At 68.4% G+C, this 57,671-nt stretch carries 39 protein-coding genes, 1 tRNA gene and 1 pseudogene (2 of these 41 cut by a window edge); 18 read left to right on the forward strand and 23 right to left on the reverse strand.

Annotated elements, in window-relative coordinates:
• The 4 genes from ACN469_RS16725 to ACN469_RS16740 form a co-directional block, all read right to left on the reverse strand.
• Positions 1-1,275 carry the 5' portion of an Hsp70 family protein gene (locus ACN469_RS16725; RefSeq protein WP_498769059.1) on the reverse strand. Its footprint begins 1,503 nt before the window's first position, so only the first 1,275 of its 2,778 coding nucleotides appear in the window; the start codon lies at positions 1,273-1,275; its stop codon lies beyond the left edge, outside the window.
• 25 nt (positions 1,276-1,300) lie between these two features.
• Positions 1,301-3,163 carry an Hsp70 family protein gene (locus ACN469_RS16730; RefSeq protein WP_498769061.1) on the reverse strand — a complete coding sequence of 621 codons (1,863 nt, stop codon included), beginning with the start codon at positions 3,161-3,163 and terminating at the stop codon, positions 1,301-1,303.
• 61 nt (positions 3,164-3,224) lie between these two features.
• Positions 3,225-3,827 carry a DUF2760 domain-containing protein gene (locus tag ACN469_RS16735; protein ID WP_498769063.1) on the reverse strand — a complete coding sequence of 201 codons (603 nt, stop codon included), beginning with the start codon at positions 3,825-3,827 and terminating at the stop codon, positions 3,225-3,227.
• 107 nt (positions 3,828-3,934) lie between these two features.
• A tRNA-Ala gene (locus tag ACN469_RS16740) sits at positions 3,935-4,010 on the reverse strand.
• Between the two features lie 308 nt (positions 4,011-4,318).
• Here ACN469_RS16740 and ACN469_RS16745 point away from each other — a divergent pair.
• From ACN469_RS16745 to ACN469_RS16765, 5 genes are all read left to right on the forward strand, one after another.
• On the forward strand, positions 4,319-6,562 hold the full coding sequence (locus ACN469_RS16745; protein ID WP_498769065.1) for a tetratricopeptide repeat protein: 2,244 nt from the start codon (positions 4,319-4,321) through the stop codon (positions 6,560-6,562).
• A 308-nt stretch (positions 6,563-6,870) separates the two neighbouring features.
• Positions 6,871-7,755, forward strand: a complete 885-nt coding sequence (gene cyoE, locus ACN469_RS16750; RefSeq protein ID WP_498769067.1) for a heme o synthase — start codon at positions 6,871-6,873, stop codon at positions 7,753-7,755.
• A 29-nt stretch (positions 7,756-7,784) separates the two neighbouring features.
• Complete coding sequence (locus ACN469_RS16755; protein ID WP_498769069.1) at positions 7,785-8,774, forward strand: ABC transporter ATP-binding protein; 990 nt, start codon at positions 7,785-7,787, stop codon at positions 8,772-8,774.
• Positions 8,771-9,628: an ABC transporter permease gene (locus tag ACN469_RS16760; protein WP_498769071.1), complete on the forward strand. Its 858-nt coding sequence runs from the start codon at positions 8,771-8,773 to the stop codon at positions 9,626-9,628. Before ACN469_RS16755 ends, ACN469_RS16760 begins: the two co-directional genes overlap by 4 nt.
• Positions 9,629-9,712: 84 nt before the next feature.
• The gene (locus tag ACN469_RS16765) at positions 9,713-10,573 is read left to right on the forward strand and encodes a carboxypeptidase regulatory-like domain-containing protein (RefSeq protein ID WP_498769073.1); all 861 of its coding nucleotides are present in this window, start codon (positions 9,713-9,715) and stop codon (positions 10,571-10,573) included.
• A 78-nt stretch (positions 10,574-10,651) separates the two neighbouring features.
• On the opposite strand, the gene ACN469_RS16770 is transcribed toward ACN469_RS16765, so the two are convergent.
• The 3 genes from ACN469_RS16770 to ACN469_RS16780 all read right to left on the reverse strand — a co-directional run bounded on the left by ACN469_RS16770 (position 10,652) and on the right by ACN469_RS16780 (position 13,730).
• Positions 10,652-12,244, reverse strand: coding sequence for a sensor histidine kinase (locus ACN469_RS16770; RefSeq protein WP_498769075.1), 1,593 nt, complete (start codon positions 12,242-12,244; stop codon positions 10,652-10,654).
• On the reverse strand, positions 12,244-12,924 hold the full coding sequence (locus ACN469_RS16775; protein ID WP_498769077.1) for a response regulator transcription factor: 681 nt from the start codon (positions 12,922-12,924) through the stop codon (positions 12,244-12,246). Before ACN469_RS16775 ends, ACN469_RS16770 begins: the two co-directional genes overlap by 1 nt.
• Positions 12,925-13,214: 290 nt before the next feature.
• A complete protein-coding gene (locus ACN469_RS16780; protein WP_498769079.1) occupies positions 13,215-13,730 on the reverse strand; it encodes a periplasmic heavy metal sensor in 516 nt (171 codons plus the stop codon).
• Positions 13,731-14,076: 346 nt separating this feature from the next.
• Here ACN469_RS16780 and ACN469_RS16785 point away from each other — a divergent pair, with 346 nt between their 5' ends.
• Together ACN469_RS16785 and ACN469_RS16790 are read left to right on the forward strand one after the other, a co-directional pair.
• Positions 14,077-14,280, forward strand: coding sequence for a cold-shock protein (locus ACN469_RS16785; RefSeq protein WP_498769081.1), 204 nt, complete (start codon positions 14,077-14,079; stop codon positions 14,278-14,280).
• A gap of 204 nt (positions 14,281-14,484) precedes the next feature.
• Positions 14,485-14,856: a cupin domain-containing protein gene (locus ACN469_RS16790; protein ID WP_498769083.1), complete on the forward strand. Its 372-nt coding sequence runs from the start codon at positions 14,485-14,487 to the stop codon at positions 14,854-14,856.
• A 57-nt stretch (positions 14,857-14,913) separates the two neighbouring features.
• Here ACN469_RS16790 and ACN469_RS16795 read toward each other — a convergent pair whose 3' ends face one another.
• Positions 14,914-15,339 carry a DoxX family protein gene (locus ACN469_RS16795; RefSeq protein WP_498769085.1) on the reverse strand — a complete coding sequence of 142 codons (426 nt, stop codon included), beginning with the start codon at positions 15,337-15,339 and terminating at the stop codon, positions 14,914-14,916.
• A gap of 75 nt (positions 15,340-15,414) precedes the next feature.
• On the opposite strand from ACN469_RS16795, the gene ACN469_RS16800 reads away from it, so the two are divergent.
• Positions 15,415-15,780 carry a winged helix-turn-helix transcriptional regulator gene (locus ACN469_RS16800; RefSeq protein ID WP_498769087.1) on the forward strand — a complete coding sequence of 122 codons (366 nt, stop codon included), beginning with the start codon at positions 15,415-15,417 and terminating at the stop codon, positions 15,778-15,780.
• A gap of 226 nt (positions 15,781-16,006) precedes the next feature.
• Here ACN469_RS16800 and ACN469_RS16805 read toward each other — a convergent pair whose 3' ends face one another.
• Entirely contained in the window at positions 16,007-16,597 is a 591-nt protein-coding gene (locus ACN469_RS16805; RefSeq protein ID WP_498769089.1) for a hypothetical protein, read from the reverse strand.
• 375 nt (positions 16,598-16,972) lie between these two features.
• Between ACN469_RS16805 and ACN469_RS16810 the strand changes: the two genes are divergently transcribed.
• From ACN469_RS16810 to ACN469_RS16820, 3 genes are all read left to right on the forward strand, one after another.
• Entirely contained in the window at positions 16,973-17,512 is a 540-nt protein-coding gene (locus ACN469_RS16810) for an AAA family ATPase (RefSeq protein ID WP_498769091.1), read from the forward strand.
• A 398-nt stretch (positions 17,513-17,910) separates the two neighbouring features.
• Positions 17,911-18,225: a hypothetical protein gene (locus tag ACN469_RS16815; RefSeq protein ID WP_498769093.1), complete on the forward strand. Its 315-nt coding sequence runs from the start codon at positions 17,911-17,913 to the stop codon at positions 18,223-18,225.
• A 231-nt stretch (positions 18,226-18,456) separates the two neighbouring features.
• Positions 18,457-19,854, forward strand: coding sequence for a zinc metalloprotease (locus ACN469_RS16820; protein WP_498769094.1), 1,398 nt, complete (start codon positions 18,457-18,459; stop codon positions 19,852-19,854).
• Between the two features lie 55 nt (positions 19,855-19,909).
• Here the strand turns inward: ACN469_RS16820 and ACN469_RS16825 are convergent, their stop codons facing one another.
• Complete coding sequence (locus ACN469_RS16825; RefSeq protein ID WP_498769095.1) at positions 19,910-21,235, reverse strand: APC family permease; 1,326 nt, start codon at positions 21,233-21,235, stop codon at positions 19,910-19,912.
• A 258-nt stretch (positions 21,236-21,493) separates the two neighbouring features.
• Here ACN469_RS16825 and ACN469_RS16830 point away from each other — a divergent pair, with 258 nt between their 5' ends.
• A complete protein-coding gene (locus ACN469_RS16830; protein ID WP_498769096.1) occupies positions 21,494-23,167 on the forward strand; it encodes a DUF4394 domain-containing protein in 1,674 nt (557 codons plus the stop codon).
• A gap of 66 nt (positions 23,168-23,233) precedes the next feature.
• Here the strand turns inward: ACN469_RS16830 and ACN469_RS16835 are convergent, their stop codons facing one another.
• The 8 genes from ACN469_RS16835 to ACN469_RS16870 all read right to left on the reverse strand — a co-directional run bounded on the left by ACN469_RS16835 (position 23,234) and on the right by ACN469_RS16870 (position 46,432).
• Positions 23,234-23,959 (reverse strand): hypothetical protein, encoded by a 726-nt coding sequence (locus ACN469_RS16835; RefSeq protein ID WP_498769097.1) that lies wholly within the window; start codon positions 23,957-23,959, stop codon positions 23,234-23,236.
• A gap of 302 nt (positions 23,960-24,261) precedes the next feature.
• A complete protein-coding gene (locus ACN469_RS16840; protein WP_498769099.1) occupies positions 24,262-25,659 on the reverse strand; it encodes an SAF domain-containing protein in 1,398 nt (465 codons plus the stop codon).
• 153 nt (positions 25,660-25,812) lie between these two features.
• Entirely contained in the window at positions 25,813-27,717 is a 1,905-nt protein-coding gene (locus ACN469_RS16845; protein WP_498769101.1) for an eCIS core domain-containing protein, read from the reverse strand.
• A 275-nt stretch (positions 27,718-27,992) separates the two neighbouring features.
• Positions 27,993-33,506 carry an RHS repeat-associated core domain-containing protein gene (locus ACN469_RS16850; RefSeq protein WP_498769103.1) on the reverse strand — a complete coding sequence of 1,838 codons (5,514 nt, stop codon included), beginning with the start codon at positions 33,504-33,506 and terminating at the stop codon, positions 27,993-27,995.
• Between the two features lie 112 nt (positions 33,507-33,618).
• Positions 33,619-38,085, reverse strand: a complete 4,467-nt coding sequence (locus tag ACN469_RS16855) for a hypothetical protein (RefSeq protein ID WP_498769105.1) — start codon at positions 38,083-38,085, stop codon at positions 33,619-33,621.
• Between the two features lie 230 nt (positions 38,086-38,315).
• Positions 38,316-41,597, reverse strand: coding sequence for an RCC1 domain-containing protein (locus tag ACN469_RS16860; protein WP_498769106.1), 3,282 nt, complete (start codon positions 41,595-41,597; stop codon positions 38,316-38,318).
• Between the two features lie 194 nt (positions 41,598-41,791).
• Positions 41,792-45,091 (reverse strand): RCC1 domain-containing protein, encoded by a 3,300-nt coding sequence (locus tag ACN469_RS16865; protein WP_498769108.1) that lies wholly within the window; start codon positions 45,089-45,091, stop codon positions 41,792-41,794.
• Between the two features lie 327 nt (positions 45,092-45,418).
• Positions 45,419-46,432 carry an MBL fold metallo-hydrolase gene (locus tag ACN469_RS16870; protein ID WP_498769109.1) on the reverse strand — a complete coding sequence of 338 codons (1,014 nt, stop codon included), beginning with the start codon at positions 46,430-46,432 and terminating at the stop codon, positions 45,419-45,421.
• A 144-nt stretch (positions 46,433-46,576) separates the two neighbouring features.
• Between ACN469_RS16870 and ACN469_RS16875 the strand changes: the two genes are divergently transcribed.
• A complete protein-coding gene (locus ACN469_RS16875) occupies positions 46,577-47,500 on the forward strand; it encodes a LysR family transcriptional regulator (protein WP_498769110.1) in 924 nt (307 codons plus the stop codon).
• An 18-nt stretch (positions 47,501-47,518) separates the two neighbouring features.
• Here ACN469_RS16875 and ACN469_RS16880 read toward each other — a convergent pair whose 3' ends face one another.
• A complete protein-coding gene (locus tag ACN469_RS16880; protein WP_498769111.1) occupies positions 47,519-48,238 on the reverse strand; it encodes a helix-turn-helix transcriptional regulator in 720 nt (239 codons plus the stop codon).
• Positions 48,239-48,313: 75 nt separating this feature from the next.
• Between ACN469_RS16880 and ACN469_RS16885 the strand changes: the two genes are divergently transcribed.
• From ACN469_RS16885 to ACN469_RS16895, 3 genes are read left to right on the forward strand one after another with little or no spacing between them, the layout of a single operon-like run.
• A complete protein-coding gene (locus ACN469_RS16885) occupies positions 48,314-48,742 on the forward strand; it encodes a VOC family protein (protein WP_498769113.1) in 429 nt (142 codons plus the stop codon).
• Positions 48,729-49,316 carry a YdeI/OmpD-associated family protein gene (locus ACN469_RS16890; protein ID WP_498769114.1) on the forward strand — a complete coding sequence of 196 codons (588 nt, stop codon included), beginning with the start codon at positions 48,729-48,731 and terminating at the stop codon, positions 49,314-49,316. Before ACN469_RS16885 ends, ACN469_RS16890 begins: the two co-directional genes overlap by 14 nt.
• A complete protein-coding gene (locus ACN469_RS16895) occupies positions 49,313-49,450 on the forward strand; it encodes a hypothetical protein (protein WP_498769116.1) in 138 nt (45 codons plus the stop codon). Before ACN469_RS16890 ends, ACN469_RS16895 begins: the two co-directional genes overlap by 4 nt.
• On the opposite strand, the gene ACN469_RS16900 is transcribed toward ACN469_RS16895, so the two are convergent.
• The 4 genes from ACN469_RS16900 to ACN469_RS16915 form a co-directional block, all read right to left on the reverse strand.
• Entirely contained in the window at positions 49,432-50,793 is a 1,362-nt protein-coding gene (locus ACN469_RS16900) for a M57 family metalloprotease (protein WP_498769118.1), read from the reverse strand. The genes ACN469_RS16895 and ACN469_RS16900 overlap by 19 nt on opposite strands.
• A gap of 288 nt (positions 50,794-51,081) precedes the next feature.
• Positions 51,082-51,870: a M57 family metalloprotease gene (locus ACN469_RS16905; protein ID WP_498769120.1), complete on the reverse strand. Its 789-nt coding sequence runs from the start codon at positions 51,868-51,870 to the stop codon at positions 51,082-51,084.
• 165 nt (positions 51,871-52,035) lie between these two features.
• Entirely contained in the window at positions 52,036-53,400 is a 1,365-nt protein-coding gene (locus ACN469_RS16910; RefSeq protein ID WP_498769122.1) for a serine/threonine protein kinase, read from the reverse strand.
• A 760-nt stretch (positions 53,401-54,160) separates the two neighbouring features.
• Complete coding sequence (locus ACN469_RS16915) at positions 54,161-55,906, reverse strand: DUF8189 domain-containing protein (protein ID WP_498769124.1); 1,746 nt, start codon at positions 55,904-55,906, stop codon at positions 54,161-54,163.
• A gap of 14 nt (positions 55,907-55,920) precedes the next feature.
• Here ACN469_RS16915 and ACN469_RS16920 point away from each other — a divergent pair.
• Together ACN469_RS16920 and ACN469_RS16925 are read left to right on the forward strand one after the other, a co-directional pair.
• Positions 55,921-56,330: pseudogene (locus tag ACN469_RS16920) on the forward strand (hypothetical protein); the annotation flags it as partial.
• A 381-nt stretch (positions 56,331-56,711) separates the two neighbouring features.
• On the forward strand, positions 56,712-57,671 hold the 5' portion of the coding sequence (locus ACN469_RS16925) for a Tox-REase-5 domain-containing protein (RefSeq protein ID WP_498769125.1). It continues 303 nt past the right edge of the window; 960 of the gene's 1,263 nt are visible here — the first part of the coding sequence; its start codon is at positions 56,712-56,714; the stop codon falls past the right edge of the window.

Genomic DNA, 57,671 nt, shown 5'->3' on the forward strand with positions numbered 1-57,671 from the left:
CCACGCGGACACGGCCTCCACCAGCCGCTCCGAAATCCAGGGCGAGTTGAAGACGCCGCCGTTGAGGAGGATGGCGTCGGGGCGGGGGAGGGCGCCCTCGGAAGGAGGGGCCTCGCCCAGGGCCGCGAAGCCCGCCGCCGCGTGCTGCGCGAGGAACGCCGCCAGATGACGCGTCACCGCCGCGTCCTGCACGTACGGCAGGCCCAGCTCCTGGAGCGCCATGCGCGCGGCGCGACGGGGCCGCTCGGTGGGCGGGGTGCGCGGGAAGAAGCCGTCCAGCACCAGCGCGTGCGCCTCCTCGCGCGTCAGCTCGGACGACAGGGTGCCGCCCAGCAGTCGGCTGCCCTCGCCCGCGAGCGACACGCCGTACTTCTCCGGAGGCTCCTTGCCCAGCAGCGCTTCCTTCGCGGTGCGCGCGGCCTGAATCGCCTGCGTCCACTGCGTAGCGGACAGGCGGCGTCCGTCCGAGAGGAGCTTCTCCTCGACGCGGCGGGCCAGCGCGGCGTCCATGTTGTCGCCCCCCAGCATCAGGTGGTCGCCCACCGCGAGGCGCCGCAGCATGGGGCCTTCGGGCGATACGCCCGCGTGCACCAGCGTGAAGTCGGTGGTGCCGCCGCCCACGTCCACCACGAGCACCAGCCGGACGTGGGAGAGCGTCTCTTCCAGGTCAGCGCGGTGGCGCGCGGTGTAGTCGTAGAAGGCTGCCTGCGGCTCCTCGAGCAGGGTGAACTTCTCCAGCCCCGCCTTGCGCGCGGCGCTCACCGTGAGGGCGCGCGCGGCCTCGTCGAAGGAGGCGGGGACGGTGATGACCACCTCCTGCTTCGACAGGGGCTCCTCCGGATGCGTGTAGTCCCACGCGCGCGCCAGGTGCGTCAGGAGCAGGGCGCTGGCGTCGACGGGGGACAGCTTCTGGACGTCCGCCGGGGCGCCCCAGGGGAGGATGGGGGCGGAGCGGTCCACGCCCGGGTGACACAGCCAGCTCTTGGCGCTGGCCACCAGCCGCCCCGGCACCCGGGCGCCCTGCCAGCGGGCCAGCTCACCCACCACCCACGGGCCGCCGTCGTCACCCCACGGAAGCCGGAGGGACTCGGTGCTCAGCTCGTGCCCCGCCGGCACGTACACGGTGGAGGGAAGCAGCGCGCGCGGCGCCACTTCCCCCTGACGCACGAGCTGGGGAACGGGGAAGTCCTCCACGGGCGCGCTCGCGCCCCGGGCGGGGTCCACGGACGCCACCGCGCAGTGGGTGGTGCCCAGGTCGATGCCGACGATTCGCATACACCTCCGTTTGCCGGCCGGCGTTCTACTCCTTCATGCGGACGTTGAGCTCCAGCTTCCAACGTCCGGAGCCACCTTTCTCCAGGCACCGCAGCTCCAGCGTCCCCACCTCCGTCACCGCGGCCTGCAGGTTGACGGGGGTCAAATCGCCGAAGGCCGAGGCCTGTCCGGGCATGGTGGTCTCGATGGGGGCCAGCTCCTCCATCTCCCCCTTCGCCAGCTCGTCCGCGACGTCATCCACCATGACGCCGACCTTGTCGTCGCGCCGCATGGAGGAGGAGAAGAAGCGGAAGCTGGTGGGCTCGCCGGTGACGAGGCCGAACTCCTGCGGTGGCACATCCGCCTGCGTGCCTTCCTCCATGCCGAAGGGCGCCACGCACAGGGCCTTCACCGGAGGCTCGAAGCCCGGCACCGCGGGCATCGCCGACTCCACGCCCACGTAGTACGCGCGCGCCGTGCCGCCCCGGATGCGCAGGCCGTTGCCCTGGCGCACCCAGCCGTAATACGCCGCGCCGCGCGCCACCGCGAGGTCCAGGTCCGCGCCCTCCAGCTCCTTGGCGGGCTCGCCCCCGTCCGCCTTCAGCCACATGTTGAGCACCTCCATGACGCGCTCCTTGAGAGGGCCCGCCTTGAAGACGCCACCGTTGAAGAGCACCGCCGTCGGGTGCAGGAAGGACTTGTCTCCGACGTCCACCGGCGCGTCGTGGCTGGACGCCAGCGCCTGGGCCTGACGCGTGAGGAAGGCCGCCAGGTGCCGCGAGACGCCAGCGTCCTGCGCGTACGGCAGCGCCATCTGCGCCAGGCCCGAGCGCCGCGCGGTGCGGGGCAGCTCCGAGAGGGGCGTCACGGGGAAGAAGCCGTCGGTGAGGACGCGGTCCAGCTCCTCGCGCGTCAGCTCCGTGCGCAGCGTGCCGCCGATGAGGGACGAGCCGCGGCCGGGGATGGAGATGGGCACCTTGTCCAGCGAGGTGTCGCCGTACAGCGTCTCCTTCGCCTGCCGACAGCCGTAGGTGAGGGCGTTGAACTGCCACGGGTCCAGCTTCTTGCCGTCGGCCGCCAGACGCTGGTTGAGCGTGTGCGCCAGGGCCAGGTCCATGTTGTCGCCGCCCAGGAGGATGTGGTCGCCCACCGCCACGCGCAGCAGCTCCACCTCGCCACCGCTGTCTCGCACGGTGATGACGGAGAAGTCGGACGTGCCGCCGCCCACGTCCACCACGAGGATGACCTCGCCGGGCTTCACCTGCTGCCGGAAGTTCTCCCCCATGGCCTCCAGCCACGCGTACAGCGCGGCCTGCGGCTCCTCGAGCAGGGTGAGGCGCTCGATTCCCGCCGCCTTCGCCGCCTCCAGCGTCAGCTCGCGCGCCGCCGCGTCGAAGGACGCGGGGACGGTGACGATGACGTCCTGGGTGGCCAGGGCGTTGCCGGACTCGTCATCCCCCTGGGCGAAGGTCGCGTCCCACGCCTCCTTGAGGTGGCGCAGGAAGCGCGCGGACGCGTCCAGCGGGGACACGCGCTGCACGTCCTCCGGGGCCTGCCACGGCAACAGCGCCGAGCGCCGGTCCACGCCGGGATGGGACAGCCAGCTCTTGGGCGAGGACACCAGCCGGGTGGGGACCTTGGCCCCGTGGGAGCGGGCGAACTCACCGATGATGGAGGTGGCGTCCTTGTTCCACGGCAGCGCCAGGCTGCCCTGGGGGAACTCCTGGGCGGAGGGCAGATAGAGGAAGGAGGGCAGCAGCGGGCGCGCTTCCAGCGTGCCGGGCGCTGTCAGCTGGGGGATCGGCAACATCGACTGCGCGCGTCCCCGGGCCTTGCTGTCCTCGAGGTTGAAGTACGACACCGCGGAGTGCGTGGTGCCAAGGTCGATGCCGATGGAATAGCGGGCCATATCGGGCTTGAACTCCTTGAGGGCTCCCTTTTGTCCGGTCTGCATGTCCGCCGAGCGACGCTCAGGCGAGCTCGACTTCCGCTGGAGCGAGCACTCGCGGGTCCATGGCGGGGCTCACGACCGGAAACTTCACTTCCGAGGTCACCCAACCGTGGTGGCGCAGCGTGCCGGTGTGGGGGGGCTGGCCCGTCACGTTGCCGATGAGGCGGATGCGCTGGGCATCGAAGGACACGGGCACGGTGACCTGTTCCCCCTCTGACTGAGGGAGCACCGGCTTGAGGGTGAAGTACTGACCCACCACCTTGCGGCACCCCTCATGGACGGTGCGGCAGGCGGCGCCCACCTCGGCGTCCGAGAAGGCGGCCACGTTCTCCTGGAGGAAGTCCACCAGCCGACCTTCCCGCTGGAGCATGGCCAGCAGGGCCAGGGCGCTGGCGTGCTCCCGCTCGGGCGGCAGGGCAGGGGGAGGCGGAGGGGCCTTTTCCACCGGAGGGGTGGGGGTAGGCGTGCCGGAAGGCAGGAGGTTCAGCTGCCCGGCGTCGTAGGCCCGGCTGGCGGGCAGCACGGCCTGGGCGAAGTCACCGGACACGAGGCAGCGCCAGAAGCAGAGCCAGGCGAGCCAGAAGCGCGCGAAGAACGACAGCGAGGCAGACGGGTCAGTCATCGACTCCGGATAACAAAGCCCGCCTGCTTTGCAATTCGGCAGTTGCCCGAAATGCCCCCAAATGCAAAGGGCCTCACGGTTTCCCGTGAGGCCCTTCGTTTTCAACATGGTGGAGGTGGACGGGATCGAACCGACGACCTTCGCATTGCGAACGCGACGCTCTCCCAACTGAGCTACACCCCCATTACGGGCCCTGCGCGCTGCGCCCCGGCGTTTGGGTCGCCGAGGTGAACGGGCTAGTACCGGACCCCTTTCTTGCTGTCAAGCGCAAGCCTTCGCCACTCATCCGTGCGATTGACGTGCCGCGCAGCGGATGCCATAAAAACCCTTCTTCTCAGGCGTACCCTTCCCGCCCGGTGTCCCTCCCCCCGGTAATGTCTACCTCCCCTTCAAAGACGTTGAGCCCGGCCGAGCTCGCGAAGCTCGAACACGCGTTCGCTTCAGATCCTTCGTCCGCCGCCTATAAGCCCTTGGCCGAAGCGTACCTGAGCATGGGTCGCTTCATGGAGGCGATGGTCGTCTGCAAGAAGGGCGTGAAGGCGCATCCGAACGCCGCGGACCCCCGCATCCTTCTGGCCCGTGTCTATGCCGACCAGGGCAAGGACAAGAAGGCCCTGGAAGAAGCGCTTGGCGCGCTCCAGGTCCAACCCGAGGACAAGGCCGCGCTGCGACTGGCCGGCGCCCTCCAGCTCAAGACGGGCGAAGCCGAGCCCGGCAAGGCGAACCTCCTCAAGGCGTACAGCGTGGATCCGGGAGACCCGGACACCGTCACGCTGCTCCAGCAGCACAAGATCGACCCGCCGCGCCCCGTCGCGCCCGCGCCGGTCGTCGCGCCGCCCGTGGTGACTCCGTCCGCCACGCAGCAGTCCGCGTCGGCCCTCGCGAGTGTCGCGGCCACGGAGGCCCAGGCGCCCACGCCGAAGCCCGCGTCGACGCCGCGTGCGCCCTCGGGGCCGTCCGCTCCGGTCCGCACCGAGGCGGCTCGCGCTCCCGCGCCTCAGCCCCGCCGCCCGCAGCCGGTGGTGGTGGAAGAGGTGGACGACGACGAGGACGACGACTCTCCTCGCGGTCGTGGACGTCAGGGGAACCGGCAGGAGGGTGGGGGACGCGGCAAGTGGGTGACGCTGGCGCTGGTCGGCGCGCTCGTCGTCTTCATCCCGGGTTACATGATGTACACCCGGCACACGCGCAACGTCGCCCGTGAGCTGAAGAAGCACATGGAGGTCGCCGCCGAGCTGCTCAAGCGCGACTCCTTCGACAGCTACAAGAAGGCGTGCGAGGCGGCCGACAAGGCGCTGGAGGTGAACTCCGACTCCGGTCTGGCCCATGGTTACCTGGCGTACGCCTACGCCATCCGCTGGGGTGAGCACGGCGGTGGTGACGACGCGCGCCGTCGCGCCGAGGAGCACCTGGCCGCGGGCATGAAGGCGGGCGACGTCAGCTCGCACCTCATCGCGGCCGAGGCGCTCGTCCAGACGTACGGGGGCAAGGGCAAGGACGCGCTGGGCAAGCTCGAGGAGAAGGTCCGGGCGCTGGACTCCCAGGGCCGCTCCAGCTCGCTGCTCTACCTGACGCTGGGCCTCATCCAGATGAACGCGGGCGACCTGGACCGCGCCCGGGACACCCTGGAGCGCGCGCAGACGCTGGCTCCGGACGACCCGCGCGTCTACTCCGGCCTGGGCGCCGCCTACCGCCGGCTGGGCCAGGACAACACCGCCTGGAAGAACTACGACCTGGCGCTGCGCTACGAGAAGGACCACCCCGAGTCGCTCCTGGGCCGCTCCCTGCTGATGCTGGAGCAGGACGAGCCCAACTTCGGCCTGGTGCAGTCCATGCTCAAGAAGCTGCTGGAGTCGGAGCCGCCGCCGTCGCCCCGTCAGCTCGCCGCCGCGCACCTGGCGCGCTCGCTGCTGGTCAGCCGCGTGTCCGCCGAACTGCAGGAGCTGAAGCCGGACGTGCAGCAGAAGCTGGTGGAGGCCACCGCGGTGCCGCTGGAGAAGGACAAGGCGCGCGCGGAGATGCTCAAGAGCGAGGAGACGGGCTTCTCGCTCGACAAGCAGAACCCGGAGCTGCACCTCATCAAGGGCCGCCGGCTGCTGGCCGAGGGCAACTTCGAGCTGGCCGCCGAGGAGATTCGCAAGGCCATCCGCGTGGACGCCTCGCGCGCCCAGTTCCACGTCGAACTGGCCAAGGCCCTCATGGGCAAGCAGGGCGGCGAAAAGGAAGCCGCCGAGGCGCTCCAGACGGCCCTCAAGACGATGGGCGACAGCCCCAAGCTGGTGGTCATGCTGGGCAACGCCCTGCGCCGCCAGGGCAAGCTGGATGACGCCCTGACGCAGTTCCAGCGCGCCGTGAAGGACCCGAAGGCGAAGAACCCGGAGGCCAGGCTGGCCATGGGCACCATCTACCGGGAGCGCTCCGACTGGCCCAAGGCGCAGGAGCAGCTGGAGAAGGCGAGCCAGGAGTTCGTCGGTCAGCCCGAGCGCTCGGCCGTGGCGCTCACCGAGCTGGCGCGCGTCTTCCAGGGCAAGGGCGACGCGGCGAAGGCGGACGAGACGTACCAGCGCGCGCTCAGCGCCGACGAGGCCTTCACGCCGGCGTACTACTACTACGCCACGCTGCTCTCGAAGGACGCCAAGCAGTCCCCGAAGGCGAAGATGCTGGCGCAGGAGTACCTCAAGCGCGAGCCGAGCGGTGAGCACGCCAACGCCGCTCGCTCCCTCTCCGGAGGGTGAGCGCGGTCCGGCCCCTGCGTGGGGGTCGGACAAGCGGGGCTGATGCGCGCGGCCAGCACGGCGCGCATCGTGCCCACGGGCCCGGGTTGATGAGACTCGAGCCTGGGGCTATGCCCCAGGTGTTTGCCTTCCCACGACTGTCAGGACACGAAGACGCGGGCCCGGTCCACCGAAGGGTGCCGGGCGAGCGGCCGTTCTCGGGCGCGCCGTCGCGGTGACGTGTCCTTGCCCACCCCCGGGTGGTGCTTGTATGGGAGGGCCGTCAACGCGTCGGCAGTGCCCCTGTCACGCCCTCCCCTGGAGTCCGCTTGAGCGCGCGTGCCGAGCCCATGTCGACGACCGCGTCCGACCTGATCTCCCTGATGAAGCCGAGGCTGTCGAGCCTCGTCCTCATCACCACGGCCGGCGGCATGTGGTTGGCGCCCGGCCACCTGGCCACGGGCGGTGCCCTGGTGACGCTGCTGGCCACGGCCGGCACGGTGGGCGCGGCCAACGCGCTCAACTGCTACTGGGAGCGCCACAGCGACCGGTTCATGGCGCGGACGCAGAACCGGCCGCTGCCCTCCGGGCGGATGGAGCCGGCGGTGGCGCTGTGGTTCGGCATCTCCCTGGCGGCGGTGTCCCTGCCGGCGCTCGCGCTGGGGGCCAACGTGCTGACGGCGGCGCTGGGCCTGCTGGCGCTGCTCAGCTACGTGCTGGCGTACACGCCGCTCAAGGCGCGCACCTCGGCGGCCATGCTGGTGGGCGCGGTGCCCGGCGCGCTGCCTCCACTGATGGGCTGGACGGCGGTGACGGACCGGCTGGACGCGGGCGGCTTCTCCCTCTTCGCCATCCTCTTCCTGTGGCAGATGCCGCACTTCATCGCCATCGCCCTGTTCCGCAAGGAGGAGTACGCGGCGGCGGGCCTCAAGTCGGTGCCCCTGGAGCGCGGGGATGAGTCGAGCCGCGCGCAGATTGTCCTCTACCTGGTGGCGCTGGTGCCGATGACGCTGTTGCCCTTCCAGCTCCACATCGCCGGCTCCTGGTACCTGGCGGCGGCGGTGGCGCTGGGCCTGAGCTTCCTGGGCCTGGGAGCGTGGGGGTTCTTCCGGCGACTCGGGAAGCCCTGGGCGCGGCAGGCGTTCTTCTTCTCGTTGATCTACCTTACCGGACTGTTCGCGGCGCTGAGCCTGGACCGCGTTCCCCGCGGCTAGCGCGGGGGTGCCGGCGGGACACACCGCCCATGCCTGATACCTCGGTTTCCACCCCTCCGGTTCCGCTGCTCCACCTCGAGGGGCTGACCCGACGTTTCAAGGACCGCGTCGCCGTGGACGGGCTGACCCTGTCCGTGCGGCCTGGCGAAATCCTGGGCCTGCTGGGCCCCAACGGGGCGGGCAAGTCCACCACCTTCCAGATTCTGGCGGGCCTCCTGGCCCCCGACTCGGGGCAGGTGCGCTTCGCGGGGCGGGAGCTGTCGCTGAGCGACCCGGCGCTGCGCCGGCAGATGGGCATCATCTTCCAGCGCGGCAGCCTGGATGACCTGCTGACGGCGCGGGAGAACCTGATGCTCGGGGCCCGGCTGTACGGGCTGACGGGCGAGCGGGCGCGCGAGCGGGTGGAGTCGATGCTGACGCTCATCGGCCTGGCGGACCGCGGGGATGAGCGGGTGGGCACGTGGTCCGGGGGCATGCGCCGCAGGCTGGAGCTGGCGCGAGCGCTGGTGCACCAGCCGCGCGTGGTGCTGATGGACGAGCCCACGCAGGGCCTGGACGAGGCGGCCTTCCGCACGTTCTGGGCGCACCTGAAGCGGCTGCGCGACGCGGAGGGCATCACCGTGCTGCTGACCACGCACCGGGCCGACGAAGCCGAGGTCTGCGACAGGCTGGCGGTGCTCGACGCGGGCAAGCTGGTGGCGTGTGACACTCCGGCCGCGCTGGCCTCGCGCATGGGCGGAGACATCCTCACGGTGGAGGCGGCCGAGCCCGAGACGCTGGCGCGCGAGGTGCGCGAGAAGCTGGGCGTGGACGCGAAGGTGGTGGAGGGGAAGGTGCAGGTGGAAGCGCGGCAGGGGCATGCGCTGGTGCCTCGGCTGGTGGAGGCCTTTCCAGCGGGCAGGTTGTCGTCCGTCTCGTTGCGCCGGCCCACGCTGGCGGACGTGTTCCTCCAGCTCACCGGGCGCGCGCTGGGCGCCGATGTGCCGGCCGCGGACCCCGCGCCGAGGAAACGCCGATGACCGCCGAACTCTCCACCGCGCGGCCCCCCGCCGTGACTGCTTCCGCCCCGGCTCCGTCCGTGCCTGGGACGCTCGCGTTGCAGTGGGCGACGGTGCGCGTGCTGATGGCGCGCGACGTGGTGCGCTTCTTCCGTCAGCCCAGCCGCGTCGTCGGCGCGCTGGCGCAGCCCATCCTGTTCTGGTTCGTCATCGGCTCGGGCTTCGCGGGCTCGTTCCGCGTCGAGGGCGCGCAGGGGCTGGGCTACCAGCAGTTCTTCTTTCCGGGCGTCGTCACCATGGTGCTGCTGTTCAGCGCCATCTTCGCGACGATTACCGTCATCGAGGACCGGCGTGAGGGCTTCCTCCAGGCGGTGCTCGCGGGGCCAGGCTCCCGGCTGGCGGTGGTGCTGGGCAAGGCGCTGGGCTCGTCGGCCATCGCGCTGATGCAGGCGTCGCTGTTCCTGCTGCTGGCGCCGCTTGCGGGTGTGAGCGCGGCCACCGTCAACCTGCCGCTGCTGTTCTCGGTGATGGTGCTGTCGGCGCTGGCGCTGACGGGGATGGGCATGTCGCTGGCGTGGTGGGTGCGCTCCAGCGCGGGCTACCACGCGGTGATGAGCATCGTCCTGCTGCCCATGTGGGTGCTGTCCGGGGCGATGTTCCCGCTCAAGGGCGCGGGGACGTGGCTGTCGTGGGTGATGGTGGTCAACCCCATGCGCTTCTCCGTGGAGGGCGTGCGTCGGGCGCTCTACGGCGCGGAGGCGTCGGTGGTGGTGGGCTCGCCCCTGTCCGGGACGGGGCTGGAGGTGCCGGTGCTGCTCGCGTTCGCGACGGTGTTCCTGGGATTGGCCGCGGTGAGCGTCAGCCGTCGCGAATAGCGCGGACGGGCCGTTGGACAGCTTCGCGTCCTTTGACTACGAGGGGACGCGGACGATGTACCGGTTCACCGAGGAGACTGCACGATGACGCTGCGCACGCTCGGCCTGTCGATGCTGGGAGCCGCGGGGCTGCTGGCCCTGCCCGCTTGCAAGAAGGAGGAGGCTCCGGCCACTCCACCACCCACCACCCAGGCGCCGCCCCCTTCGGCGGCCCGTGCGACGGAGCCTGGCGCCGAGCACGCGGCGTCGCCGATTCAGGCGCCCGAAGGCCAGGGGAACGAACAAGGAAAGGTCGTCGCGGGCAAGGGTGAGGTGAAGGGGAACGTCACTTTCACGGGCACGCCTCCCGTCGCTGCGGACCTGCCGCCGAACACCGACCCTGCTTGCGAGGGGCGAGGTTCGAAGGACGAGGCGGTGCTGGTGAAGGACGGCAAGCTCCAGAACGTGCTGGTGCGCGTGAAGGGGCCCGTGGCCGGGGCCCCCGCCGCGCCGAGTGCGCCGGTGGTGGTGGACCAGACGAAGTGCACCTATGTGCCTCGCGTCCAGGGCGCGGTGGCGGGGCAGTCGGTCGTCTTCAAGAACAGCGATGGCACGCTGCACAACGTGCGCGGCGTGGTGGGGACGAAGGCGGCCTTCAACGTCGCGCAGCCGCCCGCGGGGGCTCCGGTGCAGAAGCCCGTGCCTCCGGCGGATGACGTGCTGAAGCTCAAGTGCGACGTGCACCCGTGGATGACCGCGTTCGTGGTGAGCAACCCGAACCCGTACTTCGCCACGACGGGCGCGGATGGCGCCTTCGCGCTCCAGGGCCTGCCCGCGGGCACGTACACCGTGGAGGCGTGGCACGAGACGCTCGGGACGAAGACGACCGAGGTCACCGTGAAGGACGGTGCTCCGGCCGAGGTCTCCTTCGCGTTCTCCGCCGCGGACACTTCCGCGAAGAAGTAGGTCCGCGCTTGTTCCCGCGATGCGGGCCTGAGTCCGGGCCCGTGTCGCGAGCAGTCGGGCCCGCTTCTCCGAGCCCGCTCAAGCCGCCGGTCGCTCGATGGCGCCCGGGGGCCCCGCCTTCTTCACCGTGAAGCCCACGCGCGCGCCGCCGCCCTCGCGATTCTCCGCGAAAGTCTCTCCGCCGTGCGCCCGTGCAATGCGCTGCACCAGCGCGAGCCCCAGTCCCAGTGAGCCCGCCTCGCGCGCCTCGCCGCCCCGGTCCTTCCGGTAGAAGGGCTGGAAGATGCGCGTCTCCTCGCCCGGCTGGAGCCCAGGACCCCGGTCCTCGACGCAGAACGCGAGGTGCTCGCCTTGCTCCTGCACCCGCAGGCCCTCTACGCCACCGCCATGCCGCCGCGCATTGTCGAGCAGGTTGGCCAGCGCGCGCCCCAGCAGCGTCGCGTCTCCCACCAACCCCGCCTCCGGCGCATTCACGTCGAGCAACTCCAACGCGAGGCCCGCGCGCTCCAGCGCCTGGGTCGCGAGCATGCGTCCATCCAGCACCCGAGGCGTGAGCTGACCGAAGTCCAACCGCGAGCTGGCGAGCAACTCGCCCACCAACGCGTCCAGCTCGACCACCTCGCGGTCCACCTGGTCCAGCGTCTTGGGATTGCCGCCGCCGTCGCGCAGCAGCTCCGTCAGCACGCGCAGCCGCGCCAGGGGCGTGCGCAGCTCATGGGACACCGCCGCGAGCAGCTCCCGCTGGTCCGCCACCTGTTTCTCGATGCGCCCCGCCATGTGGTTGAAGGCGACGGCCAGCACGGTGAACTCCCCCGTCGCGTGCGGGAGGACTTCCGCGCGAGCGTTGAGCCGTCCCGCGCCCAGGGCCTCGGTGGCCTGCACCAGCGCATCCACGGGCTTGGCGAGCCTGCGCGCCATCTTCCCGGACGCCATCCAAAGCATGAGACACGCCGCGAGCAACGGCAGCATCACCTTCACCGGAGTCTTGCCGCGCGCGAGCCCGTTGCAGACACGCACCTGTCCCAGCGGTGTCTCCCCGCGCATGATGGGGAGGGCGAACTCCGTGTGCTGGCACAATCCTCCCGCCAGCACGAGCACCTGTCCGCTCGCGTCCTTCACCTCCACTTCGATGTCCAGGTCCTTGGCGAAGGACTGTGCCAGGGCGTCGCGCCGCGCGGGCTCGCTCCACACCTCCTCGAAGCGGTGGCTCGCGAAGTCCTTCAGCCGCATCATCTCCTGCTTCCACGTGTTGCCACCCACCAGGCTGAACACCGTGGCCACCACGACGCCCGTCATGAAGATGCTCAGGCCGAACCACAGGAACAGCCGCCGATGCAGGCGGGAGCGCACGAAGTGCCCGAGCCGGCTCATGCCCCAGTAGTGGTGCCGCCAGTGCGCGCGCTGCTGGCGCTTCCAGTGGTTCCGTGCGCGGCGGTGATGCGCCTCCCACCCTTCTCTCGAGAAGGGGCCTCGGCGGCGGTCCTTCGCCTCCTCGCCGTCGTCCTTGTCCGCCTGGGTCCACTGTCCCTCGGGTGGACACGCGCCTTCTCGCTCACCCTGCAACCACCGGGCGATGGCGTCCGCGTCGTCCGACTCCGGGCCGCCCCAGGGCTCACACGCGTCCTTCGGATTCCAGGGCCCTCGGCCTCGCTTGCCGTCGCGGCCAGCCATCAGAGTCCCTCTTTGGCGAAGACGTAGCCCACGCCGCGCACCGTCTTGATGAGTCGTGCGCCCACGTCGCCCAGCTTCTGGCGCAGATGCGAGATGTGCACGTCCACCGTGCGCTCTCCCACCACCGTGTCGCTGCGGCCGGCTTCACCCAGCAGCGCGTCACGGGGGATGACCCGCCCGGCCCGGCGCACCAGCGCCACCAGCAGGTCGAACTCCAGGCCGGTGAGGTCCACCAGCTTTCCTTCCGCGCGCACCTCGCGCCCGGCGACGTCGATGGACAGGCCTCCCGCCTCCAGTCGGTCCGCCACCGACGAGGGCTGCGAACGACGCAGCACCGCGCGCAGGCGGGCCAGCAACTCCCTGGGGCTGAAGGGCTTGGGCAGGTAGTCGTCCGCGCCCAGCTCCAGCCCCACCACGCGGTCCGTCTCATCGCCCTTCGCGGTGAGCATGACGACGGGGATGCGGCTCTTGGCGCGGATGCGCTTGCACACCTCCAGGCCGTCCATGCCCGGCATCATCACGTCCAGCAGCACCGCGTCGTAGGCGCTGGCCTCCAGCGCGGCGAGCCCCCGACCGCCGTCGGGGGCATGGGTGACGTTGACGCCGTTTTGCCCCAGGTACTGCGCGAGCAGTTCATAGAGGCGGGAATCGTCGTCGATGAGCAGGACACGAGTGGACATGGACGGAGTTGAGTCTAGCGCGGCCCTGGCGCGGGGGCCTGGGCCGTTGAGGGAGGCGGTGACTCGGACCGCGCGGAGGCGGCCGAGAGGGGCGTGGCTGAATGGGCCCTGGGCCCCCGAGAGCCCCAGCGCTCAGACCACTCGCCCGCCTGACAGTGGCGACGGTGGCGGGCGACGCTGGCGAAGCCGGAGGCATAACCTCCGAAGGTTCCCAAGGCGAGCAGGACGATGAGCAGGCGACGGCGCATGGCGGAGTTCCTCGTTCTTTTCCGGAGAGGGGAGACGACGGCTCACACCATCCGCTGGTCGTCGCCGCGCCAGCCGCCGCGCCCGCCGCAGTGACGCCCTTGCCAGCCAGGGCCTCCGCGCCAGCCATGACCCCAGCCGTGCTCCAGGATGTCCGCCAGCTCGCGCCGCTGGCGCGCATCCAGCGCCTCGTGCACCTGCGAGAGCGCGCCCTGCAGCGCGCGACGCGCGTTCTCCACCGCCACGTCGTGCCGGGCGAACAGCTCGCGCACCGCGGCGCCGTCGAAGTGCTCTCCGCGCAGCGCGGTGCCCAGGGCGGTGCGGCTGGGGCCCACCTCGTCGCGCAGCTTGTCGAAGGCCTCGGTCAGCTCCTCGGTGGCCTGGATGATGACCTTCTCCTGGCCGGGTGACGTCTCCATCCGCTCGAAGAGCCACCGCAGCCTCATCCGCCAGCCGAACCGGCTGCCGCGTCCGTGGGCGTGATGGCGCCAGCGACGACCGCCCCGCACCGTGTAGATGAGGCCCGCGAGGCACGCGGTCCCAAACAAGAATCCGAACATGGGTCCTGCTCCTTCAAATGAGGCGAACCCGAAGCGGGCGCGCCGGTGTTTGACGGACAGGAAGGTAGAAGGCGGGTGTGAAGGGCGCGCCGGAGCCGCATGAAGAAACGTGAAGCGATGCGGGCGTGGGCGGGATGAAGAAGCGAGTGTGGCCTGTTGACCTCCCGAGCGATTTTCAGCGTCTCGGATTGTCCTCTGCTCGACGACCGCCTGCCCGGCAGGCGGAGGTCCGGTGGACAAGGCAGACCGGGAGGTAGATTGTCGCGGCAGTGTCGGAGCGATGTCCGCCCCGCACGGGTGGTCCGGCTGGTCCCGGGTCACCGTCTAGCAGAAAGAAGAAGGTCACATGGCACTCGGTACTGTGAAGTGGTTCAACGACGCCAAGGGTTTCGGCTTCATCGCTCAAGAGGGCGGTGAGGACGTGTTCTGCCACCACACGGCCATCAACATGGATGGCTTCCGCACCCTCCAGGAGGGGCAGCGGGTGGAGTTCGAGGTGACGAAGGGCCCGAAGGGCCTGCAGGCCCAGAACGTTCGCGCCGCACCCTGATCGCGGCATTCCTGGCCACCCTTGAGTGAGCCCGAGGCCCGGTCTTCCCACAGGGAAGGCTGGGCCTTCGTCATGGGTGCGCCCTGGCCCGTCGGGCAGGCGAGCGCCGGTGCGGGCCCCGTCGAGCCTCGCCCCCTTCCTTACCTTCAGGGCTGAGCGCGGCGCATCCGCCGCCTGACGCCCGAGGGCGAAGGAGACCGAGGCATGGGGGATACCAGCGTGAAGAAGGTGGAGAGCCGTCACTCGCCCCGGGGAGACATGGGGCAGAAGTACCTGGCCTCCGGCGTGCGAGTGTCCATGCGGCTGTGGGAGGACGAGCCACCCGGCGAGCCCCGGCCCGCCGAGCCGCGCGACTACGAGACGGTGGGCTTCGTGCTGAAGGGCCGCGCGGAGCTGCACCTGGAGGGGCAGGTCATCCTGCTCAACCCCGGTGACTCGTGGCTCGTGCCGCGAGGCTCCAGTCACACGTACAAGATTCTGGAGACGTTCTCCGCGGTGGAAGCCACCAGTCCACCCGCGGCGGTGCACGGCCGTGACGAGGGCGCGCAGCAGGAGAAGAAGCCCGCGAAGGCCTGAGGGGGCTCGTGAGGCCGCGCACGGGCTCGCCGTCGAGGCGGCGAGCCCGGGTGTCCGTCAACCCCGAGGCGGGATGGGGGCTCGCGAGTGTCGCCCCCAGGCGACGAAGAGCGAGAGCCCCACGAGCAGGAAGTTGAAGGGGGTATTTGCTGCCTCACCCCTCGAGACATGGAAGAGGATGGCGGAGAGCTGGAGCGCGGCGCAGCCCAGCGCGGCGAGGACGGTGAGGCCTGGCTTGATTCGCGTGAGCGAGGGCAGGACGACGCCCAGCCCGCCGAGCAGGTCAACCACCGCCGTCGCATAGAGGAAGGCCGCGGGAACCTGTCCTGCCCACGGAATCATCGCGGCGAGCCCCGGGATGGGAGTCAGGAGCTTCCAGAGGCCCGTGCCGGCGAAGAGCAGCCCCAGGAGGGCCTGGACGACCCACAGGCTGAGGGGAAGGACTCTGGATGGCCTCGCGCTGTCACTGAAAGCGGTCGTCATGGCGTTCCCCGCCTATCTTCCATGCCCCTGGATGCCGGACAAGGAGGCACATTGAAGTCACTAGGGAACGGAAAGATGACCAGGCGCTTCGTCGACGACTGCGTCGCGACGCGTGAAATCCTGAGCCTCATCGGGGACAAGTGGAGCGTGATGGTCATCGTCAACCTGGGTGACGGCGCGGTGCGCTTCAGCGACCTCAAGCGGGCCATCGAGGGAATCTCCCAGCGCATGCTGACGCTCACGTTGCGGGGGCTCGAGTGCGACGGGCTCGTGTCGAGGACCGTCTTTCCGACGACTCCGCCGCGCGTGGACTACGAGCTCACACGGCTGGGACGAACGCTGCTGGAGCCGGTGACCGAGCTGGCCATCTGGGCGCAGCGGCACCGGCCGGAGATACAGCGAGCCCGCGAAGCCTTCCAGCGCGCTGCCAGCCCGAAGTGAGTGTGCTCCGCACGCGGATGCCACTGAATGCTGGAGCCGTGTCGAATACATCCCATCCATCATGCAGGGCGTGCCACGCGAAGCCCCACGGAGGAGGCGCGGCGCGGTGCTTCGCGAGATGACTCCGCGCGCCCGGCGAGCGTCTTGCGCCGGGCACGCGAGGTGAATCAGGGGCGCGGTCAGGGTGAAACCCCGATGCCCCTTTTTCCGCGCAACCCGAGACGTGTCAGGGCCGCACGTCGTCCGCGAGCCGACGCAAGGTGGAGGCCAGGTCCGCACGCAGGATGAGGACCTGTGCCCGGGTGTCCGGGAGTGCCTGGCCCGTGCGCGAGCCGGAGACGTCGATGGAGACTGGCGCGCTGGCGGACCGGGTGCCACACCGCAGCTCGAGCTGTCCTCGGAGTCCCAGCTGGAGGGAGCCATTCAACGGACGGGAGCCGCTGCCCCCATTGATGCTGAACCTGGAGGTGCAGCCGTCTTCAGGAGGAAGCGGGCACTCACCCTCGTTGACGGAGAAGGTGGTCTCACCCGTCATCGTCGCGCGGATGCCGGTGCCGCAGTTCATCTCGCCGAGGTGGAGCTGCACCCGACTGGGGCTTCTGGCGGGAGCCTCGATTCGGAAGACATCCAGGATGGAGGTGACGTCCGTCTGTCCATTCACGACGATGCTCATGGTCCCCGTGACGTCATACGTGCCCGCGACGTTGGGACGATGGTCGGGCTGGTTGTCGCCAGGACGCTCGACATGCCCCGGTTCCTCCAGGGATTCGGAATCACTCCCTCCACACGCACTGAGTGCCAGCAGGGCGACTGCCATCACGACACGTGAACACGGCATCTGGGTTCCCTTTCAGGGAAAGAAGCGCGGGGTACCCATACCGGCCATGTGGCCCCGCTCCCAGGAAACCCCAGACGTCCATTTTCTGCGCAACGTGGGGGCGGCCCTGTCGTCTGGGGGCGGCTGCGTAGTTGCCGAGGCCGCATTGGAGGCGGCTTCCCATGTGGAGCCCCGCGCTGGCGGCGCTGCCCTTGTAGAAGCGGATGGCAGAGACGACACCCTGGACCTGCGCACCCATGGCGGTGGGCACGGGGAGTTCGTCAACGCAGGCAGTGATGGCGCCCAGTGCTTTGAATTGCCTTTGCCTGGGAAACGAGGCTGACGCCGGCTCGCTCCAACTGCTAGAGCGGAGGCATGCGAATCGCTGTCTCCGGAGCTCATCGCGTAGGGAAGTCCACCCTCGTCGAAGAGCTGTCCGACCTCCTCCCGGACTACGTGACGGTGGATGAGCCGTACCATCAGCTGGAAGAAGAGGGGTACGAGTTCGCTGAGTCTCCTTCGGTCGAGGACTTCGAAGCGCAGCTCACGCGGTCCCTCGAGAACCTGGACGAGGGCGCTCGCGACGTGTTGTTCGACCGATGTCCGGTGGACTTCATCGGCTACCTGTTGGCCCACGAGGACAGCGACGCGTTCGACGTTGACGCGTGGCTCCCGCGCGTACGCGCGGCCCTCCAGAAGCTCGACTTGATCGTCTTCGTCGGGATTGAGCGACCGGACCGGGTTGCGCTCTCCGCCTCGGACGACAAGGCGCTTCGCCTGGCGGTCGACGAGAAGCTGAAGGAGCTCCTCCTCGATGGGGCCTACGCCTTCGAGGTGGAGGTGCTCGAGGTCGAGGGACCGGTGAGCGCGCGTGCGAAGCAGGTGCTCTCGCACCTGGCTGACGCGGCTCGGTGACGGGCCGGAGCGGAGACGTCGCGGCGCCTCCGCTCCAGGAGCCCCTCTGGACCTTGCTGCCTGTCAGGGGGCGTCACGCCTCCAGGACGCGGACGGGTTCCCCCTCGACGCTCCCCAGCCCGACCCGCACGCGCTGACGCATGCCATTGCCGCGAGGGACAAGTATAAGGACATATCAGTCCGTAAAGACAAGCTCGCGGGTAGGGATATAATTATCCAGCCGGAAAGCCTTATGTGTGTCCTGTCTCGTGGGAGGTTGTGCTCAATTTCCTGTCGGGATGTCTCCAGTGAGGAAAAATCCGTCAATCGTGATTTTTGAATATTCGTGGTTTTCCTGAGACAATGGATGAAGCCGGCTCCCACGGAGGGGTCGGTCCATCCGTCATCGTGGAGACATCATGAATCTGCTTCCGAAGTCCCTGTTCGCAGGCCTCGCTGCGCTCGTGTTGGCCCCGCTGTCTGCCTCGGCCTTGCCTCCGGATTGCTCGCAGGACCGCTGCAATGAGAACGAGCCGTGCTGGCTGGTCTGTGCGATTCCCTGGAGCATGCAGGTCGTCACCTGTGGGGAGTGGGTGACGGAGTGGGAGTACGGCACGTGTGGTGGTGCGGCCCGGGACACCGAGGAGGCTGAGCTGTCATCGTCGGAGTCCTCGCGTGACGACGCCGTGCTCTGCGCACCGCCGATGCTGGCGGGTCCGGCCGTGACGCGGTAACGCTGTTTCTGTCGGAGCAGTCGAGCCCACCCCCCGCATGCTGGCGAGGGGTGGGCTCTCGTCATCGACTCCAGTGTCTGACAAGTGCTTCATGAGTACCTGCCCGGTCCTGGCGTGCTGGACACGAGTATGGCTTGGTCTCGGTCGCGGTTCGGGAGGGTGTCGGAACGCCACCCTGACCGTATGAACATCCGGAGTGTGTCGTGCTCCGGCTCGACTCAGGGAATCTCCATGAAGATGAGCTCAGATGTGCGGTCGCGCCGTGCACGCAGGCTGTGGACAGTGGGGGCTGCCTGGCTGGGGCTGGCGGGGTGTGGTGATGCGTTGGACTCGCCCTCCGAGGAGGCCAGGACGCGGGTGCCTGTGCTGACCTACGAGGAGTTCCGCGCCCAGGCGTGGCGGGAGCCGGGCTCGGGCCTCTTCATCGTGGATGGAGACACGCCGGTCGAAGGGGAAGCGGCGCTCGCCGAGGTGTTCCAGGCCTACCTGCGTGGCACCGAAGGTGGCGGCGCCACCACGGTGGACAGCGCGCGCAGGCCGCTCATCGTCAATCGCGTGGGCAATGCGGACGACCGTTGGAGCTATACACGCCAGCGCAACATCCCCTACTGCGTGAGCACGGCCTTCGGCTCCAACTACGACACGGTGGTGTACGTCATGGCCGTGGCCGCGGATGCCTGGGAGCAGGTCAACGTGTTCTTCGAGCACCGGAGGGACCAGGACGGTGCCTGCAACGCCGCCAATGGCAACGTCGTCTTCGACGTGCGGCCCATCAGTGGCCAACCCTATCTGGCGCGCGCGTTCTTCCCTGGCTATGCCCGCGCCAACCGCAACGTGCTCATCGACTCCTCGTCCTTTGGCAACACCGCGCCGTGGACGCTGGCGGGCATCATGCGCCACGAATTGGGGCATACGCTGGGCTTCCGGCACGAGCACACCCGCCCCGAGGCGCGGACCTGCTTCGAGGACAACGCCTGGCGCTCGTTGACGGCCTATGACGCCGCCTCGGTGATGCACTATCCGCAGTGCAACGGCTCCAATCGGGGGGACCTGAACCTCACCGCCAATGACCTGGCCGGCGCTCGGGCCATCTATGGTCCGCAGGCGGAAGTCGACGTCGACGTCGCCTTCTATCTGAACAACCAGGGCGACCTGCTCAATGCCTACGGTGCGGCGGGCTGGGATGCCGCGAAGCAGCACTGGCTGGATTGGGGCATCAACGAGGGCCGCCGGAGCGCTGCCCACTTCGACGTCGCCTGGTATCTGTCCAGCAACCCCGACCTCGTGGCGGCGTACGGCCCCACGAACTACGCCTCGGCGCGAGGCCACTGGCTGAACTGGGGCATCAACGAGGGGCGCAGGGGCTCGCGTGAGTTCGACGTGAAGTACTACCTGGCCTATCACGCGGACCTGCAGGCCGCGTTCGGCACGAACTACGCCGCGGCGTTCAGCCACTGGCGCACCCAAGGACTCTTCGAGGGGCGCCGAGCCTCCGCGGACTTCGACGTGAAGTACTACCTCGCGAGCAACCCGGACCTCATCGCGGCCTTCGGGAACAGCAACTACGCGGCGGCGATGGACCACTGGATCTTCACCGGTCGGAACCAGGGGCGCCGCGGCGCTCCGTGACCCACGCGTGAAAGGGGAGGCAGGGAGTCATGTGGCTCCCTGCCATTTCCGAGGATTACTCCGGCGCGACGAAAGCCGTGGCGCGCGCGTCCCTTCGCCTGCGCCAGTAGAGGAACACGGGCACGCCCGCGCCGAGCAGCAGCGTGCCCTTGAGGGCGTTGAGCGGATTGGAGGCCGTGGAGCCCACCACGACGTAGAGCGCCGCCGCGATGAAGAGCAGGGGAGTGATGGGATGCCCTGGCACCCGGTACGACACGCGGGGCACCAGACCCTGTCGCTCCCGGGCCCGGTAGACGAAGAGCGTGGCGGCCGTGGCGCCGAAGACGAGCCAGTCGGCGAAGACGACATAGTCGAGCAGCTCGCCATACGTCCCGGTGCTCGTGAGGAGGATGGCCCAGACCGCCTGGAAGACGATGGCCGCCGAGGGCGTGTGGTAGCGCGGATGCAGCCGCGCCATCCACGGGAAGAACAGTCCATCCGCCGCCATCGCCTGGTAGACGCGGGGTGACACGAGGATGACGAGGTTGAGGAACCCGAAGGTGGAGAGCGCCACGCCCGCGGTGATGAAGGTGCGGCCCGTGGGTCCCAACAGCAGCCCGAGCGCGTCCGCCGCGGGAGCGTTGCTCGCCGCCAGTCCTTCGGCTCCGAGCGTGCGCAGATAGGTGAGGTTGGCGAGCAGGTACACCGTCACCACGCCGATGACGCCCCAGAGGAGCGCGCGGGGCAGGTTGCGCTCCGGATTCACCAGCTCCTCGGCCACGAAGTTGGTCTGCTGCCAACCGCCGTAGCTGAAGAGGACGGGGACGAGCGCGGCGCCGAGGGCCAGCACGATGGAGTCCGGTGGCGCCGGGGGCGTCGTGGTCCCCGACGAAGGGGTGGCCCCCGCGAGCAGCAGGCCCGCGCCCACGAGCACCGCGAGCGCCACCAGCTTGAGCACCGTGAAGACATTCTGCGTGAGCGCTCCGGGCCGCACGCCGAAGTAGTTGACCCCGGACAGCAGGATGATGGCGCCGACGGCGAGCGGGTACCGGTAGCCGTCAGCGAGGCCCGTCAGCGCCAGCGTGTAGTTGGCGAAGGTCACCGCCACCGCGGCGATGGCTCCGGTGGCGATCATCAGCAGCATTCCCCAGGCATTGAGGAAGGCGGGCAGCTCGCCGAAGGCATCGCGCAGGTAGACGTAGCTGCCGCCCGCCTTGGGGATGCGCTGGCCCAGCTCGCCGTAGATGAAGGCGCCGATGAGCGCCACCCCGCCGCCGAGCAGCCACGCCCCCAGCGTGAGGGCGGGGGTGTGCACGCGCTGGGCGACGATGGCGGGGTTGAGGAAGATGCCCGAGCCGATGATGCCGCCGATGACGAGCATCACCCCCGAGAACAGCCCCACTCGACGCGAATAGCCTCCGCCTGACGGGGCTCCAGCTGCCTGCTCGGGTGAAGGGCTCATGGCCCCCGAGCATAGACGGGAGGGTTTGGTGTCCGTTGAACTTCACGTCCTCGAACAGGGCCCACTCGCTTCTTCATCGCGGGCTGCGGGTTGGCTGCTGAACAGCGCGAAGCGTGTCGACACGGGGGAGAAATCCGATTCGAAGGGGGCCTGCGTACGGCCTCGGGAACGCAGTCCGTTGCCTCTCCTGGGGAGCCCATGACGCTTGTCGGTCAGCAGTCCAGATTCCTCGCCGCGGTCGCCACCGCGCTTCTTCTCACGGCCTGTGGTGACGACGATGACCCCACCCCGACTCCCGATGCGGGGATGGACGCCGGAACGGACGCCGGCTCGGATGCCGGGCCGAACCCGGTCATGGTGGGAGAGGTCATCGCGCTGACCGCATCCAATCAGCTCGTGTCCTTCAATCGCGCGACGCCCGACACCCTGGTGGGCTCCGTCGCCGTGACGGGCCTGAATCAGGGCGAGTCGCTGCTGGGCATCGACTACCGTCCCGCGGACTCGCAGCTGTATGCCCTCACCAGCGGGGGGCGAATCGTCACCCTGGCTCCAGACACGGGCGTCGCCACCGTGAAGTCCACGCTGTCCGCCATGACGGGAGACGACAACCCGTTCACGGGCCTCGTCGGCACCGACTTCGCCGTCGACTTCAATCCTGTGGCGGACCGCCTGCGCGTGGTGGGGGACAGCGGGCAGAACCTGCGCATCAACGTCGACACCGGCGCCACCACCACGGACGGCGCCATCAACGGCGGCAATACCGGTGCGCAGGTCTCCGGAGCGGCCTACACCAACTCCTTCGCGGAGACCGCCACCACCCGCCTCTTCGTGCTGGATGCGGCAACCGACACCGTCTACCTCCAGGACCCGCCGAACAACGGCACGCTCTCTTCTCCGGCGGCGTTGGGCGTGGATGCCTCGGCGGTGAATGGCTATGACATCGATGCGCGCACCAACGTCGGCTATGCGGCGCTGACGGTCGGCGGCACGCAGCGGCTGTACCGCATCAACCCGGCGAACACGACGACGGCGGCCACGGAGCTGGCGGCCATCGGCTCGACGGAGCCCATCAAGGGGTTGGCCCTGAAGCAGGAGGTGGGTGCCTCGGTCTACGGCCTCACCGTCGACAACCAGCTCGTGCGTGCCGCGGTCTCCGCGCCGAACACCCTGACCGCGACGGTGGCGGTGACGGGCGTGCCGTCGGGGGAGACGCTGCTCGGCATCGACCAGCGCCCGGCGGACCGGACGATGTATGCCCTGTCGTCCGCGGGGAAGCTCTACACGGTGAACACGCAGACGGGCGCGGTCACCGCGAAGTCCACCCTGGCCGCGGACCCCGCCGACCTCACGGACCCCTTCACCACCTTGTCGGGGGCTCAGTTCGTCATGGACTTCAACCCGGTGGCGGACCGTCTGCGCGTGGTGAGCAACACGGGGCAGAACCTGCGCATCAACGTGGACACGGGCGCGACGACCACGGACGGCGCCATCAACCGGACACCGGATGCCGTCGTCTTCGGCGCGGCGTATACGAACAGCGTGATGGGCGCGACGGCGACGACGTTGTTCGACCTGGAGCGCAACGGCAACGTGCTGACCCAGCAGGTGCCTCCCAACAATGGCACGCTGGTGAACGTGGGCGCGCTGGGCGTGACGTTCGTCGGCGCGACGGGGTTTGATATCGCTGGCGGTGACAACGGACTGCCGCTGGCGGCGGGCCGTACGGCGGCCAGTGGGCCCTACGTGCTGTACCAGGTGAATCTGCTGACCGGCGCCGCGACCTTCTTCCCGCGCACCGCGACGACGGCGGAGCAGGCGGCACTGGGTGGTACTTCTGGCCCGGAGCTGCGCGACATCGCCGTCGTGTACTGACGCGGGCGCGTGAAGGACGTGCCCGGAGAAACGGGGCCCGGGCTCAGGCGCCGGGCCCCGTATTCATCAGCCGTCGAGGCCGACGAAGAAGTGGAACGTGTCGTTCGTGGCGCTGCTGATTTCAGCGCGGTAGGCGAAGTTGCTGCCGCTCTTCCAGTACCAGTAGTACTGGCCAGGGCCGATGCCCTGAACGGCCTGCCCCTGGATGTTGATGACGATGAAGTTGTCGACCGAGCAGGCGGCGGTCCTGTGGTAGTCCACGCTGCTCGACTGCGCGTAGGCACCGTTGCGGTGGTTCAGGAGGCACTGCTTCCAGTCATAGCTGGCCGCGCAGAAGGTGTTGTGGAACCAGACCGGGTCGCATCCGGCGGAGGCACGCACCGCGCCGTCCTGGGCGCCGGGGCTGTAGTGGGTGCCGGCGCTCACGGGCGAGTCGATGACGAGCGGGACGACGGGGCTGCTGGCCGTGAGCTGCCTGGCGCGCTCCTGTGCGGCCACGAGCGCCTCGGGCGCCGCCTGCTCGCCGGTGAGCGCGCGCCAGGCGTCCACGGGGGACAGCTTGTCGACCTGCGCCGGCGGGTTGGGAGCGGTGCCGACTTCCATGACCATCAGCTCACCAGGGGCGCCCTCGAAGAACTGGACGACGTTGCCGTTGTCCCGCTCCACGCGGGCCAGCAGGCGGGCGGAAGAGGACTCGTCGGACGGAGTCTCGGCCACCGGCTCCGGGGTCTCCACACCGCAGCCCACCGCCGTGAACAGCACCACTCCCAGCACTGCATTCTTGAGCTTCATGAGCGACTCCATCGAGCAGCGTACCCAGACGCAGCTTCTGTTGAGAGGTGAGACGCGAGCGCTTCCTCCGGACTTCCGAGTGACTCGGTGGCTGGGTCAGCGTCGCGATAGAGCGAATTGCAACGCGAGGGCCAGCCGGCGAACACGGAGCCCTGAGAGGGGAGCGTGTGGCGCGGCGATGGCGGGACCTGCCGTGGGTTGCCGACCCTGGCAATCCTTGCCGGCTGGAGGTGCCGCGTCAGGCCGGGGAGGAGTGGAGACGGATAGGTGCGATGTGGCGCACCGTCACGCCCTCGGAAGGCTCAGGGGGCCTTCGTGTCGCTCACGGGCTTGGGCGGAGGCACCGACAACTCGGGGAGCTGGATGCCATCCGACCACATCAATGGCGCGCCTTTGCTCAGGCCCGGCTCCATGCGCTGGTTCGTGACGTGGGAGACGTCCGAGCGCGAGAGGAAGACGGAGGGCAAGAAGCTCGCGGGCACCTTGTGTGGCGTCAGCATGTCATGGGTCAGGAGCGTGCCTGGAGGCACATCCCGGGCCGCGGCGGCGATGACCACCGCGTCGGGGAAGGCTCCCTGGGCGATTCCCTTCTCGAAGTCGAGCTGCCTCGACACGGAGCCATCGGCCTTGATCCACTTCCAGGTCCCGTGAGGAAGGCCCTGGGAGAAGGTCGCGTGCAATTGCTCGTCTCGCTCACGGACCCGAATCTTCCAGAGCCCTTCCCGGCGCCCATTCATGAAGTCGCCCTGCGCGTCCGTCGTCCCATCGGGCTCCCGCGCGAGCAAGGGGCCGTGGGGTTTGCCATCCACGTAGGTCAGCTCGATGGTGGCCACGCCAGCCATCCACGACTTCCAGACGCCAGTGCGCTGACCATCGGCATAGGCGCCTTCCTGCTCGAGTTCGGGCTTCATCCGATGCCAGGCCCGTAGGGGGCCGTGGCGCCGACCATCGGGCTTCTCGCAGTAGGCGACCCAGCCCGGCATGAGGCTCCTCCACTGCGCTCCTCCAGGGACGCCGTCCACGCGCCGCGTGCCCTTGGGACAGACGAGCCCGGCGGCCTCGGCGGGACCCTTCGTCGCATAGCGGTTGCCCGCGTCCTCGAAGAGCCAGTCACACCGGGGCTCGCTGGCGTAGGGCGCCAGTCGCGGGTAGCGCAGCACGTCGCCCTTATCCAGTGTCTCCAGCAGCCGGGTTCCAACCACCGCGTCGATGGCGTCCTCGGAAACCCAGTAGCGGCTGGCGAACGTCGAAGGGACTGTGATGGAGGTCAGCATCTTCCGCTTGAGCACCGTGCCACCGAGCAGGGCTTCCGAGGTCACGAGGACGGTCTGCGTCTCGGCGGGCTTCACGGGGGCGCTCGGATAGGCGCGCCGCATCCGCTGGGCCGCCTGGATGCGGTCGCAGTAGGGCTGGTACGCGGTGGGATTGATATAGATGCTGCTGAAGTGGCCCCATTGGAGCGCCTCGCCCACGTCCAGCGGCTCGATGATGCGCTGGCCGATGACATAGGCCGCGCTGTCCTCGCGTACGAACGACTCGGGCGGAAGCTCCGGGGGAAAAGACTTTCGCTGGCCTACCATCTCATAGGTGAGCACGGTGCCCGCTGGCAGAGCACGCATGGCGACGACAACCTGTCGGTCGGCCTCGGCGAGAGCAGGGATGGCGAAGACACAGAGGAGAAGTGTGAGAAGCGCGCGCATGGGAGCGCCGTCACTCTACCCAGCGCTTTCACGGGTGCGTATGGATTCCCTGGTGGAGCTCAAGGTCGAGGGCAGCCAGGGCTACGACCGCAAGCTCCTCTGGCGGGGTCGCCGCAGCCAATGGACGGGAGCGTGGGGCGCCCGAGCCTGGCTTCAATCCGTCTTGAGCTTTCCAGGTGGGAAGCGCCGCACGGGCTGCTCCGGCTCCTTGAAGCGGCGGCGGAGCGTGGACATCTCGACCACGCGCGGCGGCTCGGGTTCGCTGATTCTCTGCTGCTCGACCTCGTAGGCGGAGACGTCGAAGCTCAGGTAGAACCGGGTCCACTTGGGCTTGCGATAGGCGAACACGGGCGATCTGGCCAGCTCCACCTCCGGGTAGTGGAACGGCTGGTAGGCGATGCCATAGTTGAACGCCACGTCCATCACCTCGTGAAAGGTATGGATGGGAGTCTTGCCGCGATTATACAGCCGCCTCCAATAGGCGAAGATGGCGTAGACAAGCGCCGTGTTCTGCGCATTGTTGGAGCCAGCCCAGTCCGCCATTTCCAGGAGGCGGGCGGTCGTCATGGAGCGGCCAGCCATGATGGGCGCGGAGAACAAGCGCGCCGTCACCGTGTCGGGGTCTTCCTCCGCGCGGGTTCCCACGTTGCGCCGCCCCTTGGCCCGGATGTCGACGACGGGCTCGTTGTCCTCCAAGAGCACGTCCAGGCGCTCTTGCTTCTTCGTGAGCCGTGACTCCTGGCGGGAGGAGTTGCGCTCCAGTCGACCCATGCGGGCGAGCGCCAGGCGCTCGTTGCCGTCCTCTCGCGAGGAGTCAATCATGTCCTGCCGGCCACGCCGCTCCTTGGTCACCGCGATGCGGGTGTCCACCAGTCCCTTCTGGAGCTTCTGTATCTGCCCTTCATTCTTCCCTGTCTTTCGAACGACGCGCATGAGCCCCTGGGAGGTGAGCTGCGTCGCCCGATAGGCCTGGGGGCGGGGGTCGGGCAGCGTGTCTCCCACCACGGAGCCCGTCCCACCCGCTCGGGTGCTGCTCAACTGCTCCATCATGTCGTGGAGCATCATGATGTTCTGCTCGAAGGTGCCCTCCTCATACTCGGTGAGGGGCTGATGGAAGAAGTCCTCCCACTTCGACTGGAGTTTGTAGCTGCCCTTGGGGAGCGCTCGCTGAATCGTGAAGGCCAGCCGCGTGTAGGATGGAAGGACCTGCTCGAGCTTCTTGTAGATGAGCTTTCGGAGCTCGCTCAGCTTTCCGTTGATGAATGGGTCTTTGATGACGTAGTCGGCGATGGCCACCTCCCGCTCGAGGTTGGCCAGGGTTCCGGGATGCGTCTCATGCGCCAACGCCACCGCCAGCTCCGCGATGCTCTCGTACTGGCGCCACTCCGCCGGGCTTTGGCTGCTGCCGAACAGGGTGGACACCTTCTCGCCGCTGCTCTCGACCCAGGCCTCGAGCTTGGCCTCGAGGAGCTCCGGGTACTGCCGCGCCCACTCCCAGAGGCGCTTCTCGCGGGCGGCGAAGGCGATGGACGGGAACGGCGCGTCGAAGGCGTCGAGGGACTCGAGCTCCTTCATGACCCGCACCATCGTGGACTTGATGTCGTCGCGGGTGAGCTCCTTCGACTTGACTATCACGTAGGGCTGGATGATTCGTGCCGCCTGCCGTGAGAGCGGACGGGCGCGTCGCCAGTCCTGCCGGGAGCAACTCCAGGCCCCCTCGGCGACCGCCGCCCCCATCGCATCGGCTTCGTCCTCCAGGGCCTTGTCCAGCACCAGCCCTCGCGCGTGAGGCCCCTCGTGGCGACCGACACGTTGCTGAAGGACATGGGTCAGCTCATGCCCCAGCAGCCGCTGTCCCTCGGAGGTGAAGGGCTGGTACCGGCCGGGCCGGAAGTACAAGTCATTGCCATGGGCCAGGGCCTCGGCGCCCAGGAGGGCTGGAGCCTGGCTGATGTGGACGCGCACGTCGGAGAAGCTGGCGCCGAAGAATCGCTCCAGCTTGCGTCGGACCTCGTAGGGGAGCTCCTGTGCGAGGGGCACGTCTTGACCTGTAGGCATACGCGGCTCGTTGGTGGGGGTCCAACTCGTGTCAATGCTCGTTGGACACTGGGCCTGTCGAGGCCAGTGCACCGCATATGCCATTAGGGTGTAATTCGGTTCTCCCGTGGGTTTCTGGGAGAGGAGTCCTACCCGAGAGGGCCGCTTCGTTCTCCTGGAACGCGATGGCGTCCTGGTGGGACGCCGCGTGTCTGGGGTTGTGCCCCTGGGGCAGACAGGGCCCCGAAGTGGGGGCCGGTGGACGACCCGGCCCCCTTCCTCGACAGGTGTCGTTCCTACTTGTGGTCCTCTTTGAACTCCTTCAGCTCCTGCTCCGCGCTCTCCAGGTTCTCCGACGCCTTGTCGATCTTCTTCTGGAGTGCCTGGTCCTCGGCCGCCAGCTCATTGATGCGCTGGTGGACGTAGTCCATGCGCGCCTCGTCCTTCAGGGTCTGGTTCGCCTCGTCGAGGTAGCTCTCCAGCTCCTGGTGCAGGTTGGACTGTTGCTGCTGCATCTCCTGGATGGCCTCCCGGATGAAGCGGGCCCGCGACTGGGCCACCGGCTCGCTGAAGAGGGGGTTGGTGCCGTTGATGCACCCGCCGATGAACTTCACGACCTTGAGGGCGGAGTTGCCCTTGCGGACGGTGGACACCACCGGGTTGTTCAGGAACCGCTTGCCCAGGTCGTACCCGGCCTTCACGCCCGAGACGATTTTCGGTCCACCGACGCGCACGCCCGCGGCGATGGCGACGGGGGCGCCGACACTCACCCCATTGCCGACGGCGTCACCGTGGGTCAACGGCTTCTCCTCGGTGCCCGTCGGGTCCACCAGGTCCAGCGGACGGTTGCTCACGTAGCTGTAGAGGTTGCACTCCACGGGGCTGGCGCGGCACTTCTCCAGGTCCTCGAGGAACAGCGGGTCCGGCGTCGTGAAGCGGTTGATGCGAGCGTCGTAGTCGCGAACGCCCATGCGCACGAAGCCCAGGTCCGCGTCATAGGCCTTCTCCACGTAGTCCAGCGCCGCCGCGCCCGTGGGGTGCGTCCCCCGGTCTCCGAAGGGAGAAGCAATCCTTGGCGTGCCGTCCGAGTCCGCCATCACCGTGCCCCGGCGGTCGGTGGACAGCAGTCGGAACGTCCCGTTCTGGAGCGCCCCCACCAGCTGCGAGTCCACGCGCACCGGCTGGGTGATGCCCGTTGCATCCAGGTACGCTCCGCCCTCCAGGTAGGCCGCCAGCGGCGTCCCCGAGGCATCGCGCTTGAGCAGGCGCTCGCCGTCCTCGTCGTACACGAAGCTCCAGGACTGCGTGCCCTTGGTCGCGGTGGCCACCTGACCGTCCGGCCCGTACGTGAGGCTCAGGTCATCCCGGCCCACCGTGCGGCCCAGCCCGTCCATCGTGTACGTCACGCCCCCGACCACCAGCGTGTTGGCGCCCGTGACGAGGCTGCGCGAGCCCGCCGCGTCGGAGATGTGCGTGGACAGTCCCAGCGCGTCGAAGCCGTAGTCATATGCGTGCTGCGCGTCCTGGGCGGAGGCCAGGAAGCCCTGGGGTGAATAGCCGTACTGGCGCACGAGCGTCGTGCCACCGAAGCCCATCACCTCGCTGCCGGTGAGGCCCCGCGCATTCAGCTTCCAGGCGATGCCGGAGCTCCACGCGGGCGTGGTGTGCAGCAGGGTGGTGCGCTGCCGGGTGAGGGCGTCGTAGCCCATCTCCACGGACGTCCCACCGCCGAAGTCCACCTTCGCCGTCTTGCCCAGGCCGTTGTACTGCACGCTGGCCCAGGGCTGGCCGTTGCGCGTCAGGGCGCTCATCCGGCCCCAGGCATCCCACGCGTAGCCGAGCGTCGTCGTGGACAGGACCGCGCCGCCGGCATCCTTCACCCGCGTCACCTCCTGGCTCACCTCGCCGCCCTCCGCGTACGTCAGCTCGCTCTCCACCGTGCGCCAGCCGCTCAGCTGGAGCGTCGACTTCGTCAGCGTGCCGTCCGTCCGGTACTCCATCCGCTTGGTGTACCCGTCACCCGACGTGGCGGTGAGCAGGCCCGGCACGCTCGTGTTGGCGGGCGCGGCCGGCGAGGCGCCGTCGTAGTAGAGCTGGTACGACTTCACTCCGCCCGTGGCGCTCGTGTGGGTGATGCCGGTGCGGCGGCCAATGCCGTCGTACTGGTAGCTCTCGCCTCGGACCAGCGTGTTGCCCGGCGTGCGGAACTGCTTGGCGGACACCAGCCACGTCCCGAGCGAGTACTGGAAGTCCACGTTCGCCACGCCGTCGCGCTCCACGCGGCCGACGCGGCCATACGCGTCATACGCCAGGCGGTGGCCCTGGCTGTCCGGCATCGTCACGCCCCGCAGGCGTCCCAGCGCGTCGTAGGTGTACGAGTACGCGAAGCCCAGCTCGTCCTCGTACCGCGTCAGCCGCTTCGCCGCGTCCATGAACTGGCGACGCGTCTGCGCTCCGTTCTCCTGCGTCTCGACGACAAGCCGTCCGCCCTCCAGGACCCAGGACGTCGCCAGGGTCTGCTGGACGTCGACGTGGTGGCGCAGCACCTTCTCCACGTCGTAGCCGAAGACGGCGGTGCGCACGCTCGACGTCTGCTCGATTCCGCCCAGCAGCGTGGCGTAGTCCAGGGCCGCCATGTCCGTGTTGGCCGGCAGGTTCGGACGCACGTAGCGCGTCTTCTCGCGCTGCTGGCGGCTGTGCAGCGTCAGTCCATCCACCACCCAGCCCTCGGGGATGAGGCGCGTCCTGGCCACGTCCTCGCCGGCCGCGGTGGAGTACTCCTCCGTGTAGCGCCGGGCGTTGCCGCCCGCGTCCACCAGCGCCGTCGCGGCGATGCCCGCGGGCCGCGTGGCCGTGGCGAACCGGTAGCTGAGCGTCTCGTTGGGATTCACCTCGCTCGCGACACCGAGCGAGTCCCACCGCTTCGCCAGCCGCTCCATCCCGTCGTAGCGGAAGCGCTCCACGTGGGCGCTCGCGCCGCGCCGCGTGGTCAACGTCAGGAGCCCGTCATGCAGCGGGTGACGCTCGGTGACCTCCAGCGCCACGCCGTCGGGCTGGGTGACCTTGGAGAGCAGCAGGCGGCCCGGGGCGTACTCGAACGTCGTGGTGCCCCGGCCGGGCTCGCTCACCGTCTTCACGGTGAAGTCAGACGCGTAGCTCACCGTCTGGAGCGGCATGGCGCCTTGCGGTCCCTGCGCCACCACGCTCTGCACCAGTCCGACGGTGTTGCGGGTGATGACGCCCTGGTAGGAGAAGTCCAGCGCGGGCTGCGGGTGCGTGCCCGCATACGTCACGTTGGCGGGCAGGCAGTGCAGGTGCTTGACGAGCGCCGGCAGGCTGGCGCGTCCCAGCGTGGTGGTGAGCGTGCCCCACGGGGTGGCGCGCACCTGTTGCTGGGGGCACACGCCATCGAAGGACACCGTCTTCGTCGACTCGGTGAGCGTCAGCGCTGGCAGGCTCGCGTCGCGGAAGCCCTGGCCCTCCTCCTTCAGGCGCTTGAACGTGAGGCCCTGGTGCGTGGCGTCCTCGTACTCGCGGAAGGACACCTCGCGGACCTGGGGCGTGAGCGCGTCCGTACGCGTGTCGGAGAGGAGCAGGCCGGCGAAGTCGTCTCCGTTGAGGAAGTTGACCGCGTGGCTTTCTTGAGGAGCGGTGCGCACGACGCTGTCGAAGCCGACGAGGAAGCCGCCCTGCGAGTGGTAGTTGGCTCCGAAGTACTGGTACCCGTAGGTGATGGTGTCGTAGCCCGAGGACGCCGACGTCAGCGACGCGAGCACCGGCTGCCGGAAGCGGGCTCCGGGCGCGGCGGGCAGGCGGGTGTAGGTGAAGCCCAGCACGGTGCCCTTGCCGTCGTCCGCGGACTTGAGCAGCCCTGTCTCGGGCCCGTCCAGCGACGTGCTGTAGGCGTCCGAGCCCTTCGTCACGGTGAGGCTGGTGTTGCCGCTGCCCGCGAAGTCGCCCTGGGTCAGCGCGCTCGTTGTCCCGTTGAAGAAGGTGAGCGCGGGGACGGTGACTTCGCGGAACTCGCTGCCGTTGTTGACGAAGAGCAGGGCGAGGCCCGGCTTCGACAACAGCACGTCCGACAGGCCGTCGCGATTCACGTCCACGAACATGGCGGAGTAGGTGGCGAGCTGCGCCAGGCTGACGCCCGTCTTCGTCAGCACGGGGAACAGCTTGCTGGAGGCCGAATCGAACGCGAACCTGCCGGTGCCCGGCCACACGTGCAGGCCGTTGGAGAGGCGCGCGACGATGTCCGGGATGCTGTCGCCGTTCATGTCGTGGACCCACGTCGCCGTCGCCGACACGCTGGGCGTCAGCGTCCCGTTGACGTTGGCGCCGAAGCTGGTGCCGGGCGCCACGCCGCTGGTGTTGGGGCGCACCTGGAAGCCGCCCGGGACGACGCGGATGAAGTCCGGCTGCTGGTCGCTGTCCAGGTCCACGAAGCGGGTGTGCGGGCCCAACTGCCACGCTCCCGCCAGGGACTGCTGGGACAGCAGCGTGCCCGCGCGGTCGCACACGCGGATATCCGTGGTGGAGCCGCTGGGGTTGGTGATGGCGACGACCTCGGGCTTGAGCTGGTTGGGGCGCAGGCGCGCCAGCAGCCGAGGCTCGTTGCTCACGTTGGCGGTGGGACGGCACACCGACTGCGTGCCGGCGTTGGCCGGAGGCAGGGCCTCGGCGCGGAAGCCCGAGTCCTCCTGGACGTAGAGCATCTGCGCCTGGGCATGCTCGAAGTCGAGCCGCCCGTCCTCGTCTTCATCCAGCAGCGTGGCGCGCCAGGGCTGGATGGCGTCCTGTCCCGCGGAGGCGAGCGTCGCGTCCAGCTTCGTCACGCGGGTGAAGCTGGCGGCGGCGAGTGCCTCCGCTGACGCGTGGTACGTGTACCGCGCCGTGGGCGCCACCGTCACGTTGGGCACGGTGCCGTAGGTCTGGTCCACCTGGGCCAGGTAGAAGGCCACGCCCTCCACGGGCTCGGTGAATGAGAGCAGGTACTGCCACCGCGCCTCGAAGAGGCCCGTGCTCGCGTTCTTCGCCTTCACCGACACAGAGGACACGCGCCGGTCCAATCGCAGCTTCTTGCTGGAGCGGAAGTCATCCACCGGCTTCGCCAGCGTCGAGTAGCCCAGGTCCACCTGGTACTGGAAGTCATTGCCGGTGCCGCCGTACTGCACCGTCGTCAGGAAGAGGCGGCCCGTCGCATTGGCCTCGTAGGTGAAGCGCGTCTTGCGGCCCGTCGCGCTCACCACCTCGCGCAGGGACCAGGAGTAGATGCCCTTGGCCGTGTTCACCAGCGCGCCGTCTCCGAAGGTCCACACGCTGCCATCGGGGTGGTACGCGGTGAGGGCCGTGGCGGACTGCTCCACGCGCACGGCGGGGTTCAGGTCCGCCGGATACCAGGCGCCGTCGGCGCCGCGCACGAGCCGGCCCCAGGGGCTGGAGAGGTCGTCCGTCGCGTAGTCCAAATCACCTCGGACGCGCCAGCGGCGGATCTCCAGCCTGGTCTGCCAGCCGTGTCCCCACTCGGACTGGCCCGCGTCGGAGGAGTAGGTGGGGAAGGGCGAGCCGAGCACCTCGCCGCGGTCCTTGGGAACGGTGAAGGGGGAGGCCAGCGCGAAGCCGCCGCGCGCCACGTCCGCCGCGCCGAAGGCCGTCTGCGCGTAGGTGCCGATGAGCGAGCCTCGCTGCGGCGCGGCGAGCTGGGGAGGCTGAATCTTCGCGTCCGTGAAGCCAGCGGGCTGCGCGAGCGCGAGGGGAGAGACGAGCAGGGCGGTGCCGCCCAGCATCCGTCGGAAGAGGGAAAACGGTTTCATGGTCCTACCTGATGGGTGAAGTGCTGACGACAGTTGAACTGCGAGACGACAGGGCGGCGGAGCGCGGGGCGTTCCCCACGTCGCTCCGCCACCCTCGAGGAACGAAAGAGGACTACTGGCAGACGGTGACGCCGGAGACCGGAGTCGCCAGCTCCAGCACGTCCACCTTCATCGTGATGACCAGCGCCGAGGCTTCGTCGAACAGGGAGGAGGGCACGTTGCCCAGCCGGATGTTGAAGGTGCCGAACGGTGACAGGCCATTGCCGGCGATGGCGGCGAACGGCTGCTGGAGGTCCTGCGCGAAGAGGGTCAGCACCTCGATGTCGTTGCCGAACAGGAGATGGGGCGCCCCGACGAGGAAGTCCTGGTTGAGCATCACGTAGTTCTTGAGGCCCGCCGTGGAGGGATGGGACAGCACGTCACCCCACCGCACGGGCACGGTCAGGCCCGCCTGGGAGTCCGCCGCGTTGGTGCTGCTGAAGGGACGGACGACCTGGATGCCCAGGTTCTTGATGATGGGCATGTGGTGCTGGCAGAGCAGCGCGCCGCCCTGGCCTCCCACGCTGTACAGGTCCTCCGGCGTGAGGGTGATGCTCACCTCGCCCGAGCCCTGCAGGAGCGTGTTCCACAGCGTCTCCGAGCGCTCCGCATTCGCCGCGTGCCACTGGGTGGGCATGCTGAACGCGGGGTTGGGGAAGGCGAAGGCAATCGCCACGTCCTTGGGCAGCTTGTCGGTGATGCGCGCCTGGGCCAGGGCTGTCTCGACGGCGGTGACGGCCGCGAGCGCCTTGTCGGCGAGCACCGTGAAGTCATCGGACCAGTTCGCCTGCAACAGCGCGTTGATGTCCGCGTTCGTCTTCAAGCTCACCAGCGAGTTGGGGTGGCGCAAATCCAACGTCGGGTAGAGGTACTCGGTGACGAGCCCCGTCAACGCGCGAGACTTGTCGCGCAGCTCCTCGCCATCCAGGTTGCGCAGGCGCCACAGCGGCAGCAGGCGCAGCAGCCGCGCCTGGTTGGCGCCATTCGTCAGGTCATCCGCCAGGGACTGGATGTCGAGCAGCTGGAGCTCAATCGCGCGCTCCACGGTGCGAAGTTGCACCAGCCGCTCCAGCCGGGCGAGCTCCTGGGTGACGAAGGTGACGAAGAGCGAGCTGAAGATGTCCGGCATGCCGCTCATCTGGCAGCCCGGGCACTCCACGCTGTACTGCTGGAGCAGTCGGGACTCGGCGGTCGCGCGCAGGGCCTCCAGCTCGGTGTTCGTCACGCGCCCCTGCTCCACGTGGGCCGGCGTCGCCCCGCGCAGCTCGGTCATCACCGTGGCCATGGCCTTGCCCAGCGCCCGGGCGGCTTCGCCGGTGGGCATCAGCCTCACGCTCTTCACGGTGAGCCGGTGGGACACGTCGTCCATGCAGGAGCCCACGTCGTTCACCACCAGGAAGTAGTCGCTGTCCGCCTCCACGATGACGCCCGTGTGCGGCGACTGGAGCACCTGCACGTCGCGGATGTGGTTGCGGCTGGTGCCACCCGGCGTCATCGCCACCAGCAGCAGGCTGCCCACCGGAGCGTCCGGGAAGGGCGTGTTCGGCAGGCGCAGGCCCATGGAGAAGCTCGCGGTGCTGCGCTCCTCGCTGCCGGAGTTCTCGTTGTACGTCCCTTCGATGCCCGTCGAGCTGTTCACGCAGGCCTCGGCCGACACGTAGGCCGTCGTCCCGTTGCCGAAGAACTCCGCGCCGGCCTCCGTCTTGACGCCCGCGCACAGCCGGGTCTCCACCGAGCTCTTCGAGAACATGGACAGGTTCGAGCTCTCGGCTTGATAGCCGCTGCCGGAGAAGATGACGGTGTAGCCCCCGGGGCCCGTGAGGGCCTTGCCGTTGCCCAGGTTGATGGCGGTCGGCGCGTTGCTGGTGGGGTGGGGCAGCAACGCTCCGGAGATGGCGCAGCTCGGCGTGTAGTCTCCAGACACCTCGAAGTTCAGCAGCTCGCCGCGCAGCGCGGGGATGCCGAAGGCCTGGGGACCGCCGGCGCCGCCCGGCCCCGACTGACGCACCGCGAGCGAGAGGATGTCGAAGGTCGCACCCGGAGCGTGGCGTGCCTCATCCGCGCCGATGCTGAGCACCTGCACCGGCCCGCGCTGGATGTCCGTGCCCAGGTTCGGCGACTCAATCTCCAGCGCGGTGTTGAACGCCGCCGCGAAGTCGTTGAACTGCGTCCGCTGCAGCTCCAGGTTGTCCTGGAGGCCGACCAGGTCCGCGTTGAGGGAGTAGAACTCGTTGAGCTTGCGCGCCAGCGTGGTCCGCACCGTCTTCTGGTTGGCGGCATTGGCCACCTCGCCGAGCACCTCGTTGATGAGCGCGGTGCGGTGCTGGGTGAACTCATTCAGGGCCGTGGTGAGCGCGCTCTTGCGCGTGGTCACCACGTCGTTGATGAAGTTGGCCTTGTACTCCTCGATGCCCGTCTTCAGCGTGTCGCGCGAGGTGCTGACGAAGAAGCCGGACTTGGCGTAGCTGCTGGAGTAGGCGTCCGCCTTCTCCACCATCTGTGCCCAGCGGGCCAGCGGAGCGGGCGCGCCCGCGGCGCCGCTCTTGAGCAGGGCGGGGCTGTACGTCGTCTCGCCCGTGGCGGAGAGCACGGCCTGGGTGAAGGTGACGTGGTTCGCGTGCAGCAGGCCGAACACCGCGACCCAGCCCGCGTGGTCTTCGCCGGCCGTGTTCAGCTTGTTGGCCGCCGCCATCGCCGCCTGGAGCGTGGTGGCCTCCGGCACGGCGCCGAACAGCGCCCACAGCTCGCCCGTCTCGGTGTCCACCGTGCCGCCACCGCAGCCCTTGAAGCGGCAGCCGAGGTCATGCAGGTAGCTGAAGTCCTCCATGCGCTGGAACAGGCCGCTGAAGCCGTCACCCAGCAGCATCAGCAGGGGAGGGCCGCTCATGGCGGGCGTCCCCGTCAGCGTCGCCTCCAGCACCGCCTGGTCCACCATCAGGCCCGCGTTGAGGGGCTGGGCGTGCAGCGGCAGGCCATTCACGTTGAGCAGGGCGTTCTCGTACGCGACCTTCCAGAACATGCCGAACGTCTCGCTGAGCTGCTTCATCAGCACCGGGCTGTTGAGGGCGCCGGGGAACATCTGCGCCTGCTGCACCGCGTACCAGTCGCTGATGGACTTCAGGTGGGTGCGCACGTCGTCCGCGTTGGGCACCTTGCGCTGGAGCGTGTCATTGGGGACGTCCTCGCGGCGCAAGTCGGAGAGGGTCCGCTCGTACAGCTTCACCCACATGGCATGGTACTTCTCGCGGTACACGTCGCCCTGGCAGGCGCCCGCGGGCACCGCCGCCGCCTGGGAGGCGAGGCCCACGCACCAGGCAACCTGGGAGCGGGCGGAGATGCCCGGGACGTGGGACGACGCGAAGCGGGTGCAGCTGTCCATCGCCGCGTTGAGGGCGGTCAGGCTGGTGCCGCAGCCGACCGTCGTCGGGGCGATGAAGCCCGCGCTGCAGGTGGTGTTGGCGCTCGGGTCGGACAGATACAGGCCTCGGATGAACTGGGCCTGGGCGGGCAGGAGCTGGTGGCCGTGCAGCTCGAAGAGGAGCTTCAGCCGGGAGACGACCTCGGTGCGCAGCTGCGCGCCTCCGGCTCCGGCGGGGAGTCCCGAGGCCAGGCCCTGCTGCACCAGACAGTCATACTTGGCGGTGACCTGGGCGACGGTGGCCTGGGCGGTGAGCGGCAGCTGGTCGCACGTGCGGCAGGACGGCTGCTGCACATAGAGGGGGGAGGCCTCGTAGTTCTTCGGGCTCATGGCGGCCCACTTCGTGGACGCGGCCTGCTTCACGGCGGACAGGGAGGTGCCGGCCGTGTGGTACAGCGGGTTCGCGTTGCATGCGGACACCACGTCATCGCCGAAGCTGTTGTGTCGGCACGTGGGGTAGATGGGCTTCGTCGTGTCGTCGCAGGAGTAGCTGCCCGTGGCGGCTCCGCAGGCCGCGTCCGCCTTGAGGATGTACGTGGGCCACTGGGTCAGCGTGTACGAGCAGGAGCCGGAGGAGGTCTCCAGCTCGCCGGCGCCGCTGTAGCTCTGGATGGTGACGAGGTTGCGGTCCGCGAGCGGGAGGCTGTTGCGCTTCGCGTTCGCCGCCGCGAGGCACTGGGTGGCGCAGTTGTAGCGAGTGACAGTCGTACAGATTTCGATTTCAGGCGTGTGCGGCTTGGGCCTGCAGATCTCCTCCGAGTAGGCGGAGCAGGAGGAGACCGTCACATTGAAGGACGTCGTCTTGCGGCTCTCGACGCCGAACTGGGGCAGGCGGCACGACGGATAGTTGTAGCAGGTCTTCTGCTGGTAGCCGGTGAGGGCGCCGCAGCTGCTGTTGGAGCCGGACTTGTTGCAGTCGAGCCCGTACTGCCAGGGCACCGCGCAGACATTGGATGGGTCTCCAGCCGAGGCCCAGGCCAGGCGCGTGTCATCACACGCGCCATTGAGCATCTGCGAGGCCGCCGACAGGGCCTCCACGTCGTTCACTTCCTCTTCGGGAGTCTCTCCGCAGGCCATCAGGGCAAGGAAGACTCCGAGACACCACGGGCTCAACGAACGCATGAAACACACTCCTCCCGTGGAGCACGCGCAGGTGCGCGGCTCCCGGGGCTCCGGGCGCTTCCAGGGCGCCCTTGGTCAGGGACTGTGAAGGGAACCGCGCGGGCCGTGCTCGGGGAGGAGCGAGGGCCCGCGGCGGTGTCGTGAAGGCTGTCGGGAGGGGAACGGAGCCCGCGCCGGATATTCCCGGGGATTATTCCGTCATGGATGCGGCGGGGAGCCCGGGACGCTCCTCACCAGACTTGAATCGGGGACAGCCTGGAGAGTGAGTCGCCAGCGCCAAGCTGGCCCGCGGAGTTGTTGCCGAAGCCCTTCATCGTGCCGTCCGCCGAGACGACGAGGGAGTGCTGGTCCGCGGCCAGAAGCGCCACGACAGCCGTCAATCCAGGCACCTGCGTGGGAACCAGTCTGTTGGTGGTGGTGCCATCCCCCAACTGTCCATTGCTGTTGAAGCCCCAGGTCCAGACGGTGCCGTCCGACTTCGCCGCAAGCGAGTGCTCATGGGTTCCCAGGGTCTTGACGCCCATGAGGCCCGGCACCTGCGTGGGAACCCGCCGGTCGGTGGTGGTGCCATCCCCCAACTGTCCATAGAAGTTGGAGCCCCAGGCCCAGACGGTGCCGTCCGCCTTGAGTGCCTGCGTGTGCTGGCCGCCGGCTCCCAGAGACACCACGCTGGTGAGGCCCGGCACCTGCGTGGGAACCCGTCTGTTGGTGGTGGTGCCATCCCCCAACTGACCATCGGCGTTGGAGCCCCAGGCCCAGACGGTGCCGTCCGCTTTCCGGGCGAGCGAGTGGCCTTGGTTCGCGGCCAGGGACACCACGCCCGAGAGGCCAGTCACCTGCGTGGGAACCAGCCTGTTGATGGTGGTGCCATCCCCCAACTGGCCATTGAAGTTGAAGCCCCAGGCCCAGACGGTGCCGTCCGCCTTCACCGCCAGCGAGTGGCTGGTGCCCGCAGCCAGCGCTACCACACCCGTGAGGCCCGGTACCTGCGTGGGAACCCGTCTGTTGGTGGTGGTGCCATCCCCCAACTGGCCATGGGAGTTGGAGCCCCAGGCCCAGACGGTGCCGTCCGCCTTCACCGCCAGGGAGTGGGTATAGCTCGCAGCCAGGGCTTCAACGCTGGTGAGGCCAGGCACCTGCGTGGGTGAACGTCTGGCAATGGTCGTCCCGTCGCCCACCTGGCCAAAACCATTGTTTCCCCAAGCCCAGACGGTGCCATCCGGTTTCCGAGCCAGGGAGTGACGGCCGCCTGCCAGGATGCGCCCCCCGATGAATTGAGAGGGAGTCGGAGCGTAGTGAGTGCCCGCGGCGCCATCCCCCAACTGGCCAAAGTGGTTGTTGCCCCAAGCCCAGGCGCTGCCGTCCGCTTTCACCACCAGCGAGGAGATTTCACCTGCGGACAGCGACACCACTCCAGTGAGGCCCGGTACCCGCGTGGGAGCCAGTCGGTCGGTGGTGGTGCCATCCCCCAACTGACCATCGGCGTTGGAGCCCCAGGCCCAGACGGTGCCGTCCGCCTGCACCGCCAGCGAGTGGTACGCGTTCGCCTTCAAGGAAACCACGCGGGTGATGGCCACCACCTGTGTCGGAACCAGTCTGTTGGTGGTGGTGCCGTCCCCCAACTGGCCATAGACGTTGGAGCCCCAGGCCCAGACGGTGCCATCCGCCTTCACAGCGAGCGAGTGGTACGAGCCCGCGGACAGCGCTACCACGCCCGTGAGGCCCGGCACTTGCGTGGGAACCCGCTGGTGGGTGGTGGTGCCATCTCCCAACTGACCATCGGAGTTGGAGCCCCAGGCCCAGACGGTGCCATCCGCCTTCACCGCGAGCGAGTGGCTGAAGCTCGCGGCCAGAGACACCACGCCCGTGAAGCCCGGCACCTGTGTGGGCACCGGTCGGCTGATGGTGGTGCCATCCCCCAACTGACCATCTAGGTTGGCGCCCCAGGCCCAGACGGTGCCATCCACCTTGACCGCCAGCGAGTGGGTGAAGTTCGCGGCCAGAGACACCACGCCCGTGAGGCCCGGCACCTGCGTGGGAGTCAGTCGGTCGGTGGTGGTCCCATCCCCCAACTGGCCAGCGACGTTGTAGCCCCAGGCCCAGATGGTGCCATCCGCCTTGACCGCCAGCGAGTGGTACATCCCCGCGGCCAGAGACACCACGCCCGTGAGGCCCGGCACCTGCGTGGGAGTCAGTCGGTCGGTGGTGGTGCCATCCCCCAACTGTCCATGGAAGTTGGAGCCCCAGGCCCAGACGGTGCCGTCCGGCTTCAACGTCAACGAATGCAACCGACTCGATGCCGCGACGCTCCTCTCGACCAGTCCCAGGGTCATCCGCGGCACCGCGTTGAGGGCAATGGAGCCATCGCCCAACTGTCCCTCCACGTTCTGGCCCCACGTCCACACGTCCCCGCCGACCACCAAGGCCACCGAGTGCTGCCCGCTGCCCGCCGCCACGGCGACCACGCCGCTCAGCCCCACTGCCTGGACGGGCACCAGCTTCTGCACCAGTGTCCCGTCGCCGAGCTGGCCTCGCGGGTTGGCGCCCCAGGCCCATACCGTCCCGTTCGACTTCAGGACGAGCGAGTGGAGTTCCGCCCCCAGCACGCCATCCACGCCGCCAAGTCCCGGCACCTGCATCGGCAGGGAGCGAGAAGTGGTGGTCCCATCGCCCAGTTGGCCGGAGGTATTGGCACCCCACGCCCACACGGTGCCGTCGGCCTTCCGTACGAGAGAGTGATTGCTGCCGGCCGACAACCCCGTCACGTTTCCGAGGCCTGGGACTCGCGCGGGGAGCGTCCGGAAGCCAGGGGTGTCATCGCCCAACTGGCCGTTGAGGTTGCTGCCCCACGTCCACACCGTGCCGTTGGCGTCGAGCGCGAGCGAGTGCGCATTGCCCGCGGCAATCGCTGTAATCGCGGGCAGGCCCTGCACCTGTACCGGGACCAGTCGCTGCGTCGTGGTGCCATCTCCGAGCCGACCCGAGCCATTGCTTCCCCAGGCCCAGACGGTGCCGTCCGACCTCAGCGCCAGCGAGTGCGAGAAGCCCGCGGCGGCCTTCACCACCTCCACCAGCGAAGGCACCGGCGCGGGCGCCTGACGCCCGGTGGTGGAGCCGTCGCCCAACTGGCCGCTGAGATTGTTGCCCCAGGCCCAGAGGGTGCCGTCCGACTTCATCGCGAGGGAGTGCTGGTCGCCGGCGCTCACGGCGCTGATATTCCACAGGCCCCAGGCCCGGACGGGCACACGTTGGTCCTGGAGGCCGCCATTGCCCAACTGCCCATACGCGTTGTCGCCCCAGGCCCAGACAGTTCCGTCTGAACGCACCGCGAGGGTGTGGTTGCGACCGGCGGCCACGAGACCCAGGCGGCTGGCTGTCTCGGCGGCGCTGACCGTCCCCAACTCGTCAAGTCCTGACGGTGTCGGGTCCTGGCAGCTGGAGACTCCCACCAACACGAACAATAACCAGATGGCCTTCAATGCGACGCCCGTGTATCGAGAATGTGGCTGCATGGACCCCTCCCTGTGTAATGACTTGTCGAGACAGTCGCCCAAACCTGTCTCGAGTGTCATTTACACTGTTGGTGAAGGGGGGCCGGCACAAATCATTTTCCCACGGGAATTGACGGAGCACACACCGCGGCGGCGGGGAGCCATCTGCACGGATGGCTCCCTACCAGACATCACAGGGGAACCTGGGATGCTCCTCACCAGACCTGAATCGGAGACGGCTGGTACCGTGAGTCACCGAGGCCCAACTGGCCATCGGTGTTGTCACCGAAGCCGCTCATCGTTCCGTCCACGGAAACGACGAGGGCGTGGTTTTTCGCGGCAACAAGGGCCACTGCACCCGTCAATCCAGGCACCTGCGTGGGAACCTGTGAGGAGGTGGTGGTGCCGTTCCCCAACTGGCCCATGTTATTGGCGCCCCAAGCCCAGACGGTGCCATCCACCTTGACCGCGAGCGAGAAATAAGAGCCGGCTGACACGATTCTGACGCCCGCGAGGACGGACACCTGTGTGGGCGCCAGTCGGCCGACGACGGTTCCATCCCCCAGTTGGCCAATGGCGTTGTCGCCCCAAGCCCAGACGGTGCCGTCCGCCTTCGCCGCCAGCGCGTGGTAGTCGCTGGCTGCCAGAGACACCACGTTGGTGAGGCCTTGCACCCGCGTGGGAACCAGTCGTTGGGTGGTGGTGCCATCCCCCAGTTGGCCAAAGGAGTTGTCGCCCCAGGCCCAGACGGTGCCGTCCGCTTTCAACGCCAGCACGTAGAAGTAGGCTCCAGCCAGGGACACGACACCCGAGAGGCCTGGCACCTGCGTGGGAACCAGTCGTTGGGTGGTGGTGCCATCCCCCAGTTGGCCATTGTTATTGTCGCCCCAGGCCCAGACGGTGCCGTCCGCCTTCACCGCCAGCGAGGTGCCATAGCCCGTGGCCAGCGCTACCACGTCAGTGAGGCCCGGCACCTGCGTGGGAACCAGTCGTTGGGTGGTGGTGCCATCCCCCAACTGGCCACTGGAGTTGGAGCCCCAGGCCCAGACGGTGCCGTCCTCCTTCACCGCCAGCGAGTGGCTTTTGCTCGCGGCCAGGGCTTCAACGCTGGTGAGGCCCTGCGCCTGCGTGGGTGAGCGCCCGTGGAGGGTCGTCCCGTCGCCCAACTGGCCATCGCCGTTGCTTCCCCAGGCCCAGGCGGTGCCATCCTGGTTCCGGGCCAGGGAGTACCCGGTGCCGCCCGCCAGCCTGCTACCCCCGATGAATCGAGAGGGGATCGGATAGGGGTGAATGTTCGCGGAGCCGTCCCCCAACTGGCCATTGTTACTGGAGCCCCAAGCCCAGGCGGTGCCGTCCGACTTCAGCACCAGTGAGTGTGAGAAGCCCGCGGCCAGCGCCACCACGCCAGTGAGGCCCGGCACCTGAGTGGGAGCCAGTCGTTGGGTGGTGGTGCCCTCCCCCAACTGGCCACTGGAGTTGGAGCCCCAGGCCCAGACGGTGTCGTCCGCCTTCGACGCCAACGAGTGGGTCGCGTTCGTCTCGAGGGAAACCACGCCGGTGAGGCCCGGCACCTGCGTCGGAACCAGTCGGCGGGTGGTGGTGCCCTCCCCCAGTTGGCCATAGGAGTTGGAGCCCCAGGCCCAGACGGTGCCGTCCGCTTTCAACGCCATCGAGTGGGTGACGCCCGCGGCCAGCGCCACCACGTCAGTGAGGCCCGGCACCTGCGTGGGAACCAGTCGCTGGGTGGTGGTGCCATCCCCCAACTGGCCACTGGAGTTGGAGCCCCAGGCCCAGACGGTGCCGTCCGCCTTCGCCGCCAGCGAGTGGCCAACACCCGCGGCCAGCGCTACCACGTGAGTGAAGCCCGGCACCCGCGTGGGAACCAGTCGTTGGGTGGTGGTGCCATCCCCCAACTGGCCACTGGAGTTGGAGCCCCAGGCCCAGACGGTGCCGTCCGCCTTCGCCGCCAGCGAGTGGTTGGCGCCCGCGGCCAGGGACACCCCACCCGAGAGGTCCGGCACCCGCGTGGGAACCAGTCGTTGGGTGGTGGTGCCATCCCCCAGTTGGCCAAAGGAGTTGTCGCCCCAGGCCCACGCGGTGCCGTCCGACTTCAGCGCCAGCGAGTGCCTGTTATCCGCCGCCACGGACACGACCCCGGTGAGGCCAGGTACCTGCCCGGGAGCCAGTCGGGCCCTGGTGGTGCCATCCCCCAGTTGGCCAAAGGAGTTGAAGCCCCAGGCCCAGACGGTGCCGTCCGGCTTCAACACCAGCGAATGGTGCGTACCCGTGGCCGGGACGCTCCGTTCGACCAGGCCCATTGTCGCGTGCGGCACCGTGTTGAGGGCAATGGTGCCATCTCCCAACTGTCCCTCCACGTTCTGGCCCCATGTCCACACCTCCCCGCTGGCCACCAAGACCACCGAGTGCTGCCCGTTGCCCGCCGCCATGGCGACCACGCCGCTCAGCTCCACCACCTGCACGGGCACCAGCTTCTGCTCCAGCGTCCCGTCGCCGAGCTGGCCGCGCGGATTGCCGCCCCAGGCCCACACAGTCCCGTTCGACTTCAGCGCGAGCGAGTGGAACTCCGCCCCCAGCACGCCGTCCACGCCTACCAGTCCCAGGATTTGCGAAGGCATGAAGCGAGAGGTGGTGGTCCCATCCCCCAATTGGCCGTAGGTGTTGGCCCCCCACGCCCACACGGTGCCGTCGGCCTTGCGCACGAGAGAGTGATTGCTGCCGGCCGACAACCCCGTCACGTTTCCGAGGCCTGGGACTTGCGCGGGGAGTGTCCGGGAGCCAGGGGTGGCGTCGCCCAACTGGCCGCTGAGGTTGCTGCCCCACGTCCACACCGTGCCGCTGGCGTCGAGCGCGAGCGAGTGCGCATTGCCCGCGGCAATCGCGGTAATCGCGGGCAGGCCCTGCACCCGCACCGGCACCAGACGCTGCGTCGTGGTGCCATCGCCGAGCCGGCCCGAGCCATTGCTCCCCCAGGCCCAGACGGTGCCGTCCGACTTCAGCGCCAGCGAGTGCGAGAAGCCCGCGGCGACCTTCACCACCTCCACCAGCGAAGGCACCGGCGCGGGTACCTGGCGCCCGGTGCCGGCGCCGAGGGTGGTGCCGTCGCCCAGTTGGCCGCTGATGTTGCTGCCCCAGGCCCAGAGGGTTCCGTCCGACTTCAGCGCCAGGGAGTGCATGTCGCCGGCACTCACGGCACTGATGCTCCTCAGGCTCCGGACGCGGACGGGCACGCGTTGGTCCAGGGCACTGCCATTGCCCAACTGACCTTGGCCGTTGTCGCCCCAGGCCCAGACGGTTCCGTCCGAGCGCACCGCGAGGCTGTGGTTGCGACCGGCGGCCACGACTCCCAGGCGACTGGCTGTCTCGGCGGCCCTGTCCGTCCCCAGTTCGTCAAGTCCTGACGGTGTCGGGTCCTGACAGCTTGAGACTCCCAGCGACACGAACAATAACCAGATGGCCTTCAATGCGACGCCCGTGTATCGACGATGTGGCTGCATGGACCTCTCCCGGTGCAATGATTTGTGGCGACAGGCGCGAAAACCTGTCTCAAGAATCATGCACACTATCCGTGAAGCGAGCCGACACAAATCAGAAGGGCTGTGTACGATTCCCCTCCAGCCGCGTGCTGAAGGAGCCCTCTCCACGAGAGGGCGACAGTCCGGGGGGCTTGGGTGTGAGTTCACCAGACGCGGGTGCGACGACGGGCTGGCGGAGTGACGCCGTTCGACACGACAGGTGGTGCTCGAAGTCAGGGGGAGCGCTGGTCATCCAGCGCTCCATCAACTGTTGCCCATCCGCGGGGCCCGCCGTGACCCGCCCTCACCTCACTCCGCGCTGACCTTCGCCTCCGGCCACCGCTGCCCCGAGCTGTAGTTGGCGGGGATCCACCGGTAGCTCCTCCCCTCCGCGCCCAGGCGACCCAGTCCGGGGAAGGGCATGTGTGAGAGTCCAAGCAGGTCTCCGCGCGCCGCGGCCTCCGCGAACGCACGTGCTCGCTGGGCCGCCGCGGCGCGGTCGTCGACGTCGTAGGCGACCGTCACCGAGGGCTCGCGAAGCTGCACCGAGCCGAAGTGCATCAGGTCGCCAAACAAGACCAGCCGCTGCCTCCGGCTCTCGATGATGTAGCTGCTGTGCCCCGGCGTATGTCCCACGGTCGCCATGACGCGGATGCCCGGGACGATGGAGTCCCCGCCTCCGAACGTCTTCAGCTTTCCCGCGACGCGGTAGGGCTCGACCATCGCCCGCGCCTCCTCGAAGTACTTCGGGTCCACCGTGCCCCGCGACTTCTCACGCCCGAGCCAGAAGTCCGCTTCGCGCGCATGGACCTGGAGGACGGCGTTGGGGAACGCCCGGCGCGTGCCGGACATCAACCCGCCGGAGTGGTCGGAGTGGATGTGCGTGAGCAGCACCACGTCAATCTGTTCAGGCTGGTACCCCGCGGCTTGAAGGCTCTGTTGAAGCTGGCCACCCACGCCGGGGCCGAAGAAGCTGCCCACGCCTGTGTCCACGAGCACCAGCGCCGTGCCGGTGTTGACGAGGAACGCGTTGATGGACAGCTCGACGGGGTCCTCGAGGTGGTCTCTCGAGAGCAGCTCCTTCACCCGCTCTGGCGTCGTGTGCGTCGCCACGTCGCGCACCGTCTGTGGAACGGTTCCGTCGGACAGCGCGGTGATTTCGAAGTCGCCGAGCATCATCCGGTAGAAGCCAGGCGCCTGCGTTCGCACCTGGGGCGCGGACGCGTGGGCAGAGACTGGAATCAGTGAAGCGATGGCCATCACCAGCAACGTGAGGGCGCGTGAGACAGCGAGGAAGGCACTGCGAGGCAGGGGTCTTGTCATGGGAGAGGAGATAGCGCCCGGTCTCGACTCGGATAAACGGGCGCTCGTCTCACACACTGTTTCACCCCAGAAACAATCGGGAGCGCGTCGGGGAGCCCTGGGGCGCGCGGGATGAACGCGATATGCCGCGAGTGGAGGTGGAAGATGGACAGGTTCCTGGCCATGGAGGCCTTCGTCCGCGTGGTGGAGAGTGGCACCTTCACCAAGGCGGCGGACGCGCTGGGCCGCCCGAAGACGGCGGTGACGCGGCTCATCCAGCAACTGGAGGCGCAGCTGCGTGTGAAGCTGCTGCACCGCACCACGCGCCGGGTGACAGTCACGCCGGAGGGCATGACCTACTACCAGCAGGCCCTGCGCCTGCTGGGGGAGGTGAGGGAGCTCGAATCCACGCTGTCCCAGTCAAGGCGCGGCCCCCGGGGGCGCCTGCGGGTGGAGTCGAGTGGAACGCTCTCCCGGCTGCTGCTCGTCCCCGCGCTGCCGTCGTTCTACGCGCGCTACCCGCAGATGCACATCGAGCTGGGGGTGAGTGACCGCGTCGTGGACCTGCTCGCGGACAACGTCGACTGCGCGATTCGCGGTGGGGGCGTGAAGGACGAGTCCCTGGTGGCGCGGCACCTGGGAGACCTCTGTTATTGGCTGTGCGCGTCACCCAAGTATGTCGAGCGTCACGGTTCGCCACGTCACCCGCAGGAGCTGGCGGGCCAGGCGCATGCGGTGGTCAGCTACTTCTCGTCGCTGAGTGGCAAGGAACTCCCCTTCGTCTTCCTGCGCGACGGTGAGCGATTGGAGGTCCAGGGCCGCAGCCTGCTGACGCTCAATGAGACGAACGCGTACCTGGCCGCGGGACTGGCCGGCCTGGGCGTCATGTTCGCGCCCCGCTTCGTGGTGGAGCCGTACGTCGCCTCCGGTGAGCTGGTGCAGGTGCTGGAGGGATGGCAGCCCGAATCCCGGCCCCTGTTCCTGGTCTACCCGCCTGCCCGCCAGCAGGCCGCCGGACTGCGGGTCTTCGTCGACTGGACGATGGAGCTGTTCGCGAGCCGGCCGAGCCTGTGGCGCCGCGAAGGGTAGCCGTCACGCACGTGCCGCTCAGAGTGAGGCGAAGACATCGCCGAGCGTGGCGAGCATCGACTCCGAGCTGCGCACGCGGAACGTCGACCCGGTGAGGCGCGCTGACTCGATGCGGTCGACGCGGAGCATGCGCACCGCTCCTCGCAGGTGGTCCCAGACGAGCAGGAACCACGCGGGCCAGCTGAGCAGGAGGTAGTGCGGCTCCACGACGCGCATGGTGCTCACGTCATTCGCGCGGTAGGTCAGCTCCAGGGCCCGTTGCTCGAAGAACGCCTCCTGGATGGGGCGCAGTACCGAGGCGCTGGGGGCCTTCCACGTCGCGGTGACGTTCCGCGAGCTGGGGCCGACCAGAATCCTCCGGCGCAGCCCGCTCACCCGGGAGCGCTCCTCCGGTGGAAACGAAGCGGAGAGCTTCTGCCGCAAGCCCTTGAGCGTGGAGAGCAGCAAGGGGGAGCCCAGCTGCTCCGCCAGCGCCAACGCGAGCATCAGGTCGAGGACTTCCCGGGTGTCGAGCTGCACGCGCCCCAGCCCCGTCCGGGGTGGCACGCGCACGCCGCCGCCTCGCCCCGCGTCCGACTCGATGGGGACGCCACGAGCCGCGAGCCGGGACAAGTCTCGCCGGATGGTTCGCACGCAGACGCCCAGCTCCTCGGCCAGCTCCGACGCCGTCCACGATGGGCGGGAGGCGAGGAGGCCCAGGACGCGGTCCAGGCGGTCGCTGACGGGTTCGCGTTTCAAAGGTGACTCATTCTGTCACCTTTTGGGGTGATGGTCTCCTGGTCGCGAACGAACGCGGCCCGGACAGGAGAGACCATGACCTTCATGCGCGGAATGAGCACCCTCAACCTCTGGGCGGACGACCTGCGAGCGGCGACCCGCTGGTACTCGGAGCTGCTCGGCGTGGAGCCCTACTTCAGCAGCGAGGCCGCCGGGCGCGGGCCGGGTTACGTCGAGTTCCGCATCGGTGACTACCAGCACGAGCTGGGCATCATCGACCGTCGGTTCGCTCCCCCGGGGCTCGCCACGAGTCGAGGCGGGGCGGTCGCCTACTGGCACGTCGACGACGTCGCCGGTGCGCTCTCGCAGTTGCTTGCAAAGGGCGCTGAGCTCCTCGAGGGTGTCACCGAGCGGGGCCCTGGCTTCGTCACGGCGTCGGTCATCGACCCCTTCGGAAACGTGCTGGGCGTCATGTTCAATCGTCACTACCTGGACGTCCTCGGAGCCCGCCATGGCGCGCGCTGAACGAGGTGCTGTCGCTGAGGCCCCGGTGAAGGCGTTTCGCGGCGTGGCGGAGTTCGAGGCGTGGCTGGAGGAGCACGGCGGTGCTCCCGCCGGGGTCTGGTTGAAGCTCGCCAAGAAAGGGACGGGCATCACCTCTCTGACGGATGACGAGGCGGTCGACGTGGGGCTCTGCTTCGGCTGGATATCGGGCCTGCGGAAGTCACTCGACGAGCGCTTCTATCTCCAGAAGTACGTGCCGCGCCGGCCACGCAGCCGGTGGTCCCAGGTGAACGTGCGGAAGGTGGAGGCGTTGCTGGCCGAGGGCAGGATGCGCCCGGCGGGGCTCGCCGAAGTGGAAGCCGCCCAGGCCGATGGGCGCTGGGCCGCTGCCTACGAGTCGCAGCGAAACGCCACGGTTCCCAGTGACCTGACGGTCGCGTTGTCCGCGAGCCCCCGAGCCGCGCGTGCCTTCGAGGCGCTCGGCAAGACGCGGCGATACGCGCTCATCCTGGAGGTCGTGACGACGCGCACGGAGACGGGCCGCACGAAGCAGGTGCGGCGCATCGTCGACTCGCTCGAGTCCCAGGAGCCTTGAGGCGTCTGCACGCCCCCCGGGAGCTGCTGCCCCCGGAGGGCCATGTCCGCGACGAGGACCCGGTGGTGTCTCCACCACCGTCCCGCGTCACGACTCACCGTTGCAGGCGCGGCGACTACCGGCTGACGGAGTAGCTCCCGCCCCAGGCTCCGTAGGAGAGCGTGGTGATGCCATTGCGGGTGGTGCCCGTGTAGCTGCTCTGTCCCGGCTGGATGGTGACGACCACCGCGCCTCCGGTGGCGGGAATCACACCCGCATGCACCGCGGCCGCGCAGGCATTCGAGTCATCGGTGTAGAGGTCCGTCCCCCACACGACGCCCCCGCTCACCGCCGGGCAGCCGCAGCGAACCTGCGTCCCGTTCTGCCCGCGATAGGACATGAAGTCGATGCTCGAGCAGGCCTGCGCAGGGGGGAGCTGGAATGAGAAGCTGCCCGCCCAGGCGCCGTAGGAGAGCGTGGTGACGCCGTTGCGGGTGGTCCCCGTGTAGCTGCCTTGTCCCGGCTGGATGACGACGACCACCGTACCTCCCGTGGAGGGGATGGCACCCGCATGCACCGCGGCGGCGCAGGCATTGGAGTCGTCGGTATAGACGTCAGAGCCCCACACGGTGCCGCCGCTCAGGGCCGGGCAGCTGCATCGAATCTGCGTCCCGTTCTGCCCGCGGTAGGACGTGAAGTTGTAGCTCGCGCAGCTCGCGACCCCACCGCCGCTGTAGAGGTAATCCAGCGCGGTGTTGTCGGAGTCGGTCCACTCGCCGGTCTCGGTCGACCGGAAGCAGGAGTTCATGATGGACCCGCCCACGACGGCCGTGGTCGGCGTCCCGGGGATGTGGATGGCGCCCACGCCCGCATCTCCCTCGTCGCCACCGGCGCCGCAGCTGATGCTGCGATTGTAGTAGTCCGTGTGGCGGAAGCCGATGGCATGGCCGAGCTCGTGGGTGATGACGTGCTCGTTCACGTCCGCGCTGTAGCTGTTGAGTCCGGTGCCGATGTTGATGATTCCATAGGGCAGGCCGCCCGAGGGGAAGCCCGCGGAGCCGCCGGTGCCCGTCGTGGTCTGCGCGATGATGTTCGCGGTACAGCCGGTGGCCGGGCCGCGCGCGAAGGTGATGCGCAGGCCGCGCTCATTGTAGTTGGCGATGGCCAGGTCGAGCCCCTGGCTCAGAAACGTGTAGCTGTCGAAGGCGGCGGTGGAGTTGACGCAGATCTTCGTCACGCTCGAACCGACGAGGTTGGTCGTGCGGTACTGCTCGGCGCTCTCCAGGGGGACCTGAAGCATCTCCCGGGACGCCTCGAGCGTGACGTGCGCGTCGCGGCCCACGTACACGGCATCGTCGGCGATGAGGATGTCGTCGGCCGGAAAGCCGGCCTCCAACAGGTTGGAGATGATCTCCTCGTTCTCAGCCTGCGGGTCGGTACCGCAGCCGACCAGCAAGGCACCGCAGGTCACCGCGAAGACTGCTGCCTTCTTGAACATGGGGGCTCGTTTCGCTCACAACGGGGATGGGCCGTCCGTCTGGCAAGCCAGCCCAGACCGCGCGACGGCCCGCCGAGCATTTCCCTGGTCAAGACATGTAATGCCGTAAAAATCTGTTTAACTGTTCGGGGCTCAACTGAAGGGCTTGCGAGGCGAAGGCCTCGTGGCCCTGGCCTGGACAGAGGACAGGCCCGAGGAGGGCACGGGAGCGGTCAGCGCGGTGTCTCCGACCGTCCCGTGTCCTGCTCACCCCGTGGAGTGGTTACGGGGGGCTGGTGAGGTGCTCGCCTACCAGCCGTAGAGGTACGTCAGTGCGAAGATGTCGCTGTTGGTGAAGTTGCCAGAATCTTGGAGGGTGGGGCAGGCGTTCATGACCGAGCCGCCCGGGGTGGCGAGTTGCGGCGTCCCCGGGATGTGGATGGCGCCCACGTTCTCCGGGTCCGGCTCGGGGGCGGGGTATGGGTAGCCGCAGCTGACGCTGGTGTTGTAGTAGTCCGAGTGGCGCAGGCCGAGGGTGTGGCCCAGTTCGTGGGTGATGATCTGCTCGCTGACATTGAGAGGGTAGGCGTTCACACCGATGTTGATATCGATGAGCCAGCCCGGAAGACCATTGGCGGGGAACGCCGAGATGCTATTCCCGTTGCCGAGCATGTTGGTCTTCGCGACGATGTTCGCGGTGCAGCCGGTCGTCGGCCCGCGCGCGAAGGTGATTCGGAGCCCCAGCGCATTGTAGTTGGCGATGGCCAGGTCGAGCCCCTGGCTCATCAGGAGGTAGCCGTCGAACCAGGTGGTGGGGTTGACGCAAATCTTCGTCACGCCCGGACCGGCGATGTTGACCGAGCGGTGCTGCTCCATGCTCCCCGCGGGGACCTGGAGCATCTCGCGGGACGCCGCGAGCGATACCAGGCCATCTCCGCCCACGAGCACGGCGCCGTCCACGACCTGGATGTCTTTGGCCGGAAAGCCAGCCTCGATGAGGTTGGAGAGGGTCTCTTCTTGCTCGGTCTGCGCGTCGGAGCCACAGCCGACCAGCAATGCGCTACAGCTCACGGCGAGGATTGCTACCTGCTTGAACATGGGGACTCGTATCTCTGACTTCGGGGGAGGCGCTGTCCGCTGGAAACTCCAGCCCAGACAGCGTGACGCCCCTCGGAGCATTCCCCAGGACCCCGCCTAATAGATCAGGAAAATCGACTCATGGTCCGGGTTGACGCGGTCAGTCTCGGAGCACGGAACGCAGGCCTACGGGCCTCCATCGCGAAGCGCTGGGTTCGAGGTAGCGGGTCGCGGCGGCGGAAAAACCGGTGAGTAGCATGCGCCCTTATAGACGTAGCTGTCGTCGTCGCAGTCCTTCAGTGGGACATCGAGCTTGAGCCAGCAGCCACCACGAAGGGCGACCTGGGAGCGGCGGGGGCATCGACCGCTGGAGTCCGGACGAAGCTGCCCGGGGAAAGGTGTGGTGGGCATGTCCGTGGCGAGCGTCATCCAGACGGAGGGCAAATCCGAGGTGGAGACAGGAGAGGTCAGCGCGGAGTCGCCGACCGCCACCGTGTCGGCATCCTCCCTGCGTTGACTTGCTTTCGTCGCTTCTTCCGAGAATTTGAGGTCAGACACGGTACGCCAGTGCCAGACGGCTCCAGTGCCAAGTGTACAGCCCAGGCCCAAGGTCGCGAGCCAGGGCCGCCAGGACAGGGGCGCGACACGGCGTCGGACGGGAGGCAGTTTCCAGAGGTGGAGCTGTGCATCGGCTTCGGGCCCCAGCGCTCTGGCTGCCTCTTCCAGGGCATCGGCCAGTTCCCGGGCGCTGCCACGCGCGGTGGGCTGGATGGAGAGCATCCGGGTGATGAGGAGACTGAGCTCGGCGGGACACCGGGGGTTGAGGACGTGAGGAGGACGAGGGCCTGTCACCTTGTCGGGCTTGTCGTACCAGCAGCGGGAGGCCGCGTCGCGAGGGTCACAGGTGGCTGGGTACTGCTCGGTGACGAGCCGATAGGCAGTCACCCCCAGGGCAAAGACGTCATCCGCCGGGCCTGCCGCGTAGTGGTCGTCGCGGGAAGAGGGGACATTCGTCGCGAAGCGCCAGGCCTCGGGTGAGCGGTAGGTGGAGGTACCCGGTGGGGGTGCACTCCACGTCAGGCGGGAGGCGCCCTGGTGCGTGCTGGATCCGAAGTCGGTGAGGAACACGCGCTCATCGGAGGAGCGCACCAGGACATTGGTTCCCTTCACGTCCCGGTGTACTCCGCCCAGCGCATGGACGGCCTCGAGTGCGCGAGCGAGCGCCGCGAGGACTCGGAGCACGCGGCGAGGAGTCGACGACACGAGCCGGGCCCAGGAATAGAGCGGTGGGCCGTCCACCAACTCCATGGCGAGATAGGGGTGGGGACGCCCCTCGGGTGACATCCAGGTCCCATGCCCCATCAGCCTGGGGATGCCTGGATGGTGGAGGAGGGCGAGGAGCTCGACCTCGCGCTGGAAGCGAGGGTCCTCTGGAGCGGCGGCGAGTTTGAGGGCGGCGGGGCGCGGCTCGCCGGGGTCCATGGACACCGCGCTATAGACGGTGCCGTGAGCGCCGCGCCCTTGTTGCTCCAGTACGAGCCAGGGCCCCACGCGTGCTCCTGCGGGCAGGTACGCCGGATTCAGGTGGCCCCATTCCATTTCGGGTCTCGCGAGGAGGCGCGCGGTTCATCCCGCGCGCGAAGAGCCTAGCTCGAAAGACAGGCACTTCGGTCGAGAGGCCGCACTGCTGACTCGACGCCATCGGGTGTACCAGCGCGCCCGTGGAAAGAACCTTCTGTTCACTCACCGGCCCGCCCCTCTCGCACACCAGGGTGCGCCTTCCAGGAGGGTCCTCCAGCCGCTACTGGTGGGCCTTCCGTCTTTCTGGGAGACGCGCGCGGGAGCGGACCTCACTGGCACCACGGGCCGTCCACACGTTTTCGGTCTCCCTCGACTCCCATCCCTCTCACGGCGGGCCCCGCGTCCTCGGCTCAGGCGCAAGTGCTGTGGCCCTGGGAGCCTGTGTTGCTCAGCGATGGTACGGAACTGCCCGCCGAGTTGCTCAAGCCAGTCATGCGGGGGCTCACCATGCACGAGCACGAGAAAGACGGCGGCATCTTCGACGTCACACACGTCAGCAGGCATCAGGCGGCGCGCTGCACGCTCACCATGACGGATGGGCATGTGCTCGTCGTGACGCCGGACCAGCGCTGGCGGACGTTCGAACGCGGCTGGACGCGCACGGATGTGCTGCGCCCCGGGGAGACGATTGAAGGCGTCGCTCCGGGACGGGTAGTGCGTGTCGAGCCACGGGACTTCGGCGACGTGACTCTGATTCGAACCAAGAGCCCTCAGCCACAACTCAACCGTTCTACCACCCGTTCCTATACCAGGAGTGTCGCATCGTTCCATCAGGGGCGATGTAGAAGACATCCAGATGGCCAGCGGCCTTGCTCACTGCGTCTGGCGCGGAAGCCAACTCCCCGCCGAGCCACTTCCAACCGCTCCAACTCGCGCCATTCCAACTGTTCATCCACAAGGTATTGGCTGAATCCCGGGCAAACACGTCCAGCAGATTCGCGCCCCTCGAAGCCACTGCGGGAGCCGAAATGAAGTTGCCGCCTAGCGACAACCAGCCCACCCAGTCGGTTCCATTCCAATACTTCTGCACGATGGAATTGTCAGCACCTCGGGCGAACACGTCGATGCGGTTGGCACCCCAACTCACCGCCGCCGGGGCCGACACGATATTGCCGCCGAGCGAAAACCATGAGTTCCACGTAGTCCCAGTCCAGTATGCTTGGTACAACTGGTTGTCCGTGCCACGGGCGAACACGTCCATCCGGTTCGGACCCCAGGATGCCACAGCAGGCCCCGAGGCAAAGTCGCCGCCCATCGACAACCAGCCACTCCACGCGGTTCCATTCCCAGACTTCTGATAAATAGCGGCGTCAAAGCCCCGTACAAACACGTCGAGGTTCGTGCCGTCTCGGCTGACCGCCGCCGGATCCGCCGTGACCCATCCGCCGAGCGAGCCCCACGTGTACCAATAGGTCCCGTCCCAAAAGGAGTGATACAGCTCGTCGTTCGTGCCGCGGGCGAATACGTCCAACCGGGTCGCGCCACGCGCGGCCACCGTGGGCCCGGAGGTGAGATTACCTCCCAGCGACTCCCAGGGGACTCCATACGTCTGTTGTACTCCCTGCTGGTCCGTGACGCTGAGGGTCCCATTCCCCACCCACTGAGGATTGCAATAGTTCATCACCGAACTCAGGTCCCACGCGCCGATGGTCTGGTCACCATTGGGGCCCTGCGGAGGTTCCTGACAATTGCCCGGCGTGTCCGGACGGTTCTGCTCGTGGGAGTAGCCCAGGGCGTGGCCGAACTCATGTATGGCACTCATTTCGATGCAGTATTTGCGCGTGTTCTGGCAGGCCGGGCTCCAGTTGTTGAACGTGAAGTTCAGCACCACACCCGCAGCGACGCCGTTGATTGCGGTCCCCAGTCCCTTCGCATGCGGGCCGACGTCGCTGATGTTGACACGGATGCCCATGGCCCCTGCCGCGCAAGTGCCCCAGCCGTTGAGTCGAATTCCGGAGCGGGCTTCCCACGTACGTCCCACCGCGTCGCGCACCCACTGCCGCTGCGTGGCGTCCCCTGCTCCTGGGTTCTCCCAGCATACGGACACGCTCATCGGCCGCCACAACTGCGCAGAGGCCACGTAGAGGTCCGCCTCGCTATTGCGCATGTCCCCTGCGGGCGACGTGGCGGGCTCTGCGGACTCAGGTGCTTCCGTGTCGCTGCCACAGCTGAGCAAAGTTCCCAACCCCAATGTAGCGAGCAACACCGCCCCCCGGCGGGATGCGATTCCAATCAGCATGGCATCCATCTCCATTCTTCTTTGCCAGACAGGCCAGGAGTGGTCTTTTCGTCTTGGCAAGGAAGTGGAACGGCTCTTTTGCATGTTTGGCTGGTGCACTGTTAGTGAATAGTGCGTGCCGGCACTGTTCTGGTTGAAGTGGATGTTTCCTGTGTTGTCGTTGCGTACGGGAGCGCTGGGGGCTGTAGAGTAGAGGGGATGCAGAATGGAAAAATGGGCGAACAGGCTTGCCCGCATGGGCTGACCTGCCTGGATCCTTCGGGCCAGACTACGAACTGGCGCGCTTCCAAGCGGCCGGCCCTGATGGCGTTCCACTCGCGGACGCCACCTTCTCGGAGGGATACTCCGTCTTTGGTGAGGCGAAGGTGGACTGGGATGTCGATGGCTACGGCGGCATCTACAAGCACCTGAAGCTGTCGCTGGGGCGGAAGCTTTCTCCTGGGGACGCTTCGATGTGGATTGGCGCGTGGCAGTGCAGCTCTTCGAGCGCAGCCTGGAAGTGGCGTTGAAGGGGCTGGGGGCGGCGGAAGTCCGCTGGCGATTCCTGGGCGGGAGGCTCTTCGCGATGGGGACGGGCGGCACCCTGTTGTTCCCGGCAGCGGAAGGGTCATTGCGACCGGGCGCCTTCGCTTCGATGGGGTTGGGGATGGACAATGCGCGCTCACCGGCCCCGCAGCGCGGGCGGGTTCGAGCCCTGAACGGGGACCCCTTGACGGGGCTCCGAGGCATGTCGGAGTGACTTTGTAAGATTCCGCCGCGCAGTCGGTTGCCATCCATTTGTCAGACAGGAATGCCAGCATTCAACCCCACTTGCCTTCCTTGGAGAGAGGCATGGGGGTGCTGAATGCGTGCTGTCCGCTGGATACTGTGCGCCGTTCTCTTCGTGACGGGATGCGCTGGCGTTGAACCCTCGACGCGCAGGGGCACCTTCCAGCAGCGTTCCGCACTACTCGGGGAAGGGGGGCACCCCCGAGGACAGAGGAGCGATGCGTTCGATGCGCTGCTTCGTGACGCGGGACTTGGGGACCAAGACGAGCGTCCCGTGTCAGGCAGTTCGCTCACGCCGACACACGCCACGCGACTGCTGAAGGCGCTGACCGTCAAGGACGTGACGCTGGGGCAGTTCCCGGCACGCGTCGCGGTGGGCTTCATGCTGCGCGAGGTGCTCGACGCGGGCGAAGTGTCGCGCGCCGAGCTGGTGCGGCGAGTCGGGCGCTTCACTCAGCTGGCGGTCCTCCGTCCTGACGGTTGCCTCGCGTGGGTGCGCAGCGGGCAGACCCAGCAGCGTGCGGGCGTCGTGGAATGGAAGGACGGCGCCTTTCGAGCGGGCCAGTTCGAGCTGGGCGTCTTCTACTCGGGCAAGGGCGGTGTCTTCCGACAACTGAACGCGCGGTTGGAGGAAACCGGAGGAGGCGCCTTCGCGGACGTCCACGACGATGCCGACTACCTGAGCCGCACACTGGACGGAGCCGAAGAAGCCTTTGTCGGGCTGGCGCTGGCGGTGGGGCAGCTCTTCTCGACGTCGCCAGCCGACAACCTCGCGGCGCTGCGACAGATGCCTGCCGCCGTGGCGGCGCTGCTGGCCTCGTCGCCCGAGTACCTGGAGCGCTTCCAGTACATGCCACGCGGCGAGCAGGTGCAGGCCGTATCCAAGCTGGTGACGAACCTCATCGCCACCTGGGGCACGGCGTCTGCCGCAACCCGCACGCTGGGAGGTGCGACGTTCGCTACGGCCGAGGTGCCGGTGCTGTCGCTCTCGGCCCACGGCGCGCTCGTCATGGGGCGCGTCGCAGTGCCGGTGGGGCAAGCGGCGGCGGTGCTGAGCGGTGGGCCTGGCGCAGCCATCATCCTCCAGAGGGCGAGCACGGCCGCGAAGCAAGGGGGACCTTCCAAGGGGCCCGGACAGTGGGCACCAGCCAAGGAGTCCATGTCGCCCCGCGCCCGCCGCTACCAGGAACAGATCTCCAGGCACTCGGCAGACGAGGCATACTGGGTCGGAGGA

Source organism: Corallococcus terminator (genome assembly GCF_049194865.1).
GTDB classification, from domain to species: Bacteria; Myxococcota; Myxococcia; order Myxococcales; family Myxococcaceae; genus Myxococcus; species Myxococcus terminator_A.

Bases quoted from the DNA above. Each gene is read 5' to 3' on its own strand.
- ACN469_RS16730 (WP_498769061.1), bottom strand. From the start codon at position 3,163: ATGGCCCGCTATTCCATCGGCATCGACCTTGGCACCACGCACTCCGCG.
- ACN469_RS16735 (WP_498769063.1), bottom strand. From the start codon at position 3,827: ATGACTGACCCGTCTGCCTCGCTGTCGTTCTTCGCGCGCTTCTGGCTC.
- ACN469_RS16745 (WP_498769065.1), top strand. From the start codon at position 4,319: ATGGGTCGCTTCATGGAGGCGATGGTCGTCTGCAAGAAGGGCGTGAAG.
- ACN469_RS16755 (WP_498769069.1), top strand. From the start codon at position 7,785: ATGCCTGATACCTCGGTTTCCACCCCTCCGGTTCCGCTGCTCCACCTC.
- ACN469_RS16760 (WP_498769071.1), top strand. From the start codon at position 8,771: ATGACCGCCGAACTCTCCACCGCGCGGCCCCCCGCCGTGACTGCTTCC.
- ACN469_RS16765 (WP_498769073.1), top strand. From the start codon at position 9,713: ATGACGCTGCGCACGCTCGGCCTGTCGATGCTGGGAGCCGCGGGGCTG.
- ACN469_RS16770 (WP_498769075.1), bottom strand. From the start codon at position 12,244: ATGGCTGGCCGCGACGGCAAGCGAGGCCGAGGGCCCTGGAATCCGAAG.
- ACN469_RS16775 (WP_498769077.1), bottom strand. From the start codon at position 12,924: ATGTCCACTCGTGTCCTGCTCATCGACGACGATTCCCGCCTCTATGAA.
- ACN469_RS16780 (WP_498769079.1), bottom strand. From the start codon at position 13,730: ATGTTCGGATTCTTGTTTGGGACCGCGTGCCTCGCGGGCCTCATCTAC.
- ACN469_RS16785 (WP_498769081.1), top strand. From the start codon at position 14,077: ATGGCACTCGGTACTGTGAAGTGGTTCAACGACGCCAAGGGTTTCGGC.
- ACN469_RS16790 (WP_498769083.1), top strand. From the start codon at position 14,485: ATGGGGGATACCAGCGTGAAGAAGGTGGAGAGCCGTCACTCGCCCCGG.
- ACN469_RS16795 (WP_498769085.1), bottom strand. From the start codon at position 15,339: ATGACGACCGCTTTCAGTGACAGCGCGAGGCCATCCAGAGTCCTTCCC.
- ACN469_RS16800 (WP_498769087.1), top strand. From the start codon at position 15,415: ATGACCAGGCGCTTCGTCGACGACTGCGTCGCGACGCGTGAAATCCTG.
- ACN469_RS16805 (WP_498769089.1), bottom strand. From the start codon at position 16,597: ATGGCAGTCGCCCTGCTGGCACTCAGTGCGTGTGGAGGGAGTGATTCC.
- ACN469_RS16810 (WP_498769091.1), top strand. From the start codon at position 16,973: ATGCGAATCGCTGTCTCCGGAGCTCATCGCGTAGGGAAGTCCACCCTC.
- ACN469_RS16815 (WP_498769093.1), top strand. From the start codon at position 17,911: ATGAATCTGCTTCCGAAGTCCCTGTTCGCAGGCCTCGCTGCGCTCGTG.
- ACN469_RS16820 (WP_498769094.1), top strand. From the start codon at position 18,457: ATGAAGATGAGCTCAGATGTGCGGTCGCGCCGTGCACGCAGGCTGTGG.
- ACN469_RS16830 (WP_498769096.1), top strand. From the start codon at position 21,494: ATGACGCTTGTCGGTCAGCAGTCCAGATTCCTCGCCGCGGTCGCCACC.
- ACN469_RS16835 (WP_498769097.1), bottom strand. From the start codon at position 23,959: ATGAAGCTCAAGAATGCAGTGCTGGGAGTGGTGCTGTTCACGGCGGTG.
- ACN469_RS16840 (WP_498769099.1), bottom strand. From the start codon at position 25,659: ATGCGCGCGCTTCTCACACTTCTCCTCTGTGTCTTCGCCATCCCTGCT.
- ACN469_RS16845 (WP_498769101.1), bottom strand. From the start codon at position 27,717: ATGCCTACAGGTCAAGACGTGCCCCTCGCACAGGAGCTCCCCTACGAG.
- ACN469_RS16850 (WP_498769103.1), bottom strand. From the start codon at position 33,506: ATGAAACCGTTTTCCCTCTTCCGACGGATGCTGGGCGGCACCGCCCTG.
- ACN469_RS16855 (WP_498769105.1), bottom strand. From the start codon at position 38,085: ATGCGTTCGTTGAGCCCGTGGTGTCTCGGAGTCTTCCTTGCCCTGATG.
- ACN469_RS16860 (WP_498769106.1), bottom strand. From the start codon at position 41,597: ATGCAGCCACATTCTCGATACACGGGCGTCGCATTGAAGGCCATCTGG.
- ACN469_RS16865 (WP_498769108.1), bottom strand. From the start codon at position 45,091: ATGCAGCCACATCGTCGATACACGGGCGTCGCATTGAAGGCCATCTGG.
- ACN469_RS16870 (WP_498769109.1), bottom strand. From the start codon at position 46,432: ATGACAAGACCCCTGCCTCGCAGTGCCTTCCTCGCTGTCTCACGCGCC.
- ACN469_RS16875 (WP_498769110.1), top strand. From the start codon at position 46,577: ATGGACAGGTTCCTGGCCATGGAGGCCTTCGTCCGCGTGGTGGAGAGT.
- ACN469_RS16885 (WP_498769113.1), top strand. From the start codon at position 48,314: ATGACCTTCATGCGCGGAATGAGCACCCTCAACCTCTGGGCGGACGAC.
- ACN469_RS16890 (WP_498769114.1), top strand. From the start codon at position 48,729: ATGGCGCGCGCTGAACGAGGTGCTGTCGCTGAGGCCCCGGTGAAGGCG.
- ACN469_RS16900 (WP_498769118.1), bottom strand. From the start codon at position 50,793: ATGTTCAAGAAGGCAGCAGTCTTCGCGGTGACCTGCGGTGCCTTGCTG.
- ACN469_RS16905 (WP_498769120.1), bottom strand. From the start codon at position 51,870: ATGTTCAAGCAGGTAGCAATCCTCGCCGTGAGCTGTAGCGCATTGCTG.
- ACN469_RS16915 (WP_498769124.1), bottom strand. From the start codon at position 55,906: ATGCGGGCAAGCCTGTTCGCCCATTTTTCCATTCTGCATCCCCTCTAC.